Raw genomic sequence first — 57,671 nt, forward strand, 5'->3', positions numbered from 1 at the left:
CAAGATGACCTTGCTTTTCTGCTGGGAAGGTAAAGACATTGCCATTTACCTGTATAACGACGTCACCATTTGCTCCTTCGATCAATCTACCGGAGAGCATATTCATGGTGGGAGAGCCAATGAACTCCGCCACAAATTTGTTTGCAGGCTTGTGGTAAAGGTTCATGGGTGTGTCGACTTGCATGATGGCACCACGATTAAGAACACAAATACGATCACCCATCGTTAACGCTTCAACTTGGTCATGAGTCACGTAAATCATTGTGGCGGGCTTACCCGACGTTTTCAGGTCTTCATGAAGTCTCGAGATTCGCATACGCATAGAGACTCGAAGCTTGGCATCTAAGTTTGACAACGGCTCATCAAATAAAAACACTTCTGGCTTTCGAACCATCGCCCGCCCTAGCGCCACACGTTGGCACTGACCACCCGACATTTGTCCCGGCTTGCGATCAAGTAATTCGGTTATCTCTAAAATGTCAGCCGCTTCATTGACGCGTTTTGCGATTTCATCTTTAGGCTTTTTGCGTGTCTCTAGACCAAATGCTAAATTCTCTCGAACTGTCATGTGGGGGTATAAGGCGTAGTTCTGAAACACCATCGCAATTCCGCGATCTTTTGGTTGAACGTCATTACATCGCTTTTCGCCAATGACAAGCTCACCACTCGAAATACTTTCCAATCCCGCAATCATTCTTAACGTCGTTGATTTGGCACATCCAGACGGACCAACCAAAACCATGAATTCACCATCTTTAATATCGAGTGTGAAATCATGAACAGCGTGAAAGCCACCTTTATAAATCTTGTTTATATTTTTGAGCTTGACCTGAGCCATAAGTGTACTCTTCTGAATAAAGTTTGTAGAAACGTTTCAATAGATATTATGAGAGACGACCATAAGTGTCAACAGAAGGTGCGAAATCATGAACTTCGGTCACACTTTTTTTAGACGTGCGTCAAAGCGTACGATTGGATTTACTCACCATGAAAAAAGGAAGGCAATATCGACATAAAGCATTGAATAAATGAGATTAATTATGAATTCAAACTATTGGATGCCGCTATAAATAATCATAATTAAATGTTGTGTTTTTAACAAACCGTGAGCAAGTTCTAACTATAGTGAATTTATATCGAAACGTTAAAAATAAAAATAGCGAAATTTTGTAGAAAAACGCCGCCATTTTTATTTAAGATGAGGGTAATCTCAACGAGTAAAGCCAAAGATCACTCCCAACCTTACTCGTATAAGGTCAATCTCTACTTAGATAGTCCCAATCTTCTTGCTGCATATCATTTAAACCCATGTTGTATTGCGCCATGAACAATGGGTTAAGTTTATCGCAGGTATTTTCATAGTCGACTCCAGCCCAAGCAACTTCGTAGCCATTCTGACTACAAAACTCCGTTAGACCTTTGTCATAACCAGCCTGATAAGCCGCCAATTTTTCAGCTGGGATGGACGATTTTGGAGCCATTGCTTTACCTTGAAATGCTAAGTCATAGCCTCTTTCTCCCCAGCCCTTTGATGCCACATCATTGGTTGTAGAACACCCAGACGCTAGAAGAACAGTACTCAATAGCATTGCTGATTTTAAAAAACTCATATCCCCTCCTTATGTGACGTCTAGAGCATTCGGTTAAGGTTCTAGATGTTACATTTGCTAATAAAAAGAGCCTCTCATGCATAACTTAATTAGTCTGACTCAACGGATTCACTTTCAGTATAGCAGTAAAAAAACCCTATAAATCATATAAATAGCTTTCGACAAGGAATCGTTAATTTCGTCTATTTTTATCAAAACGTTTAAGCGCACTCCCTGTAACGAGTTAACGTTAACTTAAGCATTTCAAATTTCTGTCAAAAAAAGACCTTCGTTATCCATTTTCATTGAAATAGTGGAAACGTTAAAACAGAGATTAATCGTTACATTCGGTAATAAGTAAGCATAAAAAAAGCCAGTAGCATAGCTACTGGCTTGATCCATCACGGGGCTCGTTTATAGACCTAATTTCTCTCGTTCTTGTTTCATCATGAATGGGTACGGTGCTTTAAAGTAATCTTTTGGTACTTCATAGCGAACTCGCGCATTCTCAAGCTCTTCCATCATTTTATCTTGTACTTCTTTATACTTAGGATCGCCGTAAACATTGTTTACTTCTTTCGGATCCATTTTCAGGTCATACAATTCAAAGATACCTTTACCTTGCTCCTGAGAGTAAAAATCAATCAGCTTGTAGCGGTCGCTTCTCACGCCATCATGACGCGGCACATTATGAGCTCCTTCCATGTAGTAGTGATAGTAAACCACTGGACGTTCTTCATGCCATTGAGCATCCGACGTTTCACCAAGCAACACCTTCAAAAATGATTTACCCTGCATCTCTTGCGGAGCTTCTAAACCAACCGCATCTAAAAACGTCGGGCCAAAGTCCATATTTTGAATCATTGCCTGTGGACGCTGCTCTGCTGGAATTTTAGCGGGCCAACGAATCATGAATGGCATTTTAAACCCTTCTTCGTACATGTAGCGCTTTTCTGCCCACCCATGTTCACCAATAAAGAAACTTTGGTCAGAGCTGTATACCACAATGGTATTTTCCGCTAATCCCGACTCATCTAAATAATCAAGGATACGACCAACGTTCTCGTCTATCGTCATCACTGTCGCCATATAATCGCGCATGAAGCGTTGATACATGTATTCTGTACGAGCGACTTTTAAGTCACGTGGCACATCACCCCAACGGCGTGCATACATAGGGTCTTTCATTTTTTGCCAATAATCGACGTTAACGTCATCATAAGCATCATGGAAAGCAGCCAATTGCTCTTCATTTAGTCGATTAACAAACTGATCGAAATGCCACTTTTCGTCGTTCGTCATGCTCTTAATCCATTCTTCTCGAATGCGCGCCTTTTCCGGTGTGCTTGGCGCAGGTGGGAATGCATTAATACCAACCGGCGTCATACCATACAGTTGCATCCAAGCATTATTCGCATGATCGCCTCGCGTTGCATAATCATCAAACAGCGTATCCGGTGTTGGGAAGTTATGGTTGATGAAGGTCTTCATATGACGTGCAGGTGGTCGCCTCGGGGTGTGAGGGGCTTTATATTGCACCTTCAACAGAAAGGGCTTATCCGCGTCTCTACTCTCTTCAAGCCAATCTAACGACATATCGGTAATCAAGTCTGTCGAATACCCTTCCATCACGGTCGTCTTGCCTTTTTGATCAATAAACTCCGGGTTGTAGTAGGTTCCCTGTCCACCAGAGCCATTTAATACAAACGAGTAGCCAAATTCATTAACTGGCGTTGGCTTCATATGCCACTTCCCTATCAACGCCGTATCGTAACCACTTTGCTCCATGATTTTAGGAAAAATGACCTGATTTGGGTTCCAGCGAGAGCTATTATCGATCACGCCATTTTTATGCGAATGCTTACCTGTCATGACTGATGCACGACTTGGCTGACAGATTGAGTTCGTCACAAACGCTCGCTCAAAAATAGCGCCTTCGCTCGCGATACGATCAATATTTGGTGTGTGACCAAGTGTCGGATTATAAGAACTGATTGCTTGGTTAGCATGATCGTCCGAGAAAATAAATAAAATGTTCGGTCTTGCATCTTCAGCAGCAACACTTGCCATCGCACTTGATGCTAATAAGAGTCCAATCCCTTTTGAGAGAACAGAACGATTGATATTCATAATATATAACCTATTAAAAATGAACGCTTAGCGCATGCACATCTAACTGCGCATTCACTATGTATCTACATATTCTTGGTTGCACTTAGTTACTGGTTGTAATGATTGTTATCATTAAAAAATTCAAGACCTAAATGCTCTGGTAACGCCGCCAATCCAAATAGAAATGTCGAGAAATCGACGCCTTCTATCCACTCTGCCTTCCACTCAGGTTGATCATGGCTATAACGCCATAAAATTTCATAACCGCCATCCAATTCAAACTTCGCATTAATTGAATCATCACGATACGTCGCAATAAGATCGTTTTTAGCTCGTTCATTAAACGGTAAGTAATCGACTAAAATATGCGGTGAAATCACCAAATTCTCGTTAAATTGACGATCACCTTCAAAGTGAAAGCGGTCTACACAATATCCGTTAGGGCAAGCACCAGCGCCACTTCCCCATTCATACTCTTTGATGTCTACACCTTCAATATCGACATCTTGCCAAAAAGCATAATCCGCCTTTGTCGATTGTTTCAACGCCTCTGAAAATTGAGTATTTGTCGAAAAATCACTCATTAGGTAATTATTAAAGAGGAAATTGAACTGAGAGGTAAACCACGTTTCCCCTTCCGATAGCACTGGAATATTATTATATTTAGCTACGGGTAAATATTTGGTGGATGAATACCAAATATCCCAAAATTTACGAGCATTCGCTGAATTGGCAGTTTTAATTCGCTTATCTTTCGCTTGCTGATTAGCCACTGATGCAACAAGCATATATTCATTAAAGGCTTTTGTTCGCCATTTCTTGAAACTACCATCGGTATGCTGTGCAAGATAAATTCGGCCTGTTTTTACATCCGCAATATAAGGCGTTAAATCCGTATTGCTATATAAAAAATCCGCTAAACGTGTAATTTCTTGGTTGTCACTAAAGTAGTTTTTTGCGAACTGGGCACCAAGAATCATAATAGCACTATCCACAGGACTCCAATCATCCCCTGCTGCTTCACCTGTTTGCGTATTGTAGAAGTGGATAAATGTATTCGTGGCATTTTGGGGAACCGTAATTGTCGGATCTTCTCCTGCAAGCATACGTAATGTTTGTAATGCCAACTGTTCAGCTTCTGGTTCCCAGCCATTTGCGTGACCAATAGTTAACGCGACTAACCCCATACCCGAATTCGCAATCGAGCCCAAATGGTCGCGATGGCCATTTAAATGCAACTTGTCTTCATAAGAGCCATTATCATTGCGCAGTTGCTGCCAGTATGCGTACCCACCTCGGTACAAACTTTCAATTATTTCAGCATCACTCTTTTGCTCTACTCGAACGGGGGAAGGCTGTTCGACGTCATTTGATGCATAGGTTGGAAGGCTAGCTGATAACATTGTTCCGACGATAAGAGCCGTGATTTTCTTTTTCATGTGTTTGATTCCAATATTATACCGACATACGTCCTGACCATCATACGCAGTCAGACTGTCACTAAATCTCAACCCAGTATAAACGTTTCTACATAGTGCACAATATAAGCATGAATAGACTGTGCGCTAAATCACTTGATACAAGATCTAAAACAATACTTTGACATGGTAAAACGTCCTTAACACGGACTCCTATCTAACTGAAAATATTATATATTCATCGATAATCTCGGTTAAAACCCCATGCTACTTACTAAAATAAGTAGCGCTGTACTTTGTTGGAAAACTAACTTTATATCGAACGATTGAAGTATTTATCAAAATGCAATATTGTAAAAACTTTCATTTAACAATCAGCGAGTTAAGTTTTAATGCATCTAAAAAAACAATAAAAACAATAAAAACATAAACTTAAGAGAAACAATATTTTACAAAATTCATAACCACTGGGCATTAATAGCAATAGGTTTTGATCGCCATTAGCTCGATGTCACATCAAACTCAATTTTCCCACCCTCCTGAATAAAGCCGCGAAAGGACATAAATTCATAGAGGTAAAGGGGATACATTCGTGATCTTCATCTCAAATACAATACCCAAACAAGACATTAATCACACTAACCTAGCTACTCATTTGCCATTTCAAATATGCGCACATAAGTTAGCCTCAATCAGAGCGAAACGTTTATATTAATTCACTAGTCGGAGACCTACCATTATGAAAAAACTATTTATTGCGGCCACTGCCATCACTTCTATGTTTCTGTCCACTACCGTATTGGCGAATGTTGAAATTAAACCCAACGATTTAAAACGAATCACTGGTGAAGTCCATGAAATGACCGTATTTCTTGATCTGTCAGAAGCTGAGTCCAACGCAATTCTAGATGCAAAAAAGAACCTAGCCAGTGCTAACTATGACCTTGTCGATAAACACGGCGCTCGTACTGCGGAATATAAAGAAGCAAGAAAGCCAGTGTGGCGCGACTACCAAAAGTCTCTGTTTGCTGTCATTAGCAAGGAAGACTTAAAACGATTTAATCAATCAAAAAAATAACACTCATTATGAAATCCGGTGTGCGCATTGAGGCTAGGAATAGGTTCGTTGCCCCCGTCTACCTTGCCAATGGAACGATAATTCATGACTTCTAAATTTGTAAAAAAAGGAATGGGCATTGCTATAGCCTCTGTGATGGCTGGCGGTATGTTGGCCAATACAGCTGTCGCCGATACCTCGTCTACAGAGCCCCAACAACCCAATGTTGTACTTATTTTTGTCGATGACATTGGCTATGCGGACATGGGATTTCAAAAGATCAGAGATGACGTTGTCACCCCGCACATGGATAAAATTGCCCATGATGGTGCGATATTTTCTGCGGGATATGTCACAGGTTCTGTCTGTGGTCCATCTCGAGCTGGATTATTAACCGGGCGTTACCAGCAGCGGTTTGGCTATCATGACAATATTGGACCAAGAATTAGTGAAAAAGGCATAGAGCAAGGACTGGATCTTTCAATCAAGACCTTTGGTAATTACTTCCAAGACGCAGGCTATATCACTGGATATATTGGAAAATCACACGATGGCGATGATAAAAAATATTGGCCTCATAACCGAGGGTTTACCGAGTTTTACGGATTTAACAATGGTGCAGCCGATTACTTCGTCAGCGGTCATAACGTAGAAAATTCAGAAGAAAAAGCGTTTTCATCTCTGCATAGAAATGATGAAGTAGTTGAAAACTTTGATGGTTATTTGACAGATATTTTCGGAGACGAATCCGTCAGTTTTATTGATCGTCATAAGGATAACCCGTTCTTCCTGTATGTACCGTTTAATGCATCGCATGGCCCTATGCACGCTAAAGAAGAAGACTTAAAGAAATTTGCTCACATCAAAGACCCACTTCGCCAAAAGTCACTTGCTATGACTCATAACATGGACATCAATGTCGGTAAGATTGTCGATAAATTGGAGCAGCACGATTTAATGGACAACACCATGATCATTTTCTTGTCTGATAACGGGGGTAAACCTAAAAATAATGGTTCAATGAATACTCCATTAAGAGCGATTAAAGGCACAACATGGGAGGGTGGGATCCGAATTCCCTTTGCCATTTCCTATCGTGGGCATATTCCTGCCAATCAAGTGATTGAGGAGCCTGTCATCTCGTTAGATATTTTGCCGACGACTCTTGCTATTGCGGGAATTGAGCCCAAAGAAGATTGGCAACTAGAGGGCGTCAACCTAATGCCAAGGCTAACAGGTGAAGTCGATAAGCTTGAACCTCGATTCTTATATTGGCTAACCGCTGCTCGCAGCGCAATCCGTGATAATGACTGGAAGCTCGTTGTACCAAATGTTCATGTACAGCGACCTCGCTATGAATTGTATAAAATTAGTGAAGACATCAGCGAATCTAATGATCTTGCAAATGCACACCCAGAACAAGTCGAACGACTAAAACAAGAGTTTGAACGTTGGGACTCAGAAAATGAGGCATCTCGATGGGGATGGAACAAAAATCGTTATCCATACACTAATGGCTGGCGAGGCCGCGACTAGCGTAGGCTAACTCTGTAAACGCAAGCCAGCGAACCTCCTGACTTGCGTTTTACAATACTATCTATGTGGACAGCTTAAGACTGCCATCACACAAATGGATTAAAGCACTTAGATAACAAAATAAGTCATGAGGCAAGTATTGAAACCCATTCACGCCTCTTGTATAAATCACAGCAATAAAAACGTTTAAACAGATATACAATAAGTTGCTATAAAGGCAATTTTCTCCAAGGTGGAGCAGTGGTAATCATGGATACGACTAAACAGAGCACCACTAATTTAAATATCGATCGACTGAGGAGAAGCAATGACTTCCGCTAATCAATGTCACGTAATGGCAAAGCCCAGCAGTTCCGTTTGTAACTTGGATTGCACCTATTGCTTTTACCTAGAAAAAGAAAAGCTATATCCAGAACGCAAAAGCCAATGGAAAATGTCGGAAAGCACTCTTGAATTATACGTTCAGCAATATATCGACGCACAAGACGGCGAACATATTGAATTCGCCTGGCAAGGTGGAGAGCCGACATTGCTTGGTATCGATTTTTTTCGTAAAGCCATTGAATTTCAAAACAAATACAAGAAGCACCACCGCATCACTAATGCATTCCAAACCAATGGACTTCTTCTAAACGAAGAGTGGTGTCAGTTCTTTAAACAACACAATTTCTTGATTGGTATCTCCATCGATGGCCCTGCTCATGTCCATGATCATTATCGTGTCTCACGATCTGGTAAACCCAGTCATGCCAAGGTAATGGACGCGATTGATTTAATGAAAGCACATTCGGTTGATTTCAATACTCTGACAGTGGTCAACAACGAAAATGCTAAGTATCCAGAAGAGATTTACGACTTTTTGGTCGGCATTGGTTCTTCTTACTTACAGTTCATTCCTATTGTTGAACGTGAAGCACAAACCGAATCAGAAAATGGATTGTATTTAATCAGCCCAGAGCACTCACAAGAAGCCAAAGTAACCAATTGGTCAGTAGCACCTAAAGCTTACGGTGAATTCCTGAATCGAATTTTTGACCGCTGGGTGAAAAAAGACGTTGGCAAAATCTTTGTTAACACGTTCGACTCTACATTAGCAACTTGGTGTAATGAACCATCTGGTATTTGTGTTCAATCTGAAACGTGTGGTCATGCTTTCATTCTTGAAGCTAACGGCGATATGTACAATTGTGACCATTTTGTTTACCCAGAACACAAATTAGGCAATGTTCATCAATACAGCATCAAAGAAATGAACCAAACCGATCGCGCCCACCAATTCGGTCAAGCCAAAAAAGACACTCTGACAACCCAATGCAAGCAATGTGAATATCGATTTGCTTGCCATGGCGGTTGTCCTAAACATCGCTTTGCAACTTCTCAGTCTGGTCAACCTGGTCATAGCTATTTTTGCGAAGGCTACCAAACCTTTTTCAAACACACAGAGAAAGATATGAAGACCATGCGAGACCTCATCAATCGTGGTCGACCAGCATCAGACATTATGTACGTTTACTTGCAAAAACAACTTGCCAGCCACCAATTCACTAGGTGGTCGTAATAGCCCTTGTCATTGTGGTAGTGGCAAAAAAACAAAACGTTGTTGCGGGTAACATACTGTTCTAGTTACATTTATAGAATACGCTAACATTCTTTATTTAATTCGTTAATGAAGAGCAATCAGACTCTTCATTTTTTTCACTCTTTATAGAAACGTTTCTACGGACTCATTATGAAAAAAGTATTACCGCTGTGTTTTGCCGTGTTGAGTACATCCGCGCATTCGAACCCTCCCCCTATCGTTAACAAGGATATCCCTTTCTATAATCATACCCTGTCTATCGAACAGCGACTCCACGATATTAGTGAACGCTTAACCGATGAAGAGAAAGGCCATATGATCACCTTGTGGAATAAAGGTGTTCCCCGATACGGATTAAAGTCTTTTATGCCGGGTGAAGCCTTGCATGGTTTAGCGGCACCTCGAAATAATGCCGCTACCGTCTTCCCGCAATCCATTGGGCTTGCCGCCACATGGGCACCAGACGCCGTTCAACGGATGGGAGATGCGGTTTCAGACGAAGCAAGAGCGCAGTACCATAACGGTCCAGTATTAAAAGATGGCAAAAAAGGTCCTCTCACCTTTTGGTCACTCGGTTATTAATATTGCCCGCGATCCTCGCTGGGGTCGCACTCAAGAAGCTTATGGTGAAGATCCCTTAATTAACGGCACAATGGCTAGCCACTATGTCAAAGGCTTACAAGGCGATCACCCTACATATTTAAAAACCGCAGCGGGCGCGAAGCACTTTGTCGCCAACAACGAAGAGCACAACCGCTTCAACGGTAATGCCAACATCTCAGAAAAGCAGTTACGCGAATACTATTTCCCGGCCTACAAACAAGTTGTCCAAGATGCAAATGCGCAAATTGTGATGACCGCGTATAACAGGCTTAATGACGAACCCGCTGTTACCAATACTTGGTTAATTCGAGATGTGTTACGTGGCGAATGGGGATTTGATGGATTCGTGCTCGGTGATTACGGCTCTGTACTGATGACAACAAAAGGTTGGGGAGAACGCAGTTTCCACGGTCATAACATCTACGAAAACTATGTTGATGCGACTGCAGCGGTACTCAATGCGGAAACATTAGATTTTGACAACACCAGACTTTTCCGCCAAGAAGCGATAACGGCTATCGCACAAAACAAAACCACCAGCGCTCAATTAGACCGAGCATTTAGGAATACAATGCGCGTTGGGTTGAGACTCGGCATGTTCGACCCAGAAGAGCTGTCACCATGGAAAGATATCCCGTTTGAAACCATGACGACATTTAAGCCGCTCGCACTCGAACTTGCGGAAAAAAGTATGGTCTTGTTACAAAATGAGGCTGTGGATAGCAAACCCGTACTACCTATCGACAAATCCACAACCAAAACTGTCGCAATCATTGGGCCTAACGCGAACGTTTTAAACTTCGGTACATACTCAGGTACAGCCAGAGACCCCATCACGCCATTACAAGGCATCCGCGATTATCTTGGTGACGACGTAGACGTCATGTATATCCCATGGACTCACAACCAAGGTGAACTAAACCCTATTCCACTTGAAAGTATTACCTTACTGGATAATCAAGGTCTCGGTGTCTGGAACGCAGATTATTACACTAACCGAAATGGCAGCGGCACTCCTATTGCTAGCAACACCGTCGGGAACATTGATTTTGACTTTGGGAAGAACACACCGCACCAAGACTTAAACAGTGAAAACTTTGCCGTTAAATACACCACGACTATCGTCCCTCCTCAAAGTGGCCTATATACGCTAGGAGTCGAGTCCAAAGGCTATGAGATGGTGTTTGATATCGATGGTTCCACTATTTTCCGAGACCACGGTAATAACAACGAACCACTTCGAACCACAACAGAGATTGAATTAGACTCTGAGCAAACTTATACCTTTACTGTCCTAGCAATGGAAAAACGTGGCAGCTCCGAACGTTCAGTTAAATTTGGTTGGGAATTGCCATCAGAAGATACATCTTATGAAGGTGCAGAGCTAGACGCTGCCAAGAAAGCCGATGTCGTCATCGCGGTAATGGGTTTATCGACCGAGTATGAACGAGAGTCGATTGACCGTACCTCAGAAGGACTGCCTTCTGAACAAATTGACTTGCTAAAAAGTGTTATTAAGGTCAACCCAAAAACCGCTGTTGTGTTGCAATCGGGATCTTCTATCGAAAGTCCATGGTTGAAAAATAATGTCCCTGCCATTTTACAAAGCTGGTACCCAGGCGAACAAGGTGGCGCCGCCATCGCTAATACTCTGTTTGGCGACAATAACCCAGGAGGAAAATTACCGTTAACCTTCGTTAAGTCTTGGCAAGACCTCCCTGCATTTAACGACTACGACATTACTAAAGGTCGTACCTACCTTTACTTCGACAAAGAGCCTCTATGGGCGTTTGGTCACGGACTGAGTTACACAAACTTCGACCTTAAAAATCTTGAAATGAAGTCTACCTCGGTAAAATCAGACGGTACCATCGAACTATCAGTGCAGGTTGATAATACAGGTGACGTAGCCGGAGACGAAGTGGTTCAAGCCTACATTGTTGACATGTTTGAGCGTAGCGACAAGCCGAAACAACGACTCAAAGCGTTCCAACGAGTGAGTGTGCCAGCAGGTCAAAGCCAATCTGTCACGCTGAACATTGATGTCTCTGATCTTGCTTATTGGGAAGCGTCCACCAGCAGTTGGCAGTTGGGCGATCAATATAAAGTAATGGTTGGCAACGCATCAGACAATCTTGTGCTATCGAAATCTTTCACAATTAAGTGAATATAATCTGGGTGGTAGTACAAGCCGTTTTGTACTAACCCTCGATTAAATGAAAGACATCAGTGGCGAGTGAATTCACTCTGCCACTGATGTAACCAAATACCTTTCTATGAGGTCATCATGCACCACAACGGCACACGACTAAATATCATGATAGTAACTAGAGTCCTCACCGCCTCCTTGGCAGCGATGACTTTACTTGGCTGTAGCAAAACAATCCTAGTCGACCCTCAACCTCTATTAGTTAACTATCCAGATAGTTTTAGCGAAACAGGCTTGATTAGCACCAACGATAATTGGTGGCGGGAGTTTGATGATCCAGCCTTAAACGCCTTAATCAATAAAGCATTTACAGATAATTATTCGCTACAATCTTTTCAATCTAGACTGACGAAGGCAAGAGCATTAGCCAACGTAGCGGATGCGCGTCGCTACCCTGAACTAATGGCATCAGCCTCAAGCCAGATCGAGGCAGAACGAGGAAACTCAGACAACAACATCGACCAGCATTCATCTCTATTTACGTCCTTAAACGCCAGCTGGGAACTTGATTTATGGGGAAGAAATCAAGCGCTGTCTGATTCTTCCTTCTACAACTTACTCGCGACAGAAGAACAATTCCGCGCATTCAGCGATACGTTAGCGGCGAATATTGCCCGTACTTGGTATCAGCTCGTGGAGCAAAAAAAATCCATCGACATACTCAGCAAACAAATCTCCAATACCAAGATAATTACTGAAGTCACCGACCATCGGTATAAAACAGGTCAGGAAGGTATCAGTGCGGTTTGGCGCCAAGAGCAACTCCTTGAAAATCTACAGTCAAGACAAGCCTCTGCAACGAGTAATTTCGACGTGTTAACCAAACAGCTTAATGTATTGATTGGCAGCGTGCCGAACTCTGCCATTGACTTAACGACGTTAGCCTTTCCTACCTATCCCGGGTTGCCAGTTGCTGGGTTGCCAGCCGAATTATTGCAACGACGCCCAGATGTCAAAGGGGCATGGTATCACTATCAATCTTATGAAATGAGTGCCGATGCAGCCGAGAGTGCTCGCCTCCCAAACATCACGTTGAGCAGCCAACTTCAATCAAGCGATATGTTAGACAGCATTGATCTGTGGCGTCTAGGGTTGGGTATTCGAATCAACGCCCCGCTTTTCAACGCAGGTAAACTAAAGAACCAACAAAAAGCCGCCGAAGCTGATGCTCAAAGTGCACTCTATCAATATACCCAAACTGTCATAGAGGCCATTGCTGAAGTTGAAATGAGTCTGCTAAAAGAGAAGCAGCAACAAACTACACTCCTCTCTCTAAAACGACAAACTAAGCTCGCTTCCAACACCCTAGATGCAGAAGCGATTCGTTACAGCCTTGGTGCTCAAGGCTATTTAGATGTGCTCAACGCTCAAGAGCGATTATTCACCCTAGAACAACAGTCATTAGTTGCAGAAAGGCAGTTGTTACTTAGCCGTATCACCACTTATCAGTCACTGGGCGGCCACTCCTCTATTCAACCGCGCCCTAGTTACGCTGCACACGATGAGACATTAAAATGAAGACCAAGTTTCAATCCCAGCCCTCACAACTATTACAGCGTATCAGTACGGCTCTTAAGGTGTTATTACCCTGCGTCATTTTGATTGCAGGTGTATTCATCACCTCTCATTTCTTAGAGGGCAAACCACCGGGTCGAACGCGAGTCGGTGAGCCACCAAAACGCACTGTCGATATCGCCCCCATTTTATTTACTCAGCAAACACCACGTGTCCGAACCAGTGGTGAAGTTGAGCCAACATTGTCGGTTAACCTGCGATCTCAATTACGAGGTATCGTCACCGACGTCAACGCACAGCTTCTGCCCGGTGGCTTTGTTTCTAAAGGGGAAAAGCTGCTTACTATCGATGCGCGAGAGCATGAGTTAGCGGTACTTGAAGCAAAAGCAAACCTTGCTCGCCAACACGCGCTCTATCAAGCCGAAGACGGGCGTAGGAAAGCCGCCGAAATTGAATATAAATTATCGGGAAGACACTTATCTACAGAGCAATTAACGCTGGTACTTAGAGGGCCACAATTAGCTCAAATAAAGGCCGATTTGGCAAAACATGAAGCACTGTTAAAACGAGCTAAGCTGCAATTGTCTCGTACGTCCATTTACGCCCCTTTTGATGCACAGATTGCCGATATGACCTTGTCGAAAGGAGCGCTACTTAGAGACAACACCTCGCTTATTGACCTCGTCGCAACCGATTCATTTTATCTCAAAGTCAATGTTCCGGCTTCGCAACTTCGTCTTATCGATGTTCCTAAAACGTACACTAAAACCAAAGCAAGGGCTGAGTGCGTAGGCGCTTCTGTTACCATAAAAAACCCTAATGAATGGCAACAGCATCAATCCAGACAAGGTTGTGTCGTGAGTCAGTTACCCAACCTAGATAGCCAAATTAAATCTGCCTCGCTGCTGATTGAAATCCATGACCCATTAGCAATACAACCTGAGAACGCTCAGCAACCTCAAGTATTACTCAACGCTTTCCTACAAGCTGAAATTGAAACAAAACCCTTCGACAATGTTGTCAAAGTCCCGCGTCGTTACCTAGAAAAAGGTCAGTCTATCTGGGTAATGGATGATCAACATAAATTAGCTTCACGAGATGTGTCTATTGCCTTTCGCGAACAAGATTACGTGTTAATCGACGCCGGGCTAACCCAAGATGAATACATCGTCACCACACCTATTCCCGGCGCGGTCTCGGGTATTCAGCTTGAAGCGAGAAACCTCGCGCAGTTTGAATCACATAACAAGCAGACCGCCGCGAATGAAATGGGAGCGCAGAGCCATGAATAACGCCAAAGGCGCTATCGCTTGGATGGCGAACAACGTCGTGACCGCGAATCTCCTGATGTTGTTTTTCATCATAGGTGGGTTGCTCATGTCGTGGCAGATAAAAAAAGAGGTTTACCCAAATTTTCAGCACAATTCTATTCGTATATGGGTCCATTATCCCGGTTCCACTCCGCTAGAAATGGAACAAGGCGTCACCTTACCTATCGAAAATGCCATCAGTGGCATAGAAGGCATTAAAGAAGTACATGGGTGGGCCAACTCTGCGGGGACCAATATAACCGCAGAGCTTATCAATAACGTTAATGTTGATCGTGTGCTAAGAGAAGTAGAAAGTGCCGTCAATTCTGCCTCTCTCCCAGATGGAGCGGAAAAACCTAACATTTCACGCAAGCAAACACGTGATGAGTCAATGGAACTCATTTTGTATGGTGACGTGAGTCCGGTCGCACTCAAAGAAATGGCAACAGAGCTGAGAAGTATATTGCTGTCCGCTCGTGACGTCACTCAAGTAGAAATTGCTTAGTTTTCCCAAATACCAAGTACAAATTCAAGTAGATAGCCACACCTTACAACAATATGGACTGACCATTGATGAAATTGCCAATAGTGTAAGCCGTCACTCCGTCAATCAGTCAGGAGGAAGAATTGAAACCTCTGGTGGAGACATTCTGCTACAAATTGATGAGAGCCGAGGATGGGCGAAAGAGTTTGATGACGTTATCGTCAAAAAGACGTCTTCCGGTGGCACACTCAACATCGAGGATATTGCTCACGTACAAGATGGGTTTGCTAATCGGCATAACCGCTTTTATTACAACGGACAGCCTTCTGCTAGTATTCGTATTTATCGCGTCGCAGACCAAACACCTGTCTCCATTTCAAAGTCCGTTCACGCGTTAATGCCCGAACTCACCTCCTCTTTATCACCGGGCATGAGTATTGATATCGTTAATGACGACGCCATCATCTATGAACAACGGATGGAGTTGCTGTTAAAAAACGCTTTTAGCGGCCTTGTTTTAGTGCTCATTGTTCTCGCGTTATTTCTAGATGTCAGACTGGCATTTTGGGTCACAATGGGAATTCCCACCTCGTTCCTCGGAGCAATGCTGTTCCTGCCTGGTATGGATGTATCGATTAACATGATTTCCATGTTTGCCTTCATCATCGCGCTAGGAATCGTCGTCGATGACGCCATTATCGCGGGGGAAAACATTCATGAAAAAATGAGCCAAGGAATGAACTTTATTGACGCGGCAATTATCGGCGCGAAAGACATTTCTGTACCGCTCACGTTCAGTATTCTAACCAATATCGTGGCCTTCATTCCGATTTGGTTTCTACCCGGCACACTTGGGCTGACATTTAAAGTCATACCCATCGTTGTTGCGACCGTATTTGTGATCTCTTGGATAGAGGCGCTCTTTATCCTTCCTGCTCATGTCGCACATATAAACAATAAAACGCAGCCAGTGTGGATACGACCGTTTCACTACGTTCAGAGCAAAGTGGATAAACTACTGCAACACTTTATCAAGCAATGTTACGTCCCCACTCTGCAGCGACTTTTACACTGGCGTTACCTCGTCATCGCGATTGCCATCGCACTACTGAGCGGGTCTATCGCGTTTGTATCAGGTGGACATATGGGCTTTAGCACCATGCCCCGAGTTGAAGCTGAATTTTCTGTCGCGCGTGCCTTTATGCCCGTTGGCAGTTCCGCAGACGAGGCACATCAGGTTCGCGAGCAACTTGAGAATGCCGCTCAGAAAATCATCTCAAGCAATGGGGGCTCAGATCTCGCTAAAGGGGTTGCGACTCAAATGTGGAGCCGTGATGGCGAATTTGTCATTATATCGAGGATCTTCTTACAACCATCCGAAATACGTAATCTGTCTACACGAAAAGTCTCACTACTTTGGCGCACAGCCACTGGCGACATACCACAAGCCAATGCTGTACGCTTTTCTGCTACAGGCAGCGGACCGGGTGCTGACGTTGCGGGTGTCACGTTAGAGCTCACCCATAGAAACAGCGACATGCTTGCCGAGGCTAGCGAAGCTCTGGCGACATCATTAGAGAGCTATCATGGCGTGGTTGATATAGAGAACAGCTTAATGTCTGGTAGCCAGCAAATTTCACTCAAATTATTACCTGAGGGGATTCGTATGGGGCTAACCGAGCAGAACTTAATTCGTCAGGTTCGACACGCGTTTAATGGGGTACGAGCCATAAGGCAACAACGTGGTAGTGATGAAGTTGATGTGATGGTGCAATTACCCGAATCACAACGTTCTAGTGTCTATCATTTGGAGCAACTGCCTATTCGAGTAGGTCAGCAATACATTCCTTTATCCCAAATTGCAGAAATACATAGGGAATATTCCGCTTCCGCAATACACCGTCGGGACAACCGTCGCCGCGTGACCGTAAGCGCTGATATTACGCCTTCTTCGGAATCGATGGCGCTATCGCAGACATTGTCTAGAGAAGTCTTTCCTCAGCTACAAGCTCAATACCCAGGCTTAGTGATTGGATTTCGCGGTGACCAAGCAGAACAGAAAGAAAGCATGGCCTCACTCGCCGTCAATGGCGCACTGGTCGCCCTTGCCATATATTGCCTACTCGCGATTCCATTTAGGAGCTATCTGCAGCCTCTCATTATCATGTCGATCATTCCTTTTGGTCTCATTGGCGCGGTTTGGGGCCACCTGCTTTTAGGTTACTCCATGAGCATTGTCAGTTTGCTTGGCATCTTGGCGTTAAGTGGGGTGGTTATTAATGACAGCTTGATTTTAGTCAATGAGGTCAACCGACATCGAGCGCAGAAGACAGAGGTGTTTTTAGCTATTATCAAAGGAAGCTCGCGACGTTTTCGTCCGATCATATTAACGACACTGACAACCTTTGGTGGCTTAGCCCCAATGATCTTTGAAACAACCAATCAGGCTAAGCTCATGATTCCCATGGCGATATCACTAGGATTCGGCATTTTGGTTGCCACTCTCATCACGCTAATTCTACTGCCATGCTTATACGCTGCACTGGAGGATTTAAAAACGTTGTTTAGCCGCCAAGACCAGCTAACTCGCAGTGATGAAATACATTAAATAGCCGTCACATACCGTCAGACTATAAAGCCCCAACTCAGCATTGGGGCTTTTTAATCATTTACCGATTTAGCATTATGCTCGTCCTGCCAATTTACACTTAGTTAGCGGTGTTCATACACTCTTGTTCCGTTAAGTAGGCTTCAATAATTTTTTCTGCAGACAAATCAATATCGGCGACAGAGGTATGACAGCTCAAGACAGAAAATAACATGGTTTTCAGCCCTTTATATCCTGATGTTGACGGGTATAACGTGCCTTCTTCTTGCAACCTATGGACCACACGCGCGGTAAGTTCATTACGATACTCGTCATCGCCATGACCAAACTGGGCTGAGAATCGATTAGACACCACATCATTGAGAATGGTAATCCCATCTATGTCTGCCAGTGTGCTTGCCATACGTTTTGCTAAATCGGTACAGTGGTCAATATGCTCAACGATTCCTTCCTTGCCAAGTGATTTAAACGCCGCGTAAACCTAGGTACACCACGAGCACGTCGAGACGCAGAAATACCAAAATTAATCGCATTACGATCAGGCTTGTCCATTGCATCATTGAGGTAATCACCCATATTGCTGCCACCCATTGCTTTAGACAACGCCGCCGCATCTTTTACGACAATCATGCCGCTGTCATAAGGCATGTTGAACCACTTATGCCCATCGGTATCAATAGAATCTGCTCGTTCAATACCCGCGAGTAAGTGTTTTTGTTTATCGCTTGCCGCCGCCCATAAACCAATCGCGCCATCAACATGTAGCCAAGCGTTACCGTGCGCTTCTACTGCATCAGCCAGTTCATTAAACGGGTCAAAGGCACCAGAATCAATGCATCCCGCTTGTGCACAGACAAGGGTTGGCCCTGCTAGTGACCCAATAGCTTCCGTGAGATTATCTGGAATAATCCGCAAATTATCATCCGTCGGCACTGTGATAATGGTTTCCAAACCAATGCCAATCATAGAAAGCGCGCGTTTGATGGTAGAGTGAATTTGGTCGCTCACGACCACATTGATCCTTGGCGCATCAAAAAGACCTTGTGTCGCCACATCCCAGCCTGCTCGTTCAAGTAAGGTATTTCGAGCCGTAATTAATCCGGTATAAATGGCTTCTTGTGCACCAGAGGTAAAGCCTACCGCGGTGCCTTGGCTTAACCCCAGTAACTCAACCATCCAGTCGGCTGCTGTTTCTTCAACTACTGACATTGCTGGGCTCGACACGTAGTAAGGCACATTTTGATCCCATGCGCTTACTAACCAATCTGCAGCGAGTGATGCTGGAAATGAACTGCCGATCGCATAGCCAAAGAAGCGAGCACCGCCTGACGCGATAAGTCCTGCATCAACATTCTTCACCATGTCATCGATGACTTGTGATGGGTCAGTCGGTTTTAATGGCAAACGTCCACCAATTGCCGTCCGTAATGCTTGTGAACTCGTCCCTTTATCTACCGAGTCTGTCTGCCAAAGACTCTAAGTAAGAAACCGAATGTTTGAGCGATTGCTCAAGTGGTGAACGATATTCATTAAAGCGATGTGTCATGATAATTTCTCTCTTTGCGTTGTGTGTCTTCATAATATGGAATTCAACGTGAGGAAAATTGTCATTTCGTGCCACCAGCTCAATCTTATCTTCTATCCCGACTAACGCCCGCTTTAGCGCTCTTTTGACACCGATATTGGGAAGGCGTCATGGCCATTTTCCGTTTGAAAAATCGAGTAAAATTAGCAGAGTCACCATACCCCATATTCGCGGCGATCGCCGTTATGGATAAGCAAGAGTTGAGCAACAGATCTTGTGCACGCTCAAGAACGATTTCTTCAATAACATCACGGTATGTCAGGCCCACGGCATGCAGACGTCTTTGAATGGTTCGGGTATGTAAGCATAAAATCCTTGATGCTTGTGACAGTGGCAGCTTACCCATACGTACATAAGGTTGCAGTGACTGTTTAAAGGCAGGAACAAACTGAATGGGTATTGGGCGGAGTACTTGCGCGGCATGGTTCGAAGGATAGCGATGTAGCAAGGCGTCGGTATTCAGAATAGACGCATCTAAACGGATGCCTGTTACAGAGCGATGCGTAAAAAATTGGATATGAGCCAGCTGTGGACAGGTAATAAAGGATTCCATGTCTGAGGTTCTTAATGTCACGTATCTATTCCAATGGCGACGTCCGGATAACGCTGATACCAACTCATCCATAAAGATGACTGAGAACACTTCCGCATATTTAAACCAATCTTCACACACGCCCTCTTTATCACGAACAAACCAGTCATCCCCATTAAAGTGCTTGAGGGATAGTCGAGCACCGCTTGAGTGGTCACTAATGATTTCATTAAATTGTTCCAGCGCCGACCTAACCGTCATCGGCCCATATTGGCTTAGCTGCGCGATCACGCTGGGGATATAGCGCGTCTTACAAGCGTGTTGTATAGCTATGATGAACGCTTGCGGCGAGCAACTTTCTCCGAAGACCTTGATAAGACTACGTAGTGTCGCTTCAGGTAGGAAATCTTGATGGCATTGTTGAACATCCAATGGAGCGCTGATACTTGCAATCAGAGCGTGAATGTCAGGATTTTGCTCCTTAAAAAGCTCCCCTAAATCGTGCAAACTATTTGCCCTAATAAGGGGAATACTGTGAGTCGCACTCTTCATATCATCTCTTCTTGTTTTATAGGCCATCGCACCATAAACAAAAATCAATCCACGCACTTGTCATTTTACGACACGATAATGCATCGTTTTTTAATAGACTAAACGCGACGTCAAAAAACGCGAACTTAGACCCGAACTAAACGCGTTCGAAGACCATTACTCACCATCCACCACAACCATAGCCACTCAAATCGCGACAAAGTAGTGACCATCAAACCTCCTGTTGATGCGTATCGCTTGACCTGTATTCGTGCAATTAATCGATGATATTGAGTGTCAGCAGAAATACTCATGAGTTGGTAGTGACCTTGGCTATGTCGCTTTTTAAACAGTAATACTTCAAGTTCAACCTCTTCCATCCGCACTACAGCTAACAAGTACAGCCAAAAGAGCGGCAATTTTTGTTGCCTTTTAGCGCATTGATAGCGTTTCCAGAGTGTAATCAAGGCGCAAAGTGACAAGACCAGTCCTATCAACACCGTCATTATCCACTGCCAATAACTGCGAACATAACTGACCAATGTATGCTTAATAACAACCTCTTTAGGAGCAAGTTTTAATACATGCATTTGATTCGTATCGGGATGCCACTGATAAAGCTCAATCGTGGGTAGCGTGTAGCGACCCGGCTGTTCAAACACATACGTATATTGCCGCTTAAACCTTGCAATATGCAGCCCTCGATTTTCGGAGTCTGATAACGTGATCTGCTGACGATAGCGTTGATAACCGTTATTGGCGCCTTCTTTTATCAACCTATCAGGCATGAACATAATGCTGGTTTGTAACGCTTCGATACTCACTTCACGAATCAGGGCATCACCGACCAACAATTCGGTTTCATCCGATAACGAAGAAATACGCTGCCACGTTTGTTCAAGTGTGACATCCGGGCTAACCAGCCAACTATTGTCCGGGTTCATGAACGCAGAGGGTTTGATTACCTCAAACTTAATCGGCGTGGTTGTTAGGTAACCCGAGATATTCGATTGCTCCGATTTCACTTGCAGCTCAACCACAATGCTGGGGATAAGCAGCTCACCTGTCGCTAGCGGGTACAGCACAATATCCCACTGTTGGACGGCATACGTTTTCCCATTGCGCCGCTGGGTAGAATTCACCGCAAACGCGCTACGCGTTGCGACCAGTGCGTTTTCAACCTCGAAACGATGGACTTTCGTGCCCTTCGTAAACCAAGTATCGGTCGCTACCTCAACGGTAACCACCACTTGTTGATGTAATGCGACGGGTTGATTGGATGCGAGCTTGGCAGAAACCATCACCTTTGCCGATTCATTTAAGTTGGCTATCTCATTGCCATGGCACTGAGCAGCCATTGCCATCAATATCCAAACCAATAACACGCGCGCGCACATATTCAATAAATCAGTCATTGGCGCTCTCTGTCAGCGTCTTCGTGGCTGATCCCAACTCTAATTGACGGTGAAATTTATAGCCAAGAAACACCCCTAAATCACTATCGACACGCTTCATCCACTTTTCGTGAGCCTGCTTATTGCTGAGCAATTCTTTTGCACTAAGTGTTTCTTCTATTAATAACGATGGGTCCACTTCTTGTGTCACCCCTTCTGCTGTTTGCGGTTGTTGACCTAATTCCTGACTGCTCTCCATCTCACCACTACTAAGCTGCCCCTCAGAGAAATCGTTAATGTGTTCGATGATACTCACCATAAGGTCGAGATTATGCAGAGCCACAACATTGGCAGGTTCGCGTGTCAATATCTGTTGATAAAGTGATCTCGCCGCAATGTACTCTCTTTGATGAGCTAATGCCGCAGCGGCACCTAACTGCGCGTCAACGTTATCGCTCCTTAAAAAATACTGCTGAGCACTTGGATAGTCAGCCGCGTAGTAAAAGGCGATCGCTTTCCAATAACTATCTTCAAATACCCTCGCCGCTTGCTCATAGTGCTGCTGCCTAAATAGGCGCTGTCCTTGCTGATCTTTGCTAAACCAGAGATTGAGCCATGCCTGCGACGTCACCTCACCGAAACTGGCGTAACTGTAAGGGCTGTAAACGCTACTACAGATAACGACTACTAGCCCCCATTGCACTAACCAACCACGACGAAACCACAATAAGTACAACAACATTAAAGGGAATAGAAGGTGATACCCCCAGTCGTACCAAGGCTCACTTTCACCACCGTTAAATTTAGCGTGTTGCTCTAACAGAGACGTTATCGCATCCACATCTCGATGTTCGATGGTAAAAGGCGTCCATTGCCCTCCTACCTTTTCCGCTAATGCCGACAACTTTTCCCGATCCAACGGCACGGTGCTATCGGCGTGCGATCTACCGATTCCCCAAATCAGTAATTGATGCTGATTTGTCGAGAAATAACGCTGAAAGTGATTCAATCCAGCCGTACTTATCCCGTCAGTCATCAATATTACCGACCCTGAGGTTGAGGACTTATTGAGTTCCGCATCGATAAGGGGCAACGTGTACTCTACAAATTTCCCTTCCCTTGGCATGATCTGTGGCTGAATTGCTGCCAATAATGAGTGAAACACTTCCCTGTCTAATGTCGGTGGCATGGCTAAGTGAGCGCTGCCCGAAAACACCACTAACGAGACTTTGCCACTGCTTCGCTGTTGAAGCAGCTGAATGATTTTTTGTTTGGCCATAAATAATCGGTTAGGCGCGACATCGGTCTGTTGCATTGAACTTGAAACGTCTAAGACAATAACTAACGGGGTCGAATCTTCGGCAAAGGGAGACGGTTGACGATACCAACTAGGCCCAGCCGCGATAATGACCGTTAACACACCGAGTACCGTGAGGCCCATCAACGGCCTATTTCGGTGCCATTTAGACTGTCCTATTATCAACACTCTTCTTATGTGACAGGGTAACCCAAGCAACCAAGTGTTCGCCTGCTCGTGTTTTTGCCATCGAAAGCAAACCATCACAATAAAAGGCAGGAAAAGTAGCAACCAATATGGCCGTAAAAAGTGAAACGACTCAAACCACATCTCTATGTTTACGATATTCACAGGTTACGCTCTTTATTCAACACTGAAGCCGATGTGCGCGGTTTGCTGCCTTTTATCAATCGGTAACACATAAACAGCAAATAATTGAGTAGCGCAATGATGACTGGTATCTCGTGCAAGCTCGTCTTGGGTTGATAACTAAAACTCTGATAGAGCGTTGGCTCCAGATCGGAAATAGTGTGGTAGATGTTATCAAGCTCATTCGATGACAAGGCCAAAAAGGCTTCGGCATCCGTCAGAGCTGACATTCTTTTCATCGTATCAAAGTCGATGGCCTGCTCTCCTGTTGTATTGGGGTTACCCATCGCCACCATATACAGCCGGATCCCATAAGCCTTAGCAACCTTAGCGGCATCAATTGGCGGAACAAGGCTATTGGTATCATTGCCATCCGTTAGAACAATCACTACTTTTTCAGACATGTTATTCGCTGCCCGGCCTAGATAGGTTTTTATCGCGAGACCCACTGCATCACCTAAATGGGTACTTTCACCTGCCATTGCGACTTCAGCTTGCTCTAACAGCGTCAGCCAAGCCTGATGATCGGCGGTGAACGGCGCTTGAAGGTAAGGCGTGTCTCCAAAGACGATGAGCCCTAGACGGTCACCTTGCCGACGTTCACTAAAGGTTTGCAAAACCGACTTGGCCGCGTCCAATCTAGATTGTGAGTGACCAGGTATTATCGACAAAGTCTTGTTCCGACATTGAACCGGACAGGTCAACAACCAGCATCAAATCTCGGCCAATTAATTGATGCGTCTGCGGAGTATCAAGCCAAACCGGTTTTGCGGCAGCGAGGACAAGCATCATCCAAGTCATCAGCAAAGAGACATGCTGCCAGCGACTCGGCTTAAGACTCACCGCTCCTTTTGTTGCATCTAAACCTAACGATTCAACCAAACGCTCAAAAAATGGCACCAACAGCGCCTGTTTTGTTGTCTGATAGCTTGGTGCCCATCGATATACCCCGTACGGAAGAGGGAGCAAGAGTAACCACCAAGGATTTGCCAACTCAATCATACCTTTCCCTTAACGATGATATTTAATCCAATCACACGCCATCGACTCAAGCTGCATTAAATCACTCGACGTCCACTCATTGTTTGGTTGCGGGGTATAGAGGCGACGCTGCCAAAGACGAGCGATGGGTGTCGTAAAGTCACAATCTTTGGTTTGACTCGTTAAAAACATCAACCACTGTTCATCATATAAAGACGCGACTGAGGTATGAGGGTAACGATAACAAGCGACCTGCTTCAAAATGCTGTTGATGGTCATTAGGTAAGTTTTAGCGTCAGCTTTCGATAAACGTCTTATTGCCTTGAGTGCTGTTCGTCGGTATCTATTTGAGCGATATCGCCGTAAAAACCGGACCATCACGCTTGCGCTAGCAATGAAAACAATGACTAAAACCAACTTCCAACCAACCGTTTCAGGATAAAAATCAACACTAGGCGGCAGTGTTGGGTCAATTAACGTTTTTAGAAGTATGTTATTTTTTGACATGATCGCATCCGCTGAGTTGCTCTGTTAGCTGGTAGAAATGATGACCCGATGTGTCCAACTGAATATAACGGATGCCTTTCGACTGTAACTGCTGCTTTATATTGTCCTGATGCGCTTGACGGGTGGCGTTAAAAGCTTCAAGTTTTGTCTGGTACGTGCTATCCACCATGACCTGATAGTCACCGTCGCTAAAATACGAGGTGTCATTCACAATGAGCGCTTGCTCCATAGGATCTTGCACGGCCAAGCACACGACGTCATTGTGACGTTTGAGTTGAGTCATAAGCCGAGAACTGTTGTCGTCAAAATCGAAAAAATCACTAATGACCACCACTAATGATCCTTGAGTACGTTGTAGCAGCATACGATTCAACGCTCGATTTAAATTAGGTTTACCCTGCAAAGAGTGACGCCTACATGCATTTGAAACGAGGTTAAGGTGGAGACTTTCTAATGTTCGAAACAAACGTAATAGTGAGTTTTGTGACAGGCTAGGTTTAAACCAATGCAGCGATTCATCATCAACGACGACAGCCCCGATCCGATCGCCTTGCCTCAATACTTGCCAACTGCAAGCAGCCAGTAATTGGGCTGCCACCACCGATTTCATGGTTTGCTGCGACGAAAAGAACATACTTGTACCCTGTTCGACACAAAACAACACGGCTCGATCTTTCTCTTGCTGATGTACTCGAACGTGTGGCTGATTCGTTTTCATTGTCACCAGCCAATCAATATTACGCACATCATCCCCGGCTTGATAATGACGATACTCTTCAAAATCTAGCCCTCTTCCTCTTAACGACGATGGATGGCTACCCGCTAAGCGGCTGGCGACTTTATTTGAAGACGGCAAAGAAAATGCGTGACTCCATTGCTTAGTCATGATCAAATCACTAACACTTACCGCGACTCTGGGATCCATAGTATTTACCTTAGCGCTATTTACCTCAGAACTGTTTACCTCAGGGCGATTTACCACACTACAATCTGGCATCGCTAACTTAATGCGACTTGAAGTAACAGCTCATCAACAACACGCGCCGTTGTGATACCTTCCGCTACCGCATCGAAACTGAGTGTAAGACGATGCCCTAAAACGAAAGGCGCAACCGCTCTGACATCATCTGGAGAGACAAAATCCCGCCCAGAAATATAAGCATGAGCACGACTGCAACGATCGAGAGCGATTGATGCTCGTGGGCTCACCCCAACCTCAATCCAGTTGGCTAAGTGACTATGTCGATAACTATCTGGTAGTCTTGTGGCCATGACAAGATCCACCATATATTGGTCAATCGAGTCTGATACATAGATGTTTTTTACCGCTTCACGCGCCGCTACGAGCGTACTTAACCCGTAACGCTCATGCCAATGCTCAGCACTCGCGTCATCAAGCGGTAATTGTTCGTTATCCTTATCTTCACCGCGAACCAAACGGATAATATCCATTTCTGACTGTGCTGATGGGTAGCCCACAGACACCTTCATAATAAATCGGTCCATCTGTGCTTCAGGTAAAGGATAAGTCCCCTCTTGCTCAAGAGGATTTTGTGTCGCCAGCACCATAAAAGGCTGTGGCAGAGGTTTTGAATCACCCGCAACAGTGACGGTTCCTTCTGCCATGGCTTCAAGTAATGCAGCTTGCACTTTGGCAGGTGAGCGATTAATTTCATCAGCCAATACAATAGAGTTAAAAATCGGACCGGGCTGAAACTCAAGCTTGCCCTCTTCATGCTGATAGATTTGCGTGCCAGTAATGTCCGATGGTAGAAGATCAGGCGTAAACTGAATGCGGCTAAATGACAAGTTTAGTGTGTCTGCTAATGTTTTTACCGCTCGCGTTTTCGCTGTGCCCGGCAGCCCCTCTAACAAAATGTGACCACCAGTAATCAAGCCAATAACCATTGCTTTGGTCACATGGTGCTGACCAACAATATTGCCATTAACCTGCTCAATAAGCTCAGTGATAGGCATGTACGGAACGTGAGTCATCATCGATCCTCTGCGAGAGATAGTTTGGAATGATCATATTTTTCGGTTAGTGCGCGTAATGCAGGATCTGGATACCATTTACTCAGCTCATTAAGACACGCAGCGGATTCTGCTGTTAACGCGAGTTTGGTTTCACAAAGTGAATAGAGATATTGAGGTTCTGCCTGTTGCCCGTAGGCTTTCTCAAACAACCCTATGGCTTGCTCGGGCTGTTGTTTTGCCAACATAAGACCAAGTAAATAAGCATGCGCGGCACTCTCTATTTCAATCTGGTAAGCCACTTGCATGTGCTCAATGGCAGCAGAATACTGCTGAGTCCGCCAATAGGTCAGAGCTAGCCGCTGATGCAACATAGAACTGTCCGGGTAACTCGATACTCCCTGCTCTAGTACGTCTAACGATCGGCTCTCTTGCTTTGTGTCTTGGTAGAGTGCAGCCAAAGCCATCACTACATTCGGTTGATTATTTAATTCCGTTTCAAGCAGTAGCAGCTGCTCCGCTTCAGTGTATTGCTGGCGCATTCGATAAAACCACGCCGTGTCCAGACGCCCATTCGCTGTGTCCTGCACTTTCATCAATTGATCATCGATCGCCGGATTCAATATCTGTCGATAGCGCTCCGGCACCTGACGCCAAAGTGGCGCGAGAGTACGAACAGCCAATGCTTGTACTTCAGGAGCATCATCATTCAGCAGCGGTGCGACCACATCCCATTTCGCCCTGCCTTGCCAACGCTGCGTTGCATAAATACTGGCTAATCGTAGCTCTAGCGTTGCTGATCTAGACGCACGCCCAATCGCAATAATGGCATTCGCTCCTGTGTAATTGCCCAACATTTGCGTCGCAGCAATACGTTGTTCAATCGGTAAGGTAATATCTTGTGACTGCTCGGCGAGCACAGACTCATGACGTTCAAAAGAAGGCGTTGCGTAGATGGGTAAGGCAACAACGCAAGCGAGCACCATAAACCACGTAACAACCAAGCTTTTCAGGCGCGCTTGTCTTCGGCACATTAAAACGTTTCCTCGTCCCGGATTTGCTGATTAAGCGCCTCAGCTTTGATCATTAACGCATGTAAAAAATAGACTTCTGTCGTTTGCGGCATATCATGTATTGCCAACCAATCATTGACGGCGTGCAACGTATCTTTGTATAAAAGATCGGCTTGAGGTTTTTGCTCTAGATATGCCAGCTCGCGCAATGACGTGACTAAATCTGGATAGGCCATTTCTGGCATCACCAACGCCCTCATTTCTTGATGATAAACTTGCTCCAACACATCATGGTTTCCTTTCGCGATTTGATAATTTGAGCGCTTAACCTGATAAGGTTCACCACACTCAGAGTGCTTAGGCTTCTGTTGACAAAAGTTGAACTGTGTCGCGAATGACGTGTAACGAATACTCTTATTCTCGAACGCGAGAGCAAGGATTTTCTCAACCTGCTGAGGAGGAAAGCGTTGCTCAATGTCTTGTGCCACAACGTGACTAGAAAGTTGCAGCAACAGGCTTATAAGCATAATTTTACTGAGGTTCTTCATTCTCATCCCCACCTAGTTAAAACGAATTTTCATGGCTTCAGCGTTAATCGTCTTATGGACGGGGTAACCCATAGTGGCAACAATCATCGAAATATACGGGTCGATATGAGTAAAAAACTGTTTCCACCCCCACACAAATAATTAAGCCCTTGCTCACCTTCAAGCGTTTTAATAAAGCGATTTTTGGGACACTCACCAAAACACGCGAACTGGTAGCTACATTCTCTACACTGTTTTGGAAGAGTGCCTTCCTTGGCGTTCCCAAACTCTTGCTGCCCTTTAGAAAACTGCAGCTCTGCTAATGCCGCATCATTGATATTGCCAAGCTTGTAATCCGGATAAACATAATGGTCACAAGAAAATACGTCGCCATTGTGTTCAATAGCCAGACCCTTACCGCACATTGGTGCTAATACACACAATGGATTGACTCGCCCCATCCATGACTCGATACACGCTTCAAAATAAGGCACGTTCACCTGACCAATATCATTCTCTAACCACTCATCAAAAATGGTGCACAAAAACTGCCCCCACTGAGCATCAGAAACACACCACGGCTCAACTATAGATTGAGGGTGTTTAGGATCGGTTTCTGGCATTCCTTGAAACAATATGTCTGCTTCCGGCCATTGCTGTGGCGCTGTATCACGAAAAGACTTGGGTTCAACGATAGGGATAAACTGCATTTGCGGAGAGCGAACGACATCGCGTAAAAAGCGATAGACCTCATGAGGGTTTGCACCTGATATATTGTTTATACAAGTGAGCGTTGCAAAGTTCACCTGATGTTTATGTAGAATTTCAACACCCTTCATCGTTTGTTTGAACGTTCCCCTGCCAGAACGGTTCGTGCGATACGTGTTGTGAATCATCTCAGGCCCATCAAGACTAATGCCAACCATAAACTTGTTTTTACTTAGAAACTTGCCCCACTCGTCATTTAGCAACGTGCCATTGGTTTGCAGATTATTCTCAATTTTCACGCCTTTCGGTCGGTATTTTTTTTGTAGCCGAACCACGTCACGAAAAAAATTCACCCCAAGTAACGTCGGCTCTCCGCCCTGCCAATGAAACACAATCTCAGGATAATTTTGCTGTTCAATGTATGACTTGATGTAGTGTTCAAGCATGTCTGGTGACATTTGGCTGCTACAACCTTTTTCATGCCCCAGCAATTCTTCTTTACTTAAGTAATAGCAGTAAGTGCAATCAATATTACAAGCAGAGCCAATAGGCTTCGTCATAATATTCATTCTCTTAACTGGTTGACTAAGTGATGGAGATTGACTCAAACACTGTGTTTTCTGGGACATTTTGAAGCCTCGCGTTGGGTTCACATACCGTGTGACTAGCGCTTCCTTGTATTTATCGAGCCATTATTATCTCGCGCTGAGTTCGTCTGGTAATCGGTAAATTTACTGCTTACGAACCCGAAAGAACCGCTATTTTTCGAACACAAAAAAGCCCGGTGACAACACCGGGCTCACGTTACATATCTATGATTATTACTTGTACTGAGCGCGCTGCCAGATATTCATTTTTTCAACGATTTGGTCGATTGAAAATGAACCGGGTACTTGACGTGGCGGGAACGCTTGGAAAGTTTGTAAGAACTGACCAGTCGTCGCTGCGCCTAAGTATAAGTACGGTAAGTGCTCGATATACCATTTGGTATACATTCCTTCATGATCAGCAACCTCGTAAGGGTCTTGACGCAAGTTGTACATCTTAGGTGCTCGTAGCTCTTCAAACGAGCAGTTCCACGTTTCTAAACCATGACAGTTATTCACGCTGAACATCACTTTGTAATCCCCAACCCTTACCGCAGAAATATCACCGCCATCCGTTGCATAGATATAGTACTGACGTGGCCACGTTGCCAAGTTATGCTGTGTGGTTGCTTGACCAGTTTTCAACGCTGGGAGTAAATTGTAGCCATCAAGATGTACTTTATATTCTGTTCCCTGAATTTTCTTGTAAGCCTTAAGATCCTCGACAATAGACGTGTCACCAGTCGCCGCCATAAAGGTTGGCATCCAGTCATTGTGCGCCGCAATCTCATTCGCAATAGAACCTGCTGGAATCTTATCTGGCCAACGCATCATGGCAGGCACGCGGTGTCCACCTTCCCAAGAAGAGTTTTTCTCACCGCGGAATCGAGCGGTACCGCCATCAGGCCAAGAAAGCTTTTCAACACCGTTATCGGTGGTGTAGCTTACAATCGTGTTGTCGGCAATGTTGAGTTCGTCCAATTTATCCAGTAGTTCTCCGACCATATTGTCGTGCTCTACCAAGCCATCACCGTAAATACCACCGCGCTTAGAGAGCCCTTTAGACTCTTCTTTAAGGTGTGTCCATACGTGCATGCGAGTCGCGTTAAACCATACGAAAAATGGCGTTTTCGTTTCGTGTGCGCGGTCAATAAAATCAAGGGCGGCAGTCAAAAATTCTTCATCCACAGTTTCCATACGCTTTTTGGTCAATGGACCCGTGTCTTCGATTTTGCCATCTGCGTAGGAATGGATAACACCACGTGGTCCGAATTTCTGCTTGAACCAAGGCATTTTAGGGTAGTCTTCGTGCTCTGGCTCTTCTTCAGCGTTAAGGTGATAAAGATTACCAAAGAACTCATCAAAGCCGTGATTTGTAGGCAAGTGTTCATCCAAATCACCTAAGTGATTTTTACCAAATTGCCCTGTCATATAGCCTTTTGCTTTCAGCATAGTGGCAATCGTCGGGTCTTCAGATTTAGAGCCTTGTTTTGCCCCTGGCATCCCCACTTTTGTCAGGCCAGTGCGCATTGGATGCTGACCTGTTATGAAGGCCGCCCGACCCGCAGTACATGAGTTCTCACCATAAAAATCGGTGAACAACACCCCCTCATTAGCAATACGGTCGATATTTGGCGTCCAGTGACCTGCCTGCCCTTTGGTGTAAGCACTCAAGTTATCGATACCGATGTCATCTCCCCAAATAGCCAGAATGTTGGGGCGAGAAGTATCTGTCGTTGCAAAGGCAGTCATTGACGTCACCGTCAATGCGGCACCTACCGCAAGTTGTAGAAAGGTTTTCTTTTGGAACATAGTTCAGACCTTGGATTAGATTTAAGTCGAACTTATTATTTAAGATGCTACTTTCTAGGTAATCAGTATATTTACTGATTATTAATTATTCTTAAATAACTCTTTGATACATATAAAAATTAAACTTTACTCTCTTCTTTCGTTGCAAAAGCCGTTATTTATTTTAAATTGATTGCCGTCATTATTTGGGTGGTTTTATTACCTCAGACGTAACAGTCTGTCATCATTCAGTAGTTTTACTGTATTTCACACCCCTATCGCTACTTAGAATCCCTCATACTTACTACCCAAGTTAATTAGTTCTATTCGCATCACTTCAATATCAAAAATTTAGGTATCTCTATGTTAGATTACTTCGCCCTATTCCTCGTTTTTTTTGTATTTTTAACGCTTTTTTACGGGATCATTGTTATTCATGATATCCCATATGAAATCGCTCACAAACGCAATCACCCACACCAAGATGCTATCCATGTTGCAGGTTGGGTCAGCTTGTTTACCTTACACGCCATCTGGCCATTTCTATGGATTTGGGCAACGCTATACAAACCTGGTACAGGTTGGGGATTTAGCGCGCAACAGACACAACAATTTCATTCAGAACTGGACACTCTACGATCAGAATTGACGAGTTTAGAAAATAAAATAAATAGCATTAAGGACTAGTTATTATGGATATGTTAATTATTCTTACCTACACCGCAATATGTATTGCCATTTTCAAACTCTTTAAAATCCCATTAAATAAGTGGTCTGTACCAACCGCCGTTTTAGGTGGTATTGCAATACTAAGCACCATCATGATCGCGATGAATTACAACCACCCTTATGCCAAATTTTCTAAAGAAGTATTTGTTTCTGTCCCTATTATTCCGCAAATTACCGGAACGGTAAAAGAGGTCCATGCAAAAGCCAATATCCCTGTTAAAAAAGGAGCATTACTTTTTACCCTTGAAAATGAAAAGCAACAAATAGCACTACGTAAAGCAAAAGCCTCCTTAGAAGAAGCGAAAAGCGTTGCCTTTCAGAAAAACCAAGGCCTTAACTCTGCTATTGCCAACACAGATAAAGCAAAAGCAGCCGTCACTAAAGCGCAAGCAAATTTGCAGCGTTCACTCTCTTCTTACACTCGTTATGCCAAGGCGCATCAAACAGGAGGAGACAACTCACCATTTACTGACGGTCAAGTTGAACGCCAAAAAGAGCTGTATAATGCGGCAAAAGCGAGTGTGGATATTGCACTATCGGCATTACATGCCGCGGAGTCAGAGCAAGAACGAATACGCCTTGATTCCGAATCGCATATCGATGGAGAAAATACCCGCGTGGCACAGTTGGTTGAAGTGGTGAAACAAGCGGAACTTGACTTAGAAAATACCTTTGTTCGAGCACCGACTAATGGAACACCAACGCAGATAGCCCTTGCACCTGGATTTCGCGCTGCAACACTCCCGCTACGTCCATCAATGGTTTTTATCCCTGACACTGGAAAACGTCAAATTGCGGGCATGTTCTGGCAAAACTCATTACGCCGACTAAAGCCAGGGCTAGAAGCCGAAATGATATTAGATTCGCAACCAGGTAAAGTGTTTACCAACAAATTATTAAGCGTATTGCCAGCCATGCGCGAGGGCGAAGTACAAGCCAATGGCACGCTGGTATCGGCCTCTACGCTCGCACGACATGGGTTTGCTGTTGGTATCATTGAGCTAGACGAAGATCTTAACGACTATGAGCTACCAATGGGTGTTCAAGGACAAGCTGTCGTACTCAACCACGATGGGGACATCCTACACACTTCAATTGTACGAAGAGTACTCATTCGCATGATGTCGTGGCTCAAGTACGTTTGGCCAATGAAATAACGCCGCTTTCTTGTCACTCATAAAAAAACCTCGGTCGAAGCCGAGGTTTTTTTATGAGTGATGGATTGTCGATGACTTTTATGATCGGCGGCTCTGCCTTCTGTTTTCAAGCCAGTACCCTACTGTATAAGTGCAAATCGTAATATCGGTGATGGCAAATGGAACAAGACTCGAATTTAGATGAGCGGTTTCTGGATTGAAAAAGTTTGAGATATACAAGTACACCATGAACAACTTTTCCAAAAATGAATAAAGTATTATCGGCTCTCGCCACTTGGGCAAAAATGCGGATGCCGCAATGAAGAACCCCATTAACCCGACCATCATTCCCCAATGTCTAAATAAAAAGACATAGTTAGCATCATAGGGCAAGTTGTTCATATCTCGTAGCGCTGACTCAGGATTAATCGCGTATATCCCTGCATACATGGTGACTAGGCCACCGATCGCTAGAAAAGGTTTAAGGTAACGATTGAAAAACATAGGACACCTTTGTAAGTAGATGGATATTGACCGTTCATTGAACAAAGAACGTTTCCATCGCAGTCTATACAAAAGACTCGGTAAGTTATTCAGTAATAATTACCGCTTGTTGCAGTGAGTGAAGATTAAAAAATAGCGCCCAGAATGGCGCTATTAAAAGAGCCTGTCACTTAATTGGATTAGAAACTGACGTTTACGCCGACAAAATGGATGTGGCCTTCGAAAGAACCTTTAAGATCCGGCAGACCATCACCGCGACCAGCATTAGGCCCAACTTGTCGCTCAATAGGCATGGTTCCAAGGTCGGCAAATTCATAAAAGATATCAATCAAATTGTCGTTCCATCGAGTACTGGCGCCCAATGCGTATCGGTACTGTTCTCCAACCGAGTAAATCCACCCATTGTAGCGATGGATCATCTTGAGGAGAGGTCTCATAAGAAAAGCCCGCCTTTAGCGCCCACTTGTCACTGACTTGATATTCTGCCCCTACGGCAAACTTCCAGACATCATTCCAGTTTCTCTCTACGTTGGCTGTTGTCTTGTCGGTATACAATGGCGTTTGCGCAAAGTCGCTCCACTGATGGAATTGGACGGAGCTTAGCAAAGAGAGGGTCGAATTAAGGTTATATCGACCGCTTAAATCAACGATAGCGGGAACTAATAGCTCAGTGTCTAAAGGGATAGAAAGTGGTGGCGCGTCTGATATCGCAGTAACAGAAAAGTCATGCTCCAACTTTGAACGGTAACTAAGACCTAACGCCCAGTCTTGCTGATTGTACATAATGCCCGTGGTAAAACCATAGGCCCAATCTGTGTCTAAGTTGGTTTGCAGTCCGCTTGTCGAGACTTCTAGTAAGCCATAACTCAGCTGCGCGCCCACGGCTAGCGATAGATTGTCATTAATTTGGTAGCTCAGGTTAGGATTTAACTGCATACCACTCATAAAGGCTTTGTCTAAATAAGGTGCTCCAGCCCACTGGTCTCCATAGTCAATAGAAGAGCCACCGACGATTCCAAAGTTCATGCCTAGGTGGATGTCATCACTGATTTGACGAACGTGAAATACTCCGACTGAAGGCATGGTCGTTTTAGCTTCCCCATCACTTTTCTGCGGGCTGTCATCATGATAGTCCATTTGCAGATGGAGCAGCATAGCATTCACCGTGGTAACTTGTTCCCCCATAAAAGACATAGCTGCAGGGTTAGTCCAGCTCGCCGCGGCCGAACTTGTATGGACGCCATCATCAACTCCAGCCGTGCCCGCATTCGCTGTAACAGCTTCTTGAAGTAGCAAGCCACTGGCATTGGCGAGAGGTGTACATATCAATAAAGCTAGTGTGTGTTTTTTCATTATAAGTCGCTCAAGTAAGGATTAAGGTAAGCCTTTGGCATAACAATCTAGCGACGAGGCTTAGGCGGTTACTTAAGCTAATTTTAAAGAGTTCAGGCGACAAATTGATCGGTAAAACTACTGCACGAAGTCGGAAAAGAGAGGCTTTGAAATAGGCGTTAGAGCAATAGAAAGGTCATGCGTTATAGATAGAATCCTAACGCATAACATAACGTGGTTTATTCGAGGTCATCGCTTAAACATGGTTAATTGAGTTTTGACGCATAATGAGTTTTAGCACGATTTGTCCTAGTCGTTGCTCACCGATAATCTTCTGCACCCAAAACATCAGCTTAGAATCTAATGTACTTTGGTAGCTGAGTTTAGGTTTTTTGCTAAAACCTGCCGTTAGCATCGCCTTTACCGTCGAATCACAATTCGAGCCAGAATCATAACCACGCTTAAGAAATCCATGAGATTTGTCCACGATATCAGCGTACACCGGAAGGGATGTCGTCGCCTTCATATCCGCTAACTGAGCAGCGTCCAACTCCGTTTTCACGCAGCCGGGTTCAACGGTCATAACATGTATATTAAAACCAGCGACTTCTTGAGCCAACGCCTTAACCATGCCATTAACGGCGTGTTTACTTGCTGAATACCAGCCATTCATGCTTGTTGACACTCGGCTAGCAATAGAGGTGGTAAATATGATTCGTCCATGACCTTGCGTTCTCATATAAGGCAAGACTTGCCGTGCAATACGTGCGGCACCATAGACATTAGTATCAAATTGTTGCTTCACTTTATCTATTGGTGTTTCTTCAATTGGGCCTGCTATAGCGAAACCAGCATTGGCATACACAATGTCGATACTATTTTGCTCTGAAGCCATGGTCGTGATGATATGGTGAAGATCTTCTTCATTGCGTACATCCGTTTTAAATACATGGGCCCCCTGTTTTCGCAGTCCCTCTAAACGGTCTAGACGACGCGCACCGCAATAAACGGTATGCCCTTGCTTAACAAGCGTATCGCACAAGTCATAACCAATGCCCGATGATGCGCCTATGACTAGAATATTCTTTTGCATCGTTTCACCCTTATCTGAACGGTTTGCTTATTTCAGATAATAACGGCTGCTTCGACAACCATATACGGGAATAACTACTGCTTTTTATCACGTTCTACCGATCGGTAGATTCGATACCTAGACCATTTCTTAACGCAAACTGGACTAATTCGGTGTGGTTGTCGAGATCCAGAATATCAAGCATTCGATATTTGTGTGACTCAATGGTACGGGAACTTAGAAACAGTTTTTCAGCGCACTGTTTTGCCGTATAGCCTTGTGATAATAATGTCAGTACTGTGCACTGCTTCTTGCTCAGCAGTAGCAGTTTTTCACTTTCGTCGGCAACAGAACTATCATCCAAACTAAGGTTTCTGGTCATTGTCGCGTGCTGCCAAAAGCAAAGCCACATGTCAGACAGTAATTTCAAACGTTTAAAATTCTCTTCGCTAAGTGGCGGTTCCTCCAAACTAAAGCGTGAAAACGCCAGCGCGCCCCAAGTCTGTCCAAACAATTCCAGACGAATAATCCCGTGCCAGCACGCCCCTTCTCGGTAAAGCTCCTTTATCGGATCTAACGGATGGTTTGCCAACGCTTCGCTATCAAATATCTGCCACGGTTGTTTGGAACGTAGAATCCTTAGGTAATCTTTATAATTGCCTTTTAGAAATCGTTGCTTGTCTAATTCTGGGATACCTTTCCTTGATACCGAAATGGTCTTACCATCATTGAGTAAGATCATTGAGTTTGGAAAAACAGTCAACCTGTCGAGCTTAAACCACTCTAGAGCATCCTCGACAATACCAACAAAATTCTCTAAAAATTCGTTGGGACGACTTGCGGTAAGTCGATTCGATTGGTTCATCAACAAGGCTTCAAAATTAGTTGTCATGATTTTTACCATCTCTGAGAAGTCTATAGCTTACGTACGATACGTACTTTATAACGGTGCATTGATAAAGACACATATCATTATAACTATCAGTTTTAATTAAAAATTAGTCTTTATAAAGGTCAGTGTCAATTACCTTGCATTGAAGAGATCTATTTACCAAAAAAAGCCAGTAGCAGAGCTACTGGCAAAAGGTTCATAATGAAACGTCAAAGACAAAAAGGTTACAGACTTACGTTTGCACGCAAAAACAACTTATCATCATCTTCAGAAGCAAATTTGTAATCTGTCACAAATTCTAAATGCTCATTCAAGCGATAAGACGCTCCCAAGGTAAACCAATCATCTTCCATGTATGAACGGCTTGACTCGGTAAAGTTATAATCTTCAGAGTTGTACGTTGAAGAAATCGATAGGTTCATGGTTGCTTGATAGGCAATACCTAGCGCATAGCCTTTCGTTTCTTCATTGTTTGCGCTAATCGCCTCTACATCAGCAAAATCATATTTAGCCGCAAAGTTAAACTTATCTAGCACAGCAACCGCGCCTACCGTATACACCTTCTCTGAACGATCTTGTGCTGCCGTCGAGTTCTCACCTTTTGAAATATCAACGTAAGTACCACCAATCACAACAGGGCCTACCGTTGTCGAGCCACCAACAGCCCACGCATCGTTTGAGTGTTCCCATGCCGCGCCGATATCAAAATTCTCACCAAAATAGTGATGATTTAATTGCTCGTCAGTACACGTCGCCTCATCTGCTTCCGCGCCGATGCCGTGCTCTTTCGAAATATCACCGAAGCCAAGATAGACATCAGCAATACCACATTGCTTACCAAACGTGGTCACACCCGCCACTGATTGAGCACCAAATACAAAGCGATCGACATAGTTCACTGACTCGACTTTCTTATCATATCCAGCCCACTCATAACGAGCTTCACCGCCAATCAAAAGCGAAAAGGATTCCGTCACCGCATAGCTTAAATCTGCGCCGACTTTAAACATGTAGGTATGCTCAAAGTTACTGTTATTTTGGTCATCAAACAGTACATTGCCACCTAGCTCAGCGCCAGAATAGGCTACACCTGACAATTTATCATTCTCGATAAAATCATAAAGGTTATTAGGCTTGTCAGCAGTAGAAGAAAGTTCAGAAATATTGGCGGCTGAAGACTGTTCAGTGACAACGCCTGCATTATTTGTTTCGGCAATAGCAGGAGCGGAAAGAATCATCGCAATCGCGACGGCTAGCTTTTTCATATTTAATATCCCAATAAATGTAATCGCAGTGGTATCAGTGCCTAACGGCTTATTTTCTGGAGCCAATACTGACCTGTTTAGCGATTTACCAATACGGTAATATTACTGAATCTACTTTCTGCTCTTTGCTTCATGTCACAGTTTTATTGGCTTCCTTTGTATCCATCTTTGTATTCCAAGATCAAATACCTCGCTAACTTCCTGCCGACCTCGTCTTTATTTATTGCCATTTATGACGCTTATCATACAGCCCTAACACACATTTATATTTAAATAGCAGCATAGAAACCCTTCGAAATAACGACTATTCCGATATAGATATAGAGAAAGTGAAATTATGGAAATATACACTTATCACGATGAACTCGCGACATTTCGAGTAACGCAAGAAGCGACGATTGAAGTCAATGGTGAATATGAATGGCGTCTAGACGTTGAGCCAAAATGTACTTTACCTGCGGGGACCAAGTTTGTTATCACGGTTCAGCCCTACCAGCATCAATTGTCTGATGAATATTTACAGTGCTACGACTACTGGAAACCCAGTTATCTCTATGCATTAGCTGATGAAGAAGCTCTAGAAATTGATGTGGCAATTCACAAAGTCAAAACAGAATTTAGTCACATCAATCGCTGGAACGACTCCTCTCGTGAAGCTCACATCACCCTCATTGACGAATTCCAAACCGGACAAGCATTTTTTGTTCAGTTCGGAGGCGTCGACCGCCTGTATCTTAAAGGCGATGCGGCACCGACTCGTATCGGTATTCGCGCCTTTAACGACGACGTATGTCGCATTGAAAAGACTTTTGATATGACACTTGGCGGGTCGACAAACACACGTCGCTTAAATGTCTTCCCAGATATCACATTAACACCAGGAGCAGCAAGCGAGTTATCACTTGTTACGCCGACTATCGCCCAACAGGGAGAAAACTTTAAACTATCCATGCTGGCAGTGGACCGTTTTGAAAACCCAATTAAGGACTACACTTGCGCGCCGCTTACCATCGTGTTCACCAATTTAGACAACGATGACAAAGTTCTTGTCTCCAACGTCGAATATGGAAACGTAAACTGCGCCCTGCAACAAGGTTGTTATCTTGCCACTATTGAAGGTACCGACCTACGTGTCGCCCCTTCAGTGATTAAAGTGGTTGAGAAGATAGAACACAACATCTACTGGGGTGATACACATACTCACTCTAACCTGACGGCAAACATTCGAGATAACGACTGTGGCGCGTTCCCACGTAACGCCTACGCTTACGCTAAAGAAGTGGCGCGACTAGATTTTGTTGGCCTGTCAGAACAGACCTTTACCTTCAATGAAGATCGAACCCTCAACATTGATAAAGCCACATGGAAAACCATTGGTGAAGAATGTGATAAATTTAATCAGGAAGGCGAGTTTGTGACTTTTTGTGGCTTTGAACTGCATGGTCGCCGTGGTGATACCGTCGCACTATTTAAGCATTCTTTGTCACAAGAAAAGTACCCCGATCGTGATGTCACCATCATTCACGATATATGGGATATCTACAAAGGCCGTGAATTCATTACTATTCCGCACCTACATCGCTTTTGTAATGGTCGCAGTCCAAAGCACGTCGACAACCAAGATGCAAAATTCGAGAAAGGCTTCGACCTCGCCAACTGGGAAGCAAGTAGCGAAGATGAAACGATGATCGAAGTCTATTCCGCGCAATGGGGACGTTTTGAGTATGCGAAAAACCCGATGCTCCACAAAGCCCGTAACAATGTAAAAAATAATACGGTCGTCGACTTCTTAAACCGAGGTAAAAAATTCGGATTTGTCTCCAATAGTGATGGTCACGATGGTAATCCAGGTTATGGCGGTATTACGGGAGTGATAGCCAAGCAACACACTCGCGCGGACATTTTTGACTCGATGAAAGCTCGGCACACCATTGCCACCACACACCCTCGTATGTTCCTAAATCTTAACATCGACCAAACGACGATCGGTAATGATGCTGAGAAAGCTGACACTCATCACTTAGTCATTGAAGCCATCACGCCTGACCCAATGTCAAAAGTTGAGTTGGTAGTGGATGGAGAAGTATTCGAAAAATGGTCAGTAAACGGACATAAGTTCACCGCCGATCTGAAAGCCTGCGCATTAGGATCTAACGCGTCATATGTTTATCTACGCGTATTCCAAAAAGACCGCAATATCGGCTGGACAAGCCCAATCTGGCTCACTTAATACCCATTATGCTTTTACTCAGTAAACGTTAAAAAAGTAAGTGCCTGTGGCGCTTACTTTTTCGTAATGAGAGGCAATAAAGCAACGCTAGATAAATCGCTGATAAATTTGATTCACCGATGTAGTAAAGGCTTCGACGTCTGAGGCATCCGGTTTTGCCATCAAATCATACCTTTGTAACACCTCAATAAGTTTCCAAGGGGTAACGGTTTCACTCCCCACAATTTCAGCATGCCCTGCATGGACGGTTATTGGCTGACCTTGCGTCGAACTGTCCACCATGGATTTGGTTTGCTCGATGAGTGAGAACACGTAATCATCTTGAATACACTGTCCCTTGGCATCTTCAATTCGGCATGTATTTAGCTCATCAGTTTTAATAATGAGGTGACGGTCGAGTTGCGGTATGAGTTCACCCGGCGTTTCGATAAAATCAGCCTGTGGTGGAATATCGAGATATTTTGCGCCAGTCACGGCATAGCAAATCGCATCAACAACCCCGAGAGAAGCGATTCTTAACCAGCTGATACCGCAATGTGAAGCCGCTTCAATACCTTTAAACGGGGCAGAAATCGTCGCTATTTCTATAGGGTCGTGGGTGATTTTTTTGCCGTCAGATCGCTGGTTAGTCAACGCTCGTCGAGTGATTAAGCCCCCTTGACTATGACCTAAAACGGTGAGTTGTTGTTCACCTAATACTGGGCTAAGCGTGTTTACCGCCTCAATAAGCTCACCAGCAACATCATCCAACCTACGTCTATCGTCATATTCAAAACAAGCCGTCTGCTGCCCTAATTGCTCATAGACTTCTGACAATGCTTTAAACTGACCTTCCGATGCAAGACAGCCATGAATAATGAGTACCAAAGGTTCATTATTCTTAATTCGTAAAGGCTGGCTTGAAGTACCACACGAGCGCACGCTTTTGTCAGGAAACAGCATCGATAAGTCAACCGTCTCTGCTTGAACATTCGAAATCATGCCTACGGCTATTGCAGTGCAAGTCACCCAACTACGCCACATTCCCATGCCCCACTCCTTGGGTTAGTTTCGTTACTTATTAAAATCGTTATAGATAATTGAAGTATTCATGCCACGCTTGTCATCATAAACAAAAGTAAAGTTCGCTTCAATTTCTAGACCTTGCTGACTCTACAGATCATGAATAACTACATTTGTATCTATAGCGATTTGATCAGGTAATAGACATTTAAGGTGATCATTCGTCCGCTTATCGTCAAAAGCCAAATTTCAGATACAAAAAAACACGCATTAAAGCGTCTTATTTTCAGTTGCTTGGGAGTTAGCGCCGAAAGGAGAAGAGATTGGAGCGTGCAGCGGGAATCGAACCCGCATCATCAGCTTGGAAGGCTGAGGTAATAGCCATTATACGATGCACGCACATCGTTGGTACGAGATAGATAATGCCACAATCGCTAAGAATGAAAAGCGTTATTTTACACTTAAGTGTTTGTTTGCACGTTTTTTATTCTTAGTGCTTAACGATTGTACGTCTCATCACCTCAAAACAACAAAAACCGTGACGGGTGACACGGTTTTCCTCTCTGACCATTGTATCTATCATTATAGCCAACTTACCCAAGCCGACGATCAGAACTGATAGTGGACACCCACCATAAACACGCCAATGTCAGCGTTGCCCAGGTTCACACCGCTACCGTGTTCGAAATTAGGCATCATGTGCGTATAATCCAATCTCATGTTGACGCTATTGTTCATCGCAATGTTAACGCCAATACCAGCGTGAGTACCAAGGCCAATCGAGTAATCATTGGTACTTTCTTTACTGGGCTTACCATTCCAGCCCATCAGAAACCCAGATAACCCCAACTTGGTGTATACCGCTATATTGTCGTTAAAATAGTAAGAGAACTTAGGGGACACCGAAACAGCACCCGTGACAGAAGATAAGCCAGTAACCGAGGTGTTAGCGCCAAGCAGCTGCCCTTCTAAACCAAACCAGTCTGTAAAATGGTAGCCCGCATACACGGCCATTGCAGGACTAGAATGATTATAACGCTCACCTTCAAATGTATTTTCTATTGAATAAGTTTGCATGTTGCCCAACGCGCCGCCGACAAACGCACCCTGCTTGTCTGCCGCGAAAAGAGTAAACGACGCAATCACTAACGAGCCAGCTAACGTTACCTTCCTGGTCATTAACCAACCCCATTTAATACGTGACAACTTCGACTGAGAATCGCTTAAGACACGAAGCCCAATGCGCCTGTCACATAACGATTCTGCCGTATTGAACATCGCCAATGATGTTGGCATGATTACTTGCTCAGTCGCTTGCCTGATCTCTTGCATAGTTGCCGCCTTTCCATTGTAATAATTCATGCTATTTCGCTACTTTATCAATCACGCTAATATGTTGCTGCACAATGCGACAAACGGGTAAAATCCATGACAAGAAGTCACATACTGCGACGGTAAGTCATCCCCCTTTCTGTGCGATTATTAAGCATTTCAAATCGCCCGCAAAAATCCTCGTAAATTATTTCAATAGCGCTCGTCAAAACCACTAAGCTCTGCTACCTTTGACGCCACTTAACAACATAGTTACAACCTGAGTTCGATGCACCTATGCCTTCACCTCATACCATAAAAAAAATCGTTGAAATTGGTGATACATTACACCGCAGTGGCTGTGCTCCTTATAAAGTAGAAAAGTACGCGCAATACTATGCTCAAAAGCATGGTATCGACGTCATGGTGCAAGCAACGCCTACCGCGATTAATTATCAATTTCCCGATAAAAATAACACGGTGGTATTAAAACGACTCAAACCTGCATCCATCAACCTTGGTCTACTGGCTAATACCATCATTCGAATTAATCAACCCAGTAACGAACCCGTTCCGGAACCGATTGGTTATCCAAAGTGGGTCGTTGCATTGGCTAATATGGGCATTCCACCAGCCTACTTAATGCTCGTTGGTAGCACTTTAGAAGCCGTCGGATATTCCGTTATACTTGGTTTAATTGTTTGGCTCACTCAGTTGGTTGTGAAGGGTCGCAATTCAATCGCCGTCGAATTTGTGGCTGCACTGTTAACCGGAATTTTTGTCGCGTTTATCGCCAGCACGGGGGCAGCAATTCCCGTTTGGGCATTATGTATCGCCACTGTGGTGCTTTTTGTCCCCGGACTCTCTATTGCCAACTCATTGGAATGTCTAGCGTTTAATGATTTGGTCTCTGGTACGGCCCTATTAGGGCAAAGTGCATTAACACTGATAAAGTTGTTCATTGGCGTGATAATGGGACTCAATATTGGTGAAGCGTGGTGGGGGCAAGCGGAATCTTTGTCTTACACCAATGAAGTCCCTCTATGGCTGCACTGTTTCGGGCTACTGCTTATCTCCTCGTCTATTGGTGTGATTTTTAATGCTCGCCCAAAAGATATATTGCTAGGGTTACCCGTTGCTGTTCTTGGTATGTGGGGCCCTTTTTATCTTGGCTTTAGTAGTGGCTGGATTGTCGGTACATGGATTACAACCGTGCTCATTACGTTATACGGGACTTGGGTAGCCAAACGACTCGATCTTACCGGCTCTATTTATATCGTCCAAGGCATCATCATACTGGTCCCTGGTAGCCGAGTATTGGTCAGTGCCAGTCAGTCGGTGTTTGAACAATCGATTTTGCCGATCCCCAACATCGGTTTATCCGCATTATTTATGTTCTCCGCAATCGTTGCAGGGCAAATTACTGCTTATTCTTTATACTCCCCTAAAATAGATCGTTAGTCATACTCGGGGCCGGACTATTAGTCCAGCCCCGAGCAAACCGCTTTATATTGGTTCCAGTAAGTTTACAAATTTATTAATTTTTGGCTAAAATTTATTCTTTTATATCAAAAGGTTAAAAATTTGTTTCTTATTATCCCACGCTACTTTAATTAATCATTTTGTCAGAGAAATGAAATGTCATGTAATTGAAATCAAAAAACTAGCTTAAGTTCAAATATTCCATACAAGCTTCACTTAGAATCGTTGACTTAACTCTATAGTGGCTTATATTAATTTCTGGCTAGAAATGAAGTTACGTTGTTTACAAAAGACATTCGTTGAATTCAAAGCAATTCCTTGTCGTGTTGTACGCAATAGCAATTTACTTTTTCGCGCTATAGCTGCCGAATCGGCAAAACAAAAAAGAAAATACTAAATTTTAGGATTACACTATGTCTAACACAGTAACTGGTACCGTTAAGTGGTTCAACGAAACTAAAGGCTTTGGCTTCATTCAACAAGAGAATGGCCCTGACGTGTTCGCTCACTTCAGCAACATCAAAGCAGACGGTTTCCGCACTTTAGCTGAAGGCCAAAAAGTTGAGTTCAAAGTAACTCAAGGTCAAAAAGGTCCTCAAGCTGAAGAGATCATGCCAGTTTAATTACTGTTGATACTCCAGATACTATTAGCCAGCGCAAGCTGGCTATTTTTTTACCATTTAGGCCATTAAGCTACCAATTCTGTACCAATTTGCCATTAAGCTACGTAAGATACCCTGTCTTCTCATTAATTGTGTTGTAACCCCCTATGGCTATCAAACCGACCATCTACAAGTTCCGCGTTGCACTTACCGATATGAATCGTGACTATTACGATTCACTTAACCTAACTGTTGCATTACACCCATCAGAAACTCATTTACGAATGATGGCGCGCCTGATGGCATTTTGTTTGAACGCCTCACCTGAACTTCAGTTTACAAAAGGCCTATCCGATATCGACGAACCGGATATCTGGCAGAAAACACTCGATGACCAAACCGAAATGTGGATTGAAATTGGTGAGCCAGATGTAGAGCGCGTGAAAAAAGCGACACGCTTATCCAAGAAAACTAAAGTTTATAGCTTCAATACGAAAAGTGATGTGTGGTGGAAACAAAACCAAGGAAAGTTTGGTTACCTCAACGCCAGCGTGTATCGCTTCAATAATGAATCCATTGAAGCCTTAACAGGTTTAGTGGCTCGAACGATGGATTTATCCGTGATGATTACAGGTACGTCTTTATTCGTCGATGGTGATAACGGTTCTGTGGAAGTCCTTGTTGAGGAGCTTCAAGAGAAATGAGCCCATTAGAGACGCATCTACGCAGCCTCAATGTTGAACAGATCGCGGTGATTGCCTCTCACTCTACGCGTTTTTCTGAGCTTTGTGCTCGGGAAAATGCGCTATTTGAGCATGCTAAAGCCAATAAACCTGAAACACCTGATCTTGGTATCATGTTGGGGTTATTTACTAAGTTGAACATTGAGTCACTGACCTCATTGGACGCGCATTCTAATCAAATTCATACCATGCAGCAAAGCTTTGAAGATGAGTTAGGCAAAGATCAAGCACAAATCTTTAAGCTACCCGTTCTTGACGAGCTTATTCTGATTACTCATGTGTGGCTGTATGTACAAGGCTGCTTGGGGATGGATTACAGCTTAGCCAATGACCACGCTGCTCAAACCAGTCAGGTCATTAGCCAATTTAGTGAGAACGGCATAGATGAACAGCGGGTCGCATTCACGGAAAGCTACTATCTTGGAGTGCGTTACTTCGAAGCAAACAGACCACCAGCAACCGGATGGAAACGCTGGTTTGAAAAATGGTTTAACTAAAGGCTAAACCATTTAAATATTACTGTCACATGCCGCGGGTGCGAGCAGTCGAGATCAAGCCTATCGATTACAAATAAGCATGAGGTCCAAACACTTCATAATGAATATTTTCTCGCGATACCCCTAGCGCCTCTAACTGCTTTACAATACTTTCCATAAACACCACTGGGCCGCAAAGATAGAAATCCCCCTCTTCAAGCGGTAGTGGGTTGGCGACGTTTTTCAGATCCATTAATCCTTGATGAGTGTTTGCCTTGTTTAGCTCAAACGTTGCCGTGTTGTACCATACCTCACTTGCCCAACCTCTGCCCACTATCGCGCTGTCAGTCTCGTCGAGAAATGCATGTTGAGTTTGATTTTCACAAGCGTGTAGATAAGTGACGTGCTCTGCTTTTTCCGTTCCGGCTAACTGCTGCAATATCGCCTGCATCGGTGTACAACCCACACCAGCAGAGATCAATACAATCGAGTCTTTGCTTTTCAACGTAAAAGAAATCACCCGCAGGAGGCATTAGGTTAACTTTATCTCCAACGTTCACTTCGTCATGCAGATAATTTGAAACCAACCCCAATTGAGAGCCCTCTCCTTCTTTTTTCACTGAAATTCGGTAGTTATTATTGTTGGATGCTTGAGATAAAGAATACTGACGAATTTCAATATGTTCGCTTTGCGATGGTGTCACTTCAATGCCGATGTATTGCCCTGCTTTGTATGCAATCACAGCTTGGTTATCTTCCGGCGTCAGAACAAAGCTTGTCACCACTTCCGATTCCTTTACTTTGTCGGAAACGATGAACGAACGAGCACCAGCCCAACCGCCATTAGCCGCTTCACTTTCAAGGTACAAAGCAGACTCACGATCGATGAATATCTGGGCTAAAAATAGGTACGCAGCAGTCCAAGCCTCTTCAACCTCAGTGGTAAAAGCGTCGGGTGCCAACTCTCTCAATGTTTCAATTAGATGTAATCCAACAATTTGATAATGCTCTGCTTTAATATTGAAACTCGTATGTTTATGAGCAATACGTTCAACTGCGGAACTTAACGCCGCTAAGTTTTCGATATTTTTCGCATAGGCCGCAATAGCTTCAAACAAGGCTACGCTTTGGCGACCCGTTTTCTGGTGCGTCATATTGAAAATGTCTTTGAGTTCTGGATTATGAGAGAACATTCTTTGATAAAAATGCTGAGTAAGTGCTGGACCCGCTGATTCTAATAGTGGAATAGTACTTTTAACGATATCAATATGTTGATTAGTTAGCATTTGGACTCCCTTAAGACAATAATGGCTTACTTTAAAATGGTTGACGAGATTGACTTTCTAAATTGGACTGAGTGCTCTACTTGAATCAGAATAGACATGTTAGGCACCAGTACCGTTTATAGTTATGTATGTCACTGATTAACGATGAGTATAAGTTGAGAATCATACCGAGTTGTCGTTCAGCTAATGACTTATATAGCGCATATCTATACTGCGCATGCCTATACAGCACATACCGTGCCAACTCGTTCAACGCCCGCTATATAATGATAGTTATTACTATTTTCATTTCAATCATGTCCAAATGACCTCTTTAACATAAGTCAATTAGACACTATAATGCAATTAACACTCTCTTTAGGTGACGGTTTCCATGCAAGATTTCTCTCCATCCAATCTGGTCGAGTTGACGATAGGACTTGCCAGTAGTAGCAATGACCAACAGCGATTTGATACTCTGCTTAACACTATCCGTAAAACCATTCACTGCGATTCAGTCGCCCTGCTTTCTCAACAAGGTGACACCTTGGTCCCCCTTGCGATGCAAGGATTGTCTCGCGACACGATGGGAAGACGATTTGTCATTGCCGAGCACCCAAGGTTCTCACAAATTTGCGCCTCAACGACGCCAGTTATTTTTGATGCAGACAGTGACCTACCCGACCCTTTTGATGGCTTGCTTATTGACCACCATGGCGATTTACCGATGCACTCTTGCATGGGGCTCCCGCTGATCTTCGGTGATAAAATGTTAGGTGCACTAACCTTAGACAGCTTATCGACGAACGCATTTGACGATATCCCTCAACGAAGCCTTGATGTTTTATCCGCCATCGCTGCCTCGACACTAAAAATGGCGATGACCTTTTCTCAGCTAGAGTACCAAGCCAAACAATCCAAGCAGCTACTTGAAGAGCTCAACGTAGAAGCCTGGGAAAGAGACGGCGGGGAAATGATTGGCAACAGCGCGCCCATGCAAGCCATGAAGTCTGATATTGAAATAGTCGCCCCATCAGATTTTAATATTCTCATCCATGGTGAAACTGGCGTCGGTAAAGAGCTTGTCGCTCGTACTCTTCATCATCAATCGACACGCAGACAAAACCCGTTGGTGTACGTCAACTGCGCTGCGATCCCAGAAAATCTCATCGAAAGTGAATTATTTGGTCATGTCAAAGGTGCCTTTACTGGTGCAGACCAAAATCGTAAGGGCAAATTTGCGCTCGCTGACGGCGGCACCCTTTTTCTTGATGAAATTGGCGAGCTTCCACTCGCAGCGCAAAGTAAATTACTGCGCGCATTACAGAACAATGAAATTCAGCCTGTTGGTCGAGATGAAATTCAAAAAATAAATGTGCGTATACTGGCTGCGACTAATCGGGAGTTAAAAGAGGAAGTGGAACAAGGAAAATTTCGGGCCGACTTATATCATCGCTTAACAGTGTACCCTATTTCCGTTCCCCCCTTCGAGAACGTAACGGCGACATTGAGTTACTGACAGGCTTTTTCCTGGAACAAGCGCGGCGTAAGCTGGGCATTTCGCAATTAAAACTGAGCCCAAATGTGAGTGCATATCTCAATCGCTACAATTGGCCTGGCAATGTACGTGAACTCGAGCACGTCATCAATCGTGCAACGCTTAAGGCAAAGGCGCGTATGTTTGATAAGAAAGTGATATCAGTGAGTATTGAAGACTGCGGACAATTTGACGATGAAGCAACGCCCACTGTCACCACAAGTCATACTCAGTCTCCTATCAGTATCAACACCAACAGTGGCTTACGAGAAGCAACAGAAGAGTTCCAGAGAAAAGTCATTTCAGACGCGCTCATTCAAGCCGATTACAACTGGGCTCAAGCCAGCCGAGTACTTAAAACTGACCGCGCGAACTTAATACGGCTAGCGAAGCGACTCGGCATTACTGTCTCTAAAAACCCTCAAATTAGTCGCTTATAGATTCAGTCGCTCATAGCAGTACAGTCGCTCATAGCAATACTGTCGCTCATAACAATACAGTAAACCGCACACGCTAAAAAAGGGTTCTGTACTAAGTCGTCTTTTATACGAACGAGTCATTTCCCTTTAACCACTCTGATATCGCCCTAAGTTGGGCAAATACAATGGACAAACCGCAACATGCATTTAAACACGCCACCAAGACCCGTTAATAACCATAAAATCTACCACGCTCACGTCTATTTCGATAAAGACACCCTGCCTTTTGCTTCTAAACTGTGCCACGCTGCTTAGGTGAAAAATTCGGTCTAGAAATCGGACGAGTTCACCAAAAAACCGTGGGTCCCCACACTAAGTGGAGTTGCCAAATTTTATTCAGTAATCAATCATTCGACCTATTGGTCCCTTGGTTAGATGAACACAGAGAAGGGTTAAGCGTACTTATTCATGCTGACACAGGGGACGATATCAAAGATCATACGACCTTTGCTTATTGGTTGGGTGATGCCGTGGCCTTGAATTTTGACGCCTTCTAGCTTCAAGGCATCAAGAATCATAAGCGTTACAGTAAAGAGATGTCTGAAGCGTAAATAAAATGTTAATATCGCCTCACAATAAAAACCGCTCAACAAAGGTCGTTATGAAAGTCATTCGTATTGTTCTTGGAAAAATTATTTTGGTGCTCAATTTTGTGTTTACCCCACGTGGTGTAAAACGTTCGAGCGAAGCTCAGCAACAAGCCAACGAAAAAGCTAAAGCACTATCGCTTTATCAATTTGAAGCTTGTCCTTTTTGTGTCAAAGTTCGCCGTGAAATGAAGCGCCAGTCTGTCAATATTGAGCTCAAAGACGCTAAAAATGACAGCATTGCACGCGAGCAACTGCTAGAAGGCGGTGGTCGTGTTAAAGTGCCTTGCCTGAAAATTGAAAAAGATGGACAAGTTGAGTGGATGTACGAATCATCAGATATCGTCACCTACCTGCAAAAAGAATTCGCGTAACTTCCCCTGAGAATTTGTACATAGAGTTATTAATTTCTGAATCGTTTTTTAACGTCATCCGGCCATTAATAACTCTAGTCTTTTCCAACTCGCCACAACAATCATTACGTCGTCATTTCATCAAGGGGATCCGCTTGACGCTTTTGACTTCCTAGTACAAAGAACGCGTCTATCCAATGCAGAATAAGCACAGAGTCTTGGGGCTTATCAATTTGTTTAAAGGCATCTTTATAATGGTGGGGCGTAACAAGCTTTTTGCGTTGTTCCAGTACTTTGGTTGTGAACTCAGTACTAAACTCTGGATGCCCTTGCACTGTTAAAACATGATTGTCTTTGACTAACATGAAGTTGGGGCAAAATTCATTGCTAGCAATCACTCGAACCCCTTTCGGAACAATCGTGACTTGATCTTGGTGGCTCACTAGCAAGCGAATGGTGTCCATAAACAAATTCATCCATTTCTTTTGGGCAGTGACAAACACTTCGTAGCTACCTAACCCCCAGCCTTTGGGTGACTGTTCTACCGTTCCCCCTAACGCTCGCGCAATCACTTGATGACCGAAACAAATCCCCACTAACGGCTTACGTCTGGCTTCACACGCCCGAATCCAATCCATCAGATTGTGTATCCACGGTAGATCATCATAAGCGTTATGCACACTGCCACTGACAATAAAGCCATGATACTCGTCAAGGCTGGGTAATTCCCCATCCAGCACATTGAAGTTTACAAATTCAAACGCATGGTTTACCTCAGTTAACGATGCCTTGATCATATCGAAATATTGCCCGTGTTCACTCGAAAGCGCCTGATCGACGTAGCCACACGTTAAAATCCCTATTTTCATTTGCCACCTTTTCTTGTTGCCTACCGTAATACTATCTCTTCACGTTGTCTCTAAGACGCTCAGACAGCCCCACATCAATCTACTGGTAGAATTCCTCTATTTTTCAATATCTTCACCACGTACTCTGCCCTATCTTTTGAGTATAGAAGTGATTTCTATCAATGCCATGGGAGATGGCAGCAGCGTTAAAAAATATTGTCATTGCGTTTAAACTGCAATAATCCAATAAAAGGTGTCAACGCCTTTATGACTCTTGGCCAGTTCTTGCTAGAATGCGCTCAGATTTCATTAGAGTAGAACTCAAACCATGTACCAATTAACTTTCTCGCTCCAAGAATTTCTTTCCACTTACTGGCAGAAGAAACCCACCATAATTAAAGGTGGCTTTGCTCACTTTCAAGATCCACTTTCGCCAGAAGAGCTTGCCGGATTGACCATGGAAGAGGAAGTCGACTCTCGATTTGTGTCTAACCTCAATGATGAATGGCAGGCTGAACATGGCCCGTTCAATGAAGATAAATTTGCGTCTTTAGGGCAAAGTAATTGGTCGTTCATCGTCCAAGCCGCCAATCACTGGCATGAAGGTGCTGCGCAACTCGTTACGCCTTTCAAAGCGATGCCACAGTGGCTATTCGACGATTTAATGATTAGCTACTCGGTCAAAGACGGGGGCGTTGGTCCTCATATTGATCAGTATGATGTGTTCATCATCCAAGGTATGGGTAAGCGCCATTGGCGTGTAGGTGCCAAGGACATCGGCCAGTATACAGAAACCTGCCGTCATGAAGCACTGCGTCAGATTGAATCCTTTGACGCTGAAATCGACCAAATCTTGGAGCCAGGCGACATTCTTTATATTCCACCGGGCTTTCCTCACGATGGCTACGCACTCGAGCCGTCAATGAGCTACTCCGTTGGATTCCGTTCACCAAAAGAACAAGAACTGATTAGTAATTTTGCTGACTACATCCTAGCGAATGACTACGGCGATGTGCACATGCACAAGCCCGAGCTGAGTACACAAGATAACCACGGTGCCATTACTGCTGGTGATCTAGCGTCACTAACCGAAATGCTAACGTCGAAACTCAATGACCCACTGGCAGTGAAAGATTTTATGGCGACAATGCTGAGTCAATCTCGTCATCATTTAAACATCATTGCACCTGAGCCAAAATGGACACAAGAAGAAATGGCGCAACACTTGAGCGATTCAGGTGAGCTAACGAAAGTCGCTGGATTGCGCGCACTACACCATGAAGATGAGCCTTCTATGCTCTATGTAAATGGCGAAATGCTTAAGGTGCCAGAAGAGCTAGCACCTCTCATTATGGCGTTATGCCACAATACAACAATTCAGCTTCCAGCGCCTTGCACTAGCGCTGTGTCTTTGCTCACCGAACTGGTGAATAAGGGGTATTGGTACGCCGAGTAAGTGTGATTATCGGACTTCAAGGCCAAGATTATACTGCGCAAGGCAGCGTCCAACGTAGCTGAGCTTCAATACCGCAGCAATCAGTATGCTACTGGTATGTGAGAACACTTGAGTCGTCAGCGATAAATGATGCGCCATTGGATAGCGATAACGATGCTAAGCCCGTCGGGATAGCCGACGGGGCGAGCGTCGTTTAAGTGGTTTAAGTGGTTTAAGTGGTTTAATAATATTTGCCCGAAAAAAAGAGCGCTAGGCGCTCTTTTTTATTTAAGTCTCTATTCGACGCTCTATCAATAAAAGTAGAGATTATCAAGATAGACACTATCGCTAGTCGTTCCCCATAACGCCATACCTAATTGCGTCATATTAGTTTTGTCATATTGACTGGTCGCGCCTAATGCATCAAATGATAGTTCAACCGATATCCATTCTTCCGTGGTGAGGTTTTCCATCATAAGCAACAGTGGACCACTTTCAGACAGTAATTGGAACTGCGCTTGCGTCACTCCAGCAGTCGCATAAAAATCAAACCGTAGTCCTGTCATTTGCGATGCGTCAACTGGGCTGGCTCAGGTTCAACACCGTACTGAATACCTGTTGTTCCGCCCGCCACACCATCTGGCGTAATTTGGAATTTCGACGTTTGATTACCCAAAATTGAGATCATTGAGTGCACAGGCGGGTTCCACCACGCATCTGACCAATAAGTAACGTAGTGCGGGCTAGACAGTGAATCACTAAATAGCGCAATGACATCTTCATTGGCAACTGTTGGCACAGGGGCCGCCATGCTAGGCTGCGATGCCAACGGATTAAGCGAAAGCGTCAGGTCATTCACACTGCCAATGGCAGTTAGTACTTGTGTAATACCGTACCCATCCGCCAACGCTTTAATTTTTTGAGTACCTTGCGTTAACGTCAGAACTGCGATGCCGCTATCACTGGTTTTTACTGTATAGGGTTCATCAAACTCACCGCTAACGCCGACCAACACGTCAGCACTCGCTAAAGGAAGCCCTTGCTCATCCTTCACCAACACATTGATATCATATTGATTGGATGTACCTGAAAAGTAAAAGTTATCAACAAAGATTGCTTTTGTTTCTGCTCCCCATAGTTGAATACCAGCCATCTGCAATTGTGCCGTGTTCAACGCTGCATTGCCGTTAAGCGTCATATCTGAAAATGGAATCGCAAGCGACAACCATTGACCAGTCTGAGGATTATCCAGTGCGTATGTTGCCGAGCCATCCGTCGAGACTAATTGCAGCACCACCTTGCTAATGCCTGATTCTATATAGAGATCAACATTCCACGTATCATGATGTGATACATCAACGCTGCCGTATTCAATGCCAAATTGGATACCTGTCACGCCACCTTGGGAGCCTTCTCCTACAATTTCATAACGTGCGTAATGGTCACCATTCATGCTTTCTTCAGAATAAAATGGCGCATTCCACCAGTTCTCATTCCAGAGTGAGACAAACTTGTCTTCATTTAGGCTGTCGCTATAAATTGAAAAAACATCGGCATCAGAAACAGTCGGGATTGGCGCAGAGACCGATGGTTCACTCTTTTGTACGGTTTTATTTATCAAAGAAATATCACTGATTAACACTGATGCCTCTACCTCACTCGGAAAGGTTAAAGCAAACCAACGAAGTTGAGTCGTAGCGGGTATTGCCACCTCAAACTGTCTCCAACCATCCACCAATGCCGTGCCAGAGCTGGTAAGTAGAGTAATGCTAAAATTAGGAATATTGAAGCCTTGAACATGGACTTCAACCTTCTCAAATCCATTGGATTTTAAGTTAAAACGTGCGTAATTATACATCGAGGCATCAATGCTGTTTGCTTGCTCATTTCCCCAAGCAATACCCGCGCCTTTGCCCCAGTTAGTCCCACTACTTAATTCGAGTACTTTACTAAAGTTTTCATCAACGACTTGGTTAGACATTGTCGCCCCCGAACCCCAATCATCCCCCCAAAACTCCATATAATAGGAGTCATCGTGTTCTGAGTGGAACACATACATTTCTTCTGGTGCAGGCTCATCAACATCTTGTTCTAGTGCTATTGAAACCGTCTGGTCATTCTCTCCAAGTTGGACTGATTTTTGTTCAGAGACATACCCCGACTTTGTCGCTAATACGATGTAAGTACCTGACTCTAAATCATAATAGGCCGAGCCTTGAGCGTTAGTCGTCCTTGATTTGCCTGAAATCATCAGTGACACACCGTTGATCGGTGACTGACTGTTAGCGTCGGTTAATTGTAAAGTTAATCGCTGTGTTGCTTCTTCTTGCGGTGGCGTTGACCCACTTGGGCCGCTCTCCGTTCCATCACCTCCACCGCCACAACCGAACAATGTTGTGCATAACAGCATCGCGCCTAATTTTTTCCACATCATATTCAAGTTCCTTCTAATTACATTTAAATTAACGACGACGCTGCCTTAGTAAGGCACATCCAAATAGGCTTAATAGAATGAATAAACCGCTGCTTCCGCCCGATGAGTCAGACGAACCATGAGGCGCTTAGCTCAATATCTCCAGCGGTCATCACTTGGAATTCAATGTCATCTTGGGCAGACAAGGCTGAATTAGAGTTGTGGCGAAGCGCCACTTCGACACGGTAAGTCCCATCGTTCATTGAAGATGGATCAAAAACGAGCGTGTTATAACGAGTTTCAGGGCTAGGAAGTGCTTGAGACTGCCAAATGAGGGAATAGTCTTCTTCTGTACCATCCGCTAACTCAAGGTTTGCAATTAACGTCACGATGCCGTTTTCTGGGTCAACAAGAGACGTTACTTTACCATCTTGTTGCATCGTCAAATAAACATCCGGAAGGGAAGGGTCTGGCGATGTATTATCCGAGACAGGTGTTTGCTCATTACAATATTCAGCGCTACTGGTTTCACTCTTTTGGCAATGAGCAACGTAATCGATTTCCAACTTGGCGGTACTTAAATCAGGGTCGATATTTCCACCTAGGTTGCCACCCATTGCCAGGTTGAGTAACACAAACATGGGTTCCTTATATTGCGGGCACTGACTGACATCGTGAGCGGCAACTAAGGTATCGTTCACAAAGAAACGAATATCGTCATGTGTCCACTCCATCGCATATTGGTGCCATTCTTTGACTTGTAGACGCCCATTTGGGTAAGGGTACCGAACTTCATGGCCACAACCATTCGCATTGTAGAAATTGGTAATATAAACGTCTGGTTGATTGGCAAACCACTCCCACACATCAATTTCTCCCGCACCGGGCAAAGGCCAGTTCACACTATCGCCATCACCTTTAATCGGTTGTTCGAAAATACGATTTTCTAGCATCCAGAAAGCTTAGCCATGTCCCTGCTTCTAGATTGTGGAATCGAATTCGAGCTTCCACACGGCCGTATAAAAACTCCTGCTTATCTTTGGTATTGATGCGACCAGAAGTCCACGTCCGTTGCTGCCCACCAAGCGTCATGCAATTATGTGTTTTCTTGTGTGAAATGATCTTCAGCGTACCGTCTGATACTTCGTAATTTCGCAAATCAGAATAATCATCGGAGGTATAGCATTGCACCTCGTTGTTATAGTTGGCTTTGGTTTGTGGTGTCCATGCGCTCCAATCCACCCCACTTCCATCGAATCGGTCAATCCATTGAACCTCCCACCCAGCGTAAGCAGGCTGAGCGACCCCCATCATTATTCCCGCCAGTAATATCATTCTGTACAACATCATCGCCTCAATTTCTTCAGACAAAGTTCACTCGCACGATGGCAAATCGCCCTCATGGAAATGAACAATATTGGATAGCGGCGATAACCAAGGATTCAGCTATCGCCCATTTGAAAGCGCCCTTCAGCGCATGAAAGAATCGCTTACGCTACTCTAGCCAAGAGATATTTCTGATTTCTATATCGCTACGAGTCGGTGCACTACCACCAGATTCTGAATAGACATCTCCAATAGTAAATGGAGAGTTAACAACGCTAAGATCGGCGCTGGCTGCATTAGAGAAGTCGCTAAGGTCAATCGTATATTTGACCCAGTCCGTTGTCAGCGTGTAACCCTGTCCAGCGTTAAATCTTACCCAGTGATTCGACCCACCAGAAGCCTTCGTTTGGTAACCCAAATCAAATCCGAATCGAGCCAAGACACTTTCTCCTCCGTCAACGCCACGGATCTCAAACGTCATTTTCGTTGACTGCGTTAAGTTACTGGTTTGGTTGTTAATGCCAACACCAGCGCCCCACCCCCAATCTTTCGCCGTTGCCGGGTTAGCCGCGATAGTCAATACACCAGTGTCAGCATCCACCCCAGCCCATGCCGTGGCAGGATTATCCCAACCATAGGCAATAGCACCGTCATAAAGAACGCTTCCTAATACTCTAAATTCGCCATCTTGTGGTGGCGCCGTCACTGGCGCATATGGAGGAGGCAGCACCGAATCCATCAACGTCAGTTCATCCCCACCAAAACTGGCGCTAAAAGAAGACACGTCGCCACGGGTCAACCCGAGATCATTAAGCGTATCAACCTTATCCCATGCC

46 protein-coding genes, 1 tRNA gene and 6 pseudogenes (2 of these 53 only partly in view) are annotated in these 57,671 nt (G+C 44.3%); 21 read left to right on the top strand and 32 right to left on the bottom strand.

What is annotated here, in order from left to right:
- From AC0L66_RS25135 to AC0L66_RS25150, 4 genes are all read right to left on the bottom strand, one after another.
- Nucleotides 1-838, bottom strand: the 5' portion of a protein-coding gene (locus AC0L66_RS25135) for an ABC transporter ATP-binding protein (RefSeq protein ID WP_473569952.1). It extends 272 nt beyond the left edge of the window; 838 of the gene's 1,110 nt are visible here — the first part of the coding sequence; its start codon is at nt 836-838; the stop codon falls past the left edge of the window.
- Between the two features lie 418 nt (nt 839-1,256).
- Nucleotides 1,257-1,610, bottom strand: coding sequence for a DUF2799 domain-containing protein (locus AC0L66_RS25140; RefSeq protein ID WP_473569954.1), 354 nt, complete (start codon nt 1,608-1,610; stop codon nt 1,257-1,259).
- Between the two features lie 393 nt (nt 1,611-2,003).
- Entirely contained in the window at nt 2,004-3,719 is a 1,716-nt protein-coding gene (locus tag AC0L66_RS25145) for a sulfatase family protein (protein ID WP_473569956.1), read from the bottom strand.
- Between the two features lie 89 nt (nt 3,720-3,808).
- Complete coding sequence (locus tag AC0L66_RS25150) at nt 3,809-5,140, bottom strand: hypothetical protein (protein WP_473569957.1); 1,332 nt, start codon at nt 5,138-5,140, stop codon at nt 3,809-3,811.
- A 718-nt stretch (nt 5,141-5,858) separates the two neighbouring features.
- Here AC0L66_RS25150 and AC0L66_RS25155 point away from each other — a divergent pair.
- From AC0L66_RS25155 to AC0L66_RS25200, 10 genes are all read left to right on the top strand, one after another.
- Entirely contained in the window at nt 5,859-6,197 is a 339-nt protein-coding gene (locus AC0L66_RS25155) for a hypothetical protein (RefSeq protein WP_473569958.1), read from the top strand.
- Between the two features lie 84 nt (nt 6,198-6,281).
- Entirely contained in the window at nt 6,282-7,712 is a 1,431-nt protein-coding gene (locus AC0L66_RS25160) for a sulfatase-like hydrolase/transferase (protein WP_473569960.1), read from the top strand.
- Nucleotides 7,713-8,019: 307 nt separating this feature from the next.
- On the top strand, nt 8,020-9,270 hold the full coding sequence (locus tag AC0L66_RS25165) for an anaerobic sulfatase maturase (protein WP_473569961.1): 1,251 nt from the start codon (nt 8,020-8,022) through the stop codon (nt 9,268-9,270).
- A complete protein-coding gene (locus tag AC0L66_RS25170) occupies nt 9,239-9,322 on the top strand; it encodes an SEC-C metal-binding domain-containing protein (RefSeq protein ID WP_473570893.1) in 84 nt (27 codons plus the stop codon). The genes AC0L66_RS25165 and AC0L66_RS25170 overlap by 32 nt, the downstream gene beginning before the upstream one ends.
- A gap of 119 nt (nt 9,323-9,441) precedes the next feature.
- Nucleotides 9,442-9,873 carry a hypothetical protein gene (locus tag AC0L66_RS25175; RefSeq protein ID WP_473569963.1) on the top strand — a complete coding sequence of 144 codons (432 nt, stop codon included), beginning with the start codon at nt 9,442-9,444 and terminating at the stop codon, nt 9,871-9,873.
- Nucleotides 9,830-12,061, top strand: coding sequence for a glycoside hydrolase family 3 C-terminal domain-containing protein (locus tag AC0L66_RS25180; RefSeq protein WP_473569965.1), 2,232 nt, complete (start codon nt 9,830-9,832; stop codon nt 12,059-12,061). The genes AC0L66_RS25175 and AC0L66_RS25180 overlap by 44 nt, the downstream gene beginning before the upstream one ends.
- Before the next feature lie 150 nt (nt 12,062-12,211).
- Complete coding sequence (locus AC0L66_RS25185) at nt 12,212-13,621, top strand: efflux transporter outer membrane subunit (protein WP_428751420.1); 1,410 nt, start codon at nt 12,212-12,214, stop codon at nt 13,619-13,621.
- A complete protein-coding gene (locus AC0L66_RS25190) occupies nt 13,618-14,910 on the top strand; it encodes an efflux RND transporter periplasmic adaptor subunit (RefSeq protein WP_428751421.1) in 1,293 nt (430 codons plus the stop codon). The genes AC0L66_RS25185 and AC0L66_RS25190 overlap by 4 nt, the downstream gene beginning before the upstream one ends.
- Nucleotides 14,903-15,433 (top strand): efflux RND transporter permease subunit, encoded by a 531-nt coding sequence (locus AC0L66_RS25195; RefSeq protein WP_473569967.1) that lies wholly within the window; start codon nt 14,903-14,905, stop codon nt 15,431-15,433. The genes AC0L66_RS25190 and AC0L66_RS25195 overlap by 8 nt, the downstream gene beginning before the upstream one ends.
- Complete coding sequence (locus tag AC0L66_RS25200) at nt 15,426-18,020, top strand: efflux RND transporter permease subunit (RefSeq protein ID WP_473569968.1); 2,595 nt, start codon at nt 15,426-15,428, stop codon at nt 18,018-18,020. The genes AC0L66_RS25195 and AC0L66_RS25200 overlap by 8 nt, the downstream gene beginning before the upstream one ends.
- Nucleotides 18,021-18,120: 100 nt before the next feature.
- Here AC0L66_RS25200 and AC0L66_RS25205 read toward each other — a convergent pair.
- From AC0L66_RS25205 to AC0L66_RS25260, 12 genes and pseudogenes are all read right to left on the bottom strand, one after another.
- Nucleotides 18,121-19,566 (bottom strand): annotated as a pseudogene (locus AC0L66_RS25205) (pyridoxal phosphate-dependent decarboxylase family protein).
- Nucleotides 19,567-19,651: 85 nt separating this feature from the next.
- Complete coding sequence (locus AC0L66_RS25210; protein WP_473569970.1) at nt 19,652-20,689, bottom strand: helix-turn-helix transcriptional regulator; 1,038 nt, start codon at nt 20,687-20,689, stop codon at nt 19,652-19,654.
- Between the two features lie 125 nt (nt 20,690-20,814).
- Entirely contained in the window at nt 20,815-22,083 is a 1,269-nt protein-coding gene (locus tag AC0L66_RS25215; protein ID WP_473569972.1) for a BatD family protein, read from the bottom strand.
- A complete protein-coding gene (locus tag AC0L66_RS25220; protein ID WP_473569974.1) occupies nt 22,076-23,503 on the bottom strand; it encodes a VWA domain-containing protein in 1,428 nt (475 codons plus the stop codon). Before AC0L66_RS25220 ends, AC0L66_RS25215 begins: the two co-directional genes overlap by 8 nt.
- Before the next feature lie 203 nt (nt 23,504-23,706).
- Nucleotides 23,707-24,730 (bottom strand): annotated as a pseudogene (locus AC0L66_RS25225) (VWA domain-containing protein).
- A gap of 9 nt (nt 24,731-24,739) precedes the next feature.
- Nucleotides 24,740-25,216, bottom strand: a complete 477-nt coding sequence (locus AC0L66_RS25230) for a DUF4381 domain-containing protein (RefSeq protein WP_265674925.1) — start codon at nt 25,214-25,216, stop codon at nt 24,740-24,742.
- Nucleotides 25,203-26,141, bottom strand: a complete 939-nt coding sequence (locus tag AC0L66_RS25235; protein WP_473569976.1) for a DUF58 domain-containing protein — start codon at nt 26,139-26,141, stop codon at nt 25,203-25,205. Before AC0L66_RS25235 ends, AC0L66_RS25230 begins: the two co-directional genes overlap by 14 nt.
- Nucleotides 26,142-26,215: 74 nt before the next feature.
- Nucleotides 26,216-27,211 carry an AAA family ATPase gene (locus AC0L66_RS25240; protein ID WP_428793998.1) on the bottom strand — a complete coding sequence of 332 codons (996 nt, stop codon included), beginning with the start codon at nt 27,209-27,211 and terminating at the stop codon, nt 26,216-26,218.
- Nucleotides 27,211-28,224, bottom strand: coding sequence for a tetratricopeptide repeat protein (locus AC0L66_RS25245; protein ID WP_473569978.1), 1,014 nt, complete (start codon nt 28,222-28,224; stop codon nt 27,211-27,213). The genes AC0L66_RS25240 and AC0L66_RS25245 overlap by 1 nt, the downstream gene beginning before the upstream one ends.
- On the bottom strand, nt 28,224-28,751 hold the full coding sequence (locus AC0L66_RS25250) for a hypothetical protein (RefSeq protein WP_473569979.1): 528 nt from the start codon (nt 28,749-28,751) through the stop codon (nt 28,224-28,226). Before AC0L66_RS25250 ends, AC0L66_RS25245 begins: the two co-directional genes overlap by 1 nt.
- Before the next feature lie 12 nt (nt 28,752-28,763).
- A pseudogene (locus tag AC0L66_RS25255) lies at nt 28,764-30,067 on the bottom strand (anaerobic sulfatase maturase).
- Between the two features lie 192 nt (nt 30,068-30,259).
- Nucleotides 30,260-31,837 (bottom strand): arylsulfatase, encoded by a 1,578-nt coding sequence (locus AC0L66_RS25260; RefSeq protein WP_473569980.1) that lies wholly within the window; start codon nt 31,835-31,837, stop codon nt 30,260-30,262.
- A 342-nt stretch (nt 31,838-32,179) separates the two neighbouring features.
- On the opposite strand from AC0L66_RS25260, the gene AC0L66_RS25265 reads away from it, so the two are divergent.
- A complete protein-coding gene (locus AC0L66_RS25265; RefSeq protein ID WP_473569982.1) occupies nt 32,180-32,503 on the top strand; it encodes a DUF3302 domain-containing protein in 324 nt (107 codons plus the stop codon).
- A 5-nt stretch (nt 32,504-32,508) separates the two neighbouring features.
- Nucleotides 32,509-33,702: an HlyD family secretion protein gene (locus AC0L66_RS25270; RefSeq protein ID WP_473569983.1), complete on the top strand. Its 1,194-nt coding sequence runs from the start codon at nt 32,509-32,511 to the stop codon at nt 33,700-33,702.
- Nucleotides 33,703-33,780: 78 nt separating this feature from the next.
- On the opposite strand, the gene AC0L66_RS25275 is transcribed toward AC0L66_RS25270, so the two are convergent.
- From AC0L66_RS25275 to AC0L66_RS25295, 5 genes and pseudogenes are all read right to left on the bottom strand, one after another.
- A complete protein-coding gene (locus tag AC0L66_RS25275) occupies nt 33,781-34,185 on the bottom strand; it encodes a hypothetical protein (protein ID WP_473569984.1) in 405 nt (134 codons plus the stop codon).
- A 179-nt stretch (nt 34,186-34,364) separates the two neighbouring features.
- A pseudogene (locus tag AC0L66_RS25280) lies at nt 34,365-35,538 on the bottom strand (OmpP1/FadL family transporter).
- Nucleotides 35,539-35,773: 235 nt separating this feature from the next.
- Complete coding sequence (locus AC0L66_RS25285; protein ID WP_473569985.1) at nt 35,774-36,610, bottom strand: SDR family NAD(P)-dependent oxidoreductase; 837 nt, start codon at nt 36,608-36,610, stop codon at nt 35,774-35,776.
- A 94-nt stretch (nt 36,611-36,704) separates the two neighbouring features.
- Complete coding sequence (locus AC0L66_RS25290) at nt 36,705-37,481, bottom strand: helix-turn-helix transcriptional regulator (protein ID WP_265674936.1); 777 nt, start codon at nt 37,479-37,481, stop codon at nt 36,705-36,707.
- Between the two features lie 224 nt (nt 37,482-37,705).
- Nucleotides 37,706-38,746, bottom strand: coding sequence for a hypothetical protein (locus tag AC0L66_RS25295; protein ID WP_265674937.1), 1,041 nt, complete (start codon nt 38,744-38,746; stop codon nt 37,706-37,708).
- Between the two features lie 337 nt (nt 38,747-39,083).
- Here AC0L66_RS25295 and AC0L66_RS25300 point away from each other — a divergent pair, with 337 nt between their 5' ends.
- Nucleotides 39,084-40,976, top strand: coding sequence for a DUF3604 domain-containing protein (locus AC0L66_RS25300; protein WP_473569986.1), 1,893 nt, complete (start codon nt 39,084-39,086; stop codon nt 40,974-40,976).
- 87 nt (nt 40,977-41,063) lie between these two features.
- Here AC0L66_RS25300 and AC0L66_RS25305 read toward each other — a convergent pair whose 3' ends face one another.
- The 3 genes from AC0L66_RS25305 to AC0L66_RS25315 form a co-directional block, all read right to left on the bottom strand.
- Nucleotides 41,064-42,005, bottom strand: a complete 942-nt coding sequence (locus AC0L66_RS25305; protein ID WP_473569987.1) for an esterase/lipase family protein — start codon at nt 42,003-42,005, stop codon at nt 41,064-41,066.
- 297 nt (nt 42,006-42,302) lie between these two features.
- Nucleotides 42,303-42,377: transfer RNA gene (locus tag AC0L66_RS25310), tRNA-Gly, on the bottom strand.
- Nucleotides 42,378-42,587: 210 nt separating this feature from the next.
- A complete protein-coding gene (locus AC0L66_RS25315) occupies nt 42,588-43,310 on the bottom strand; it encodes a porin family protein (RefSeq protein WP_265674940.1) in 723 nt (240 codons plus the stop codon).
- A 276-nt stretch (nt 43,311-43,586) separates the two neighbouring features.
- On the opposite strand from AC0L66_RS25315, the gene AC0L66_RS25320 reads away from it, so the two are divergent.
- The 4 genes from AC0L66_RS25320 to AC0L66_RS25335 all read left to right on the top strand — a co-directional run bounded on the left by AC0L66_RS25320 (nt 43,587) and on the right by AC0L66_RS25335 (nt 46,613).
- On the top strand, nt 43,587-44,750 hold the full coding sequence (locus AC0L66_RS25320; RefSeq protein ID WP_473569989.1) for a threonine/serine exporter family protein: 1,164 nt from the start codon (nt 43,587-43,589) through the stop codon (nt 44,748-44,750).
- Between the two features lie 434 nt (nt 44,751-45,184).
- Nucleotides 45,185-45,394: a cold-shock protein gene (locus AC0L66_RS25325; RefSeq protein WP_102469409.1), complete on the top strand. Its 210-nt coding sequence runs from the start codon at nt 45,185-45,187 to the stop codon at nt 45,392-45,394.
- A gap of 146 nt (nt 45,395-45,540) precedes the next feature.
- The gene (locus tag AC0L66_RS25330) at nt 45,541-46,077 is read left to right on the top strand and encodes a YaeQ family protein (RefSeq protein WP_265674942.1); all 537 of its coding nucleotides are present in this window, start codon (nt 45,541-45,543) and stop codon (nt 46,075-46,077) included.
- Nucleotides 46,074-46,613, top strand: coding sequence for a hypothetical protein (locus AC0L66_RS25335; RefSeq protein WP_473569991.1), 540 nt, complete (start codon nt 46,074-46,076; stop codon nt 46,611-46,613). The genes AC0L66_RS25330 and AC0L66_RS25335 overlap by 4 nt, the downstream gene beginning before the upstream one ends.
- Nucleotides 46,614-46,680: 67 nt before the next feature.
- Here AC0L66_RS25335 and hmpA read toward each other — a convergent pair.
- A pseudogene (gene hmpA / locus AC0L66_RS25340) lies at nt 46,681-47,878 on the bottom strand (NO-inducible flavohemoprotein).
- Between the two features lie 373 nt (nt 47,879-48,251).
- Between hmpA and norR the strand changes: the two are divergent.
- The 3 genes and pseudogenes from norR to AC0L66_RS25355 all read left to right on the top strand — a co-directional run bounded on the left by norR (nt 48,252) and on the right by AC0L66_RS25355 (nt 50,834).
- Nucleotides 48,252-49,834, top strand: a pseudogene (norR, locus tag AC0L66_RS25345) (nitric oxide reductase transcriptional regulator NorR).
- A 338-nt stretch (nt 49,835-50,172) separates the two neighbouring features.
- The gene (locus AC0L66_RS25350) at nt 50,173-50,370 is read left to right on the top strand and encodes a DOPA 4,5-dioxygenase family protein (protein WP_473570895.1); all 198 of its coding nucleotides are present in this window, start codon (nt 50,173-50,175) and stop codon (nt 50,368-50,370) included.
- Nucleotides 50,371-50,474: 104 nt separating this feature from the next.
- Nucleotides 50,475-50,834, top strand: a complete 360-nt coding sequence (locus AC0L66_RS25355) for a glutaredoxin family protein (protein WP_265674947.1) — start codon at nt 50,475-50,477, stop codon at nt 50,832-50,834.
- Between the two features lie 104 nt (nt 50,835-50,938).
- Here the strand turns inward: AC0L66_RS25355 and AC0L66_RS25360 are convergent, their stop codons facing one another.
- On the bottom strand, nt 50,939-51,682 hold the full coding sequence (locus AC0L66_RS25360) for a type 1 glutamine amidotransferase (RefSeq protein WP_473569992.1): 744 nt from the start codon (nt 51,680-51,682) through the stop codon (nt 50,939-50,941).
- Between the two features lie 307 nt (nt 51,683-51,989).
- Between AC0L66_RS25360 and AC0L66_RS25365 the strand changes: the two genes are divergently transcribed.
- A complete protein-coding gene (locus AC0L66_RS25365) occupies nt 51,990-53,117 on the top strand; it encodes a ribosomal protein uL16 3-hydroxylase (protein WP_473569994.1) in 1,128 nt (375 codons plus the stop codon).
- 290 nt (nt 53,118-53,407) lie between these two features.
- On the opposite strand, the gene AC0L66_RS25370 is transcribed toward AC0L66_RS25365, so the two are convergent.
- The 6 genes from AC0L66_RS25370 to AC0L66_RS25395 all read right to left on the bottom strand — a co-directional run.
- Nucleotides 53,408-53,662, bottom strand: coding sequence for a hypothetical protein (locus tag AC0L66_RS25370; protein WP_473569996.1), 255 nt, complete (start codon nt 53,660-53,662; stop codon nt 53,408-53,410).
- Nucleotides 53,659-55,530 carry a carboxypeptidase-like regulatory domain-containing protein gene (locus AC0L66_RS25375; RefSeq protein ID WP_473569997.1) on the bottom strand — a complete coding sequence of 624 codons (1,872 nt, stop codon included), beginning with the start codon at nt 55,528-55,530 and terminating at the stop codon, nt 53,659-53,661. Before AC0L66_RS25375 ends, AC0L66_RS25370 begins: the two co-directional genes overlap by 4 nt.
- A gap of 28 nt (nt 55,531-55,558) precedes the next feature.
- On the bottom strand, nt 55,559-55,609 hold the full coding sequence (locus AC0L66_RS25380) for a hypothetical protein (protein ID WP_473570897.1): 51 nt from the start codon (nt 55,607-55,609) through the stop codon (nt 55,559-55,561).
- A gap of 28 nt (nt 55,610-55,637) precedes the next feature.
- On the bottom strand, nt 55,638-56,462 hold the full coding sequence (locus tag AC0L66_RS25385; protein ID WP_473569998.1) for a glycoside hydrolase family 16 protein: 825 nt from the start codon (nt 56,460-56,462) through the stop codon (nt 55,638-55,640).
- The gene (locus tag AC0L66_RS25390) at nt 56,428-56,880 is read right to left on the bottom strand and encodes a glycoside hydrolase family 16 protein (RefSeq protein ID WP_473570000.1); all 453 of its coding nucleotides are present in this window, start codon (nt 56,878-56,880) and stop codon (nt 56,428-56,430) included. The genes AC0L66_RS25385 and AC0L66_RS25390 overlap by 35 nt, the downstream gene beginning before the upstream one ends.
- A 124-nt stretch (nt 56,881-57,004) precedes the next feature.
- A protein-coding gene (locus AC0L66_RS25395) for a glycoside hydrolase family 17 protein (protein ID WP_473570002.1) crosses the window boundary here: on the bottom strand, nt 57,005-57,671 show its final stretch. Its footprint extends 1,247 nt past the window's final position; only the last 667 of its 1,914 coding nucleotides appear in the window; its start codon lies off the right edge, out of view; it ends in the stop codon at nt 57,005-57,007.

The sequence above is a fragment of the Vibrio sp. GJ43-1 genome, from assembly GCF_055808835.1.

What these genes read in the sequence shown, in the direction of transcription:
- AC0L66_RS25140 (WP_473569954.1), bottom strand. Translation starts at nt 1,610, where the DNA reads ATGAGTTTTTTAAAATCAGCAATGCTATTGAGTACTGTTCTTCTAGCG.
- AC0L66_RS25145 (WP_473569956.1), bottom strand. Translation starts at nt 3,719, where the DNA reads ATGAATATCAATCGTTCTGTTCTCTCAAAAGGGATTGGACTCTTATTA.
- AC0L66_RS25150 (WP_473569957.1), bottom strand. Translation starts at nt 5,140, where the DNA reads ATGAAAAAGAAAATCACGGCTCTTATCGTCGGAACAATGTTATCAGCT.
- AC0L66_RS25155 (WP_473569958.1), top strand. Translation starts at nt 5,859, where the DNA reads ATGAAAAAACTATTTATTGCGGCCACTGCCATCACTTCTATGTTTCTG.
- AC0L66_RS25160 (WP_473569960.1), top strand. Translation starts at nt 6,282, where the DNA reads ATGACTTCTAAATTTGTAAAAAAAGGAATGGGCATTGCTATAGCCTCT.
- AC0L66_RS25165 (WP_473569961.1), top strand. Translation starts at nt 8,020, where the DNA reads ATGACTTCCGCTAATCAATGTCACGTAATGGCAAAGCCCAGCAGTTCC.
- AC0L66_RS25175 (WP_473569963.1), top strand. Translation starts at nt 9,442, where the DNA reads ATGAAAAAAGTATTACCGCTGTGTTTTGCCGTGTTGAGTACATCCGCG.
- AC0L66_RS25180 (WP_473569965.1), top strand. Translation starts at nt 9,830, where the DNA reads ATGGCAAAAAAGGTCCTCTCACCTTTTGGTCACTCGGTTATTAATATT.
- AC0L66_RS25185 (WP_428751420.1), top strand. Translation starts at nt 12,212, where the DNA reads ATGATAGTAACTAGAGTCCTCACCGCCTCCTTGGCAGCGATGACTTTA.
- AC0L66_RS25190 (WP_428751421.1), top strand. Translation starts at nt 13,618, where the DNA reads ATGAAGACCAAGTTTCAATCCCAGCCCTCACAACTATTACAGCGTATC.
- AC0L66_RS25195 (WP_473569967.1), top strand. Translation starts at nt 14,903, where the DNA reads ATGAATAACGCCAAAGGCGCTATCGCTTGGATGGCGAACAACGTCGTG.
- AC0L66_RS25210 (WP_473569970.1), bottom strand. Translation starts at nt 20,689, where the DNA reads ATGAAGAGTGCGACTCACAGTATTCCCCTTATTAGGGCAAATAGTTTG.
- AC0L66_RS25215 (WP_473569972.1), bottom strand. Translation starts at nt 22,083, where the DNA reads ATGACTGATTTATTGAATATGTGCGCGCGCGTGTTATTGGTTTGGATA.
- AC0L66_RS25220 (WP_473569974.1), bottom strand. Translation starts at nt 23,503, where the DNA reads ATGGGCCTCACGGTACTCGGTGTGTTAACGGTCATTATCGCGGCTGGG.
- AC0L66_RS25230 (WP_265674925.1), bottom strand. Translation starts at nt 25,216, where the DNA reads ATGTCAAAAAATAACATACTTCTAAAAACGTTAATTGACCCAACACTG.
- AC0L66_RS25235 (WP_473569976.1), bottom strand. Translation starts at nt 26,141, where the DNA reads ATGGATCCCAGAGTCGCGGTAAGTGTTAGTGATTTGATCATGACTAAG.
- AC0L66_RS25240 (WP_428793998.1), bottom strand. Translation starts at nt 27,211, where the DNA reads ATGACTCACGTTCCGTACATGCCTATCACTGAGCTTATTGAGCAGGTT.
- AC0L66_RS25245 (WP_473569978.1), bottom strand. Translation starts at nt 28,224, where the DNA reads ATGTGCCGAAGACAAGCGCGCCTGAAAAGCTTGGTTGTTACGTGGTTT.
- AC0L66_RS25250 (WP_473569979.1), bottom strand. Translation starts at nt 28,751, where the DNA reads ATGAAGAACCTCAGTAAAATTATGCTTATAAGCCTGTTGCTGCAACTT.
- AC0L66_RS25260 (WP_473569980.1), bottom strand. Translation starts at nt 31,837, where the DNA reads ATGTTCCAAAAGAAAACCTTTCTACAACTTGCGGTAGGTGCCGCATTG.
- AC0L66_RS25265 (WP_473569982.1), top strand. Translation starts at nt 32,180, where the DNA reads ATGTTAGATTACTTCGCCCTATTCCTCGTTTTTTTTGTATTTTTAACG.
- AC0L66_RS25270 (WP_473569983.1), top strand. Translation starts at nt 32,509, where the DNA reads ATGGATATGTTAATTATTCTTACCTACACCGCAATATGTATTGCCATT.
- AC0L66_RS25275 (WP_473569984.1), bottom strand. Translation starts at nt 34,185, where the DNA reads ATGTTTTTCAATCGTTACCTTAAACCTTTTCTAGCGATCGGTGGCCTA.
- AC0L66_RS25285 (WP_473569985.1), bottom strand. Translation starts at nt 36,610, where the DNA reads ATGCAAAAGAATATTCTAGTCATAGGCGCATCATCGGGCATTGGTTAT.
- AC0L66_RS25290 (WP_265674936.1), bottom strand. Translation starts at nt 37,481, where the DNA reads ATGACAACTAATTTTGAAGCCTTGTTGATGAACCAATCGAATCGACTT.
- AC0L66_RS25295 (WP_265674937.1), bottom strand. Translation starts at nt 38,746, where the DNA reads ATGAAAAAGCTAGCCGTCGCGATTGCGATGATTCTTTCCGCTCCTGCT.
- AC0L66_RS25300 (WP_473569986.1), top strand. Translation starts at nt 39,084, where the DNA reads ATGGAAATATACACTTATCACGATGAACTCGCGACATTTCGAGTAACG.
- AC0L66_RS25305 (WP_473569987.1), bottom strand. Translation starts at nt 42,005, where the DNA reads ATGGGAATGTGGCGTAGTTGGGTGACTTGCACTGCAATAGCCGTAGGC.
- AC0L66_RS25315 (WP_265674940.1), bottom strand. Translation starts at nt 43,310, where the DNA reads ATGCAAGAGATCAGGCAAGCGACTGAGCAAGTAATCATGCCAACATCA.
- AC0L66_RS25320 (WP_473569989.1), top strand. Translation starts at nt 43,587, where the DNA reads ATGCCTTCACCTCATACCATAAAAAAAATCGTTGAAATTGGTGATACA.
- AC0L66_RS25325 (WP_102469409.1), top strand. Translation starts at nt 45,185, where the DNA reads ATGTCTAACACAGTAACTGGTACCGTTAAGTGGTTCAACGAAACTAAA.
- AC0L66_RS25330 (WP_265674942.1), top strand. Translation starts at nt 45,541, where the DNA reads ATGGCTATCAAACCGACCATCTACAAGTTCCGCGTTGCACTTACCGAT.
- AC0L66_RS25335 (WP_473569991.1), top strand. Translation starts at nt 46,074, where the DNA reads ATGAGCCCATTAGAGACGCATCTACGCAGCCTCAATGTTGAACAGATC.
- AC0L66_RS25355 (WP_265674947.1), top strand. Translation starts at nt 50,475, where the DNA reads ATGAAAGTCATTCGTATTGTTCTTGGAAAAATTATTTTGGTGCTCAAT.
- AC0L66_RS25360 (WP_473569992.1), bottom strand. Translation starts at nt 51,682, where the DNA reads ATGAAAATAGGGATTTTAACGTGTGGCTACGTCGATCAGGCGCTTTCG.
- AC0L66_RS25365 (WP_473569994.1), top strand. Translation starts at nt 51,990, where the DNA reads ATGTACCAATTAACTTTCTCGCTCCAAGAATTTCTTTCCACTTACTGG.
- AC0L66_RS25370 (WP_473569996.1), bottom strand. Translation starts at nt 53,662, where the DNA reads ATGACAGGACTACGGTTTGATTTTTATGCGACTGCTGGAGTGACGCAA.
- AC0L66_RS25375 (WP_473569997.1), bottom strand. Translation starts at nt 55,530, where the DNA reads ATGATGTGGAAAAAATTAGGCGCGATGCTGTTATGCACAACATTGTTC.
- AC0L66_RS25385 (WP_473569998.1), bottom strand. Translation starts at nt 56,462, where the DNA reads ATGCTAGAAAATCGTATTTTCGAACAACCGATTAAAGGTGATGGCGAT.